This is a genomic window from Micromonospora parva, from assembly GCF_000718515.1.
In the GTDB taxonomy this organism is placed as follows: Bacteria; Actinomycetota; Actinomycetes; order Mycobacteriales; family Micromonosporaceae; genus Micromonospora; species Micromonospora parva.
Genome location: NZ_JNZS01000009.1, coordinates 112,841 through 170,511 on the forward strand (window position 1 = coordinate 112,841; position 57,671 = coordinate 170,511).

Sequence of the window (57,671 nt, forward strand, 5' to 3'; positions counted from 1 at the left end):
CCGCGATCCGACCGCACGAGGCGCTGGCCCAGGCGTACGACGGGATCACCGCGGTAGTCGACCGCCTGGACGACGCCGGCCTGCAACGAGCCACCCGCTGTCAGGGATGGCTCGTCGCCGACCTGCTCCTGCACGTGCTCGGCGACGCCCAACGGGCACTCGTCGCCCTGGCCAGCCCCGTCGACGGCCCCGCCGACGTCGACGACGTGAGCTACTGGCGGGACTTTCCCGGCGACGACGACACGTCCGCCCGGCACGCCTGGTGGGTCCGCCGATCGGCCGCCGCCTTCGACCGTCCGACCGGAATCGTCGACCTCTGGCGGGACACCGCCCCAGCCTCGGTCCGCGCCGCCGCGTCAGCCGCCCCTGACGGGTACGTGACCACACAGGGCCACGTGCTGCGGGTGCCGGATTTCCTCGCCACCCTGACCACCGAGGCCGCCATCCACCACCTGGACCTGACGCTGGAACTCCCCGACGCCCCGCCGCCCGGCCCACTTGCGGTACGCGTCGCGGTGGCGACCATGGACGGCCTGCTCAGCGACGACACGGTCAGACCCACCGCATGGGACGACCATGACTTCCTGCTGAAGGCCACCGGGCGGGTGCCGCTGACCGACCGGGACAGGCTGGAGCTGGGCGAGTCGGCGGGCTGGTTCCCGCTGCTCGGCTAGGGCCTGTTTCATAAGGGCGGTCGAGCCGAGGCGGAGTCCGGGCGGCGATCCGGCAAGGCGCGGTTTCGTCCGGATACCGGTGTCGTATCCGGACGCACCGTGTCGGTGGGGCCATTCCGATGCTTGGCAACAATAAAATCCGCCTCCCCGGCCCGCGGCGACTCCTTGTCGTAGTAGTCGTCGCGGTGCAGCAGGATGACAACGTCGGCATCTTGCTCGATCGAGTTGTGGGTGGCGATGCCGTTGGCGATGAAGTTGTGCTTCCCGAGCACAGTCGCGTCGAACACTTCCTGCTCACCGAGCGACTCGATGGACACTATCGAGTCCCAGAAGATGTCGTTCGTCGCGTGCAGGTCGAGGTCGGCCGCGTCGAGGACGGTGGCGATCGCCGCCAGTCGGGAACGGCTGGGCGCGCGCTTCCAGAGGGCGCTGCCACAGAACTGGGTGCCGATGGCGGCGGCGAACTCACGGTGGGTCATCCCCTGCTCGACCAAGATCTCCTTCACCCTGGTCCACACCTCGCGCGGCACGGTGTCAACGTTGGTGTTGCTCTCCGTCGACTCCAGAGCAGCGAGCAGAGCGGCGCAGTCCTCCGAGCGCTCCCCATGGACGCCAATCTCGCGCAGGAACCTCAACTGGTCGTCCCGACCGGAGATGTCGAGCGTGTACTGGGGGCGGTGTCCCACGACTGGTACGACCCGCAGCCGGGCTGTAATGCCGTACCTGAGGAGCAGTCGAGAGATGTCTTCGAGCATTCGTCGGCTCGTGGACGCGAAATAGACGCGCCCTCCGCAGCCGGTGTTACTGACGGTCACCGAACCGTCAGTAGCCCAGAGGTGCCGCAGGAAGCTGGTGATCTGCTCCTTCGGCAGGCTGAAAACGCCAGCAGGGATGAATTTCTCGTGTGACCCCAGACCGAAGAGGCCCAGCTCGTCCAACCAAGCCGCGATCGGGTTGCGCCGACCGCGAGCCAGGCGGTACGGCGCCGGCAGGCGGAGGGTTGTGACCCTCGCGGCCGCGTAGTCGTCGCGGACGGCGGAAATCCCGAAGTGCTTCGCTGCTTCCGTCACGGCCTGCAGGTTCAGCTCATCACGACTTGCGTACCGGATGGGTTGGCGGCGCACGAACGAGCCGTCGCCCAACAGGTGAGCCAGCATGACCACCTCGGCATCGACCCACGGGCGGGTGACCATTGGAGGCGGTAGGTGTCGCGGCGTGGCGATGCGATCTCCGGGCGACAGCTCACCGAGCGGCACCCACCCGGTGAACGCGAGGAAGGGGTGGTTCGCTGTGGCATCGATCTGCTTGCCCGATGCGAGGGTCAGCCGGAACACCTCGCGGGTGCCGCTGGGGAAGACGTGGGTCATGGTGCGGGGCGTATAGCGAAGGCTCTCGTCCAACGCCCAGACCGGGATTTCTTTAGCGTTGCTTGACAACAACTCACCGAGCGTGATCTCGGTGTTGTCATCCGCTCGAACCACCCGGGTCTCCGCCGTGAGGCAGCCTGATTCCCGCAAGTCGGACAATTGGGGTCGCTTGTCGGTGCGCTGCTCGGGACCACGGTTCAGCTGACTGACCGCGATGACAGGGCACTCGACCTCCTTGGCCAGCAGCTTCAAGCCACGGGACAGGTCGGCGACCTCCTGCTGGCGACTCTCGGTGCGCTTCGGCGAGGTCATCAGCTGGAGATAGTCGACCACGATCATCTTGAGGTCGTGCCGCTGCTTGAGCCGCCGGGCCTTGGCCCGGATCTCCATCAGGTTCATGCTCGGCGTGTCGTCGACGAAGAGCGGCGCCTCGCTGATCTCGCCCATGCAGCGGGCCAGCTTGGTCCAGTCGTCGTCGGAGAGTTGGCCGCTGCGCAGCACGTGCAGCGGCACCCGCGCCTCGGCGGAGAGCAGCCGCATGACGATCTCGACCTTGCTCATTTCCAGCGAGAAGATGGCCGCAGCCTGGTTGGCGCGAATAGCTGCATTTCGGGCAAAGTCCATGCTGGCGGTGCTGTTGTGCGTAGGGATCATCGCCCGGCTGGCCAGGTACAGGTGCTCGTCGTTATCGACAGTCACGCACCGGACCGGAACACTCGGGACCGGCCGGACGTCGACGATGAACCGCGAGGTCGTTCGAACATCGGAGGTGGTGCGGCGACGTTCGGCGTGCGCATCCTGCTTCCGCTTGAGCCGGAAGACGACATCCGGGGTGGAGAAGTTCAAGGTATATGCCGTTGACGACTCGGGGGTACGGCCGCGCACCGGCTTTGCGTTGACCGTGCAGCGGTAGCCGAGGCTGACGATCAGTTCGCGTACGTCATCAGCCAACTGCTTGGAGGTCGACGTGTACTGGAGGTTACCGGCGGGGGCCACGGTCCCATCGGTGTCCATCAGGCCGGCGAGCAACGCTCTGCGCTGAGCCTCGGAGGCCCGCAGGTATGTGACCGGGATGTGTTTGTTGGCAGCCACCCCGACCTGACGCAACAACCCGAGGAACGAGCCGTTCCGGTGACGGCAGTCAGCACACTTCCTGGTCGCCGGGTTCTCTCGCAACGCCCTGGTGGAAACGCCACAGTCCGCGCAGACACCGTTGCCCGGAGCAGCGGACGCGGGCCGCAGCAGGATGGTGTAGACCATTGGCCCGCTGGGCCGCACGACGAAGCCGTCCGCCTCGACGTGCGTGACCATCTCTGGATCTGCCGTGGTGAAGCGGCTGGCGTCGCTGTGCCCGTCACCGAGCCAGGCTCCCAACGTGTAGGGCGGGATCAGCAGTTCCCGATCCGGAAGTTGGATGGGAGCGCAGTTCCGTACGGCATGGTTGAGCCGCCGCGGGGTGGTGTCGGTACGCAGCGTGGCTGCGATTTGAGCGGTGGTGACGACGCCGTCGTGGTCGGCCCGGCTACCGGCCTTGACCTCCCGCTCGGCTCGTTGAAGAAGCGTGCTCAGAAGCGGACCGGCTGGGTAGCCCGGCGCAGTCCAGTTCTGTGGCTTGCCGCTGCGGACGATGGGACGGCTGATCCGGCCGACCGACCCCACCTCGCGGGCGACGGTGTGCAGGACATGCCGAAACTCCGGCCCAACCTGCTCAAGCGTGTCGAAGAGCGTGATCGGCTGGTTCCCCAGGAGGCTCAGCCGCTCGTGTGCCGCACGGACATTGGCCAGCGACGATTCGGGCCAGTACCGCCTCTGCCGCGCCGGTTCCTGCCGCCGGCTCGCCCGGGTGGTCGTCTTCCACAGATGCTCCGCGTCCGCCACGATCACGGTGCCGTCCGAGAACTCGACCTCGTAGCAGGGGCGGTCGTGCATCACGTCGAAAGCGTGCGTGACAGTGGTCGGGGAGCCGTCGGCAGCCAGTAGTTGGTCGCCCGCCTTGACCTCGCCCATCGTGGTCCAGCCGTCCGGGGTCGGCAGTGGGGTGTCGAGCGCGAGCGCCTTTCCCAGACCAGGTCGACCCGCCACGATAATCAACTGCCCAGCGTGCAGACCGTTGAGCAGCCGGTCCAGGTCGCTGAAGCCGGTGGGCACACCGGTCATCACACCGCCCTGCGCGCCCACCGCCTCGATCTCGTCAAGCGTCGGCTGCAACATGTCGGCCAGGACCGCGAAGTCCTCACTGACCCGGCGTTCGGTGACGTCGTAGACGGCCTGCTGAGCGAGGTCGACGACGTCGTCCACGTCGCGGCTGCCGCCGCTGGCGGTGCCGTAGCCCAGCTGCACGATCTTGGTGCCGGCCTCGACCAGTCGACGCAGCACCGCCCGCTCACTGACGATGCGGGCGTAGTACGCGGCGTTCGCGGCGGTGGGCACGCTGGCGATGAGCGTGTGCAGGTACGGCGCGCCGCCGATGCGTACGAGATCCCCCGAGTCGGCCAGCGCCGCCGCGACCGTGATCGAGTCGGCCGGCTCACCGCGCCCGTAGATCTCGAGGATGATGTCGAAGATGGTGGCGTGCACCGGCCGGTAGAAGTCGTTGGTCTTGAGGATCTCGACGACGTCGGCGATGGCGTCCTTGGAGAGCAGCATGCCGCCGAGGACGCACTGCTCGGCGGCGACGTCCTGGGGCGGGGTCTTGTCGAACTGGCCATCCCGCTGCGAAGGTGGCTGGCCTCCGCCGGAGCGTGGCTCTGCCCGCATGTCGTCGGTGACCGACACGGGTCCCCCCTCCACTGCGCCGGATCCAACCCCAGCTCTACCGCTGGGGTACGACACTTCTCGTCCGACCGGGCCGGTCGATCGGGGGCCATCGCCGGCGGTCGAGGGCCAACCATACGGACCCCGAGGTCAGAGACTCAACAACGCCGGTGGACGAGCCTCGGGACAACCTGTGGATCCCGGTGGACAGCATGTGCGCAGCGTGTGCACAGCCTGTGGAAAACCATTGGGGAATTCTCGGCCATAGCTCGCTGACCTGCGGGGACATGCTCCCCAGCCTGTGGAGGAGAATATTTCGGTCGGGCCTGTGACACGATCGTCCCGTACTATCTCCAGCGAACGGCTACACCTGGACAGCGGATTCCGCTTTCGGTTCAGAAGGGTCACACTCCGGCCGTGAATTACCGGGACTGGGGACGCGGCGATGGCAGCCCGCGCGAGCGCCAGCCAACCGCCTCGTGGCGTGAGCCCGCGGCGTCTGTTCCGGTTGATCCGTACGACGAGGACGGGCGCTACCGCACCTCCAGCCGGCGGCGTGCGTTGGACCGCGGCCAGGAAGAGCCTGTCGATGCCTACCTGCCCCGGTGGGCGCTGGAGTCGGGGGTCCGGCACGCGGACGGCGGCGGTCGTCACGCGGCACCGGACGAGGACGATGACGAGCTCTACCCGCCGCCCTCCGGTGCGGGCCGGCGGTCCGCCGAGTCGGCGACTTCGCAGTGGCGGGGCGGCGACACGCGTCGGCGGGAGCAGCCGGCGATCGGCCCCGCGCCAGACTCGGACCACACCCGGGAGTGGACGCTCGACCGACCGCAGGATCAGGGGTACGCCGGCCGTCGACGGGCCGACGCCGGTGGGGACGAGCCGGTCTCCGGTGCGGTCTCGGACCGTCGTCCCCGCCGCGCGCCCGCCGGCCGTCCGCAGGTGATCTGGTCGGGCGGGGATGTCGAGTCCGCCCCGACCGAGCAGGTGCCGGACGAGGCGCCGAGCCGACCCAGCCGGCGTAGCCGTCGTGCGGCGGAGGAGTCCTGGACCCGTCCGGCGGCCGACCCGTGGGTGCGCGGATCGGACCGGGTGGCGGAGCCTGAACCGTCGTACCCCCCGGCGGTGGACCCGTGGGACGCCTCGGGCGTGCACGCGTGGCCGCCTGCGGCGGGAGCGGACGGCGGGGACCTGAGCGGGCAGTGGTCGGCGGTGGAGAGCGTCGGTGGTTGGGAGCGGTCGGACCGCACCGGCCAGTGGGAGCGGTCCGCGATCGAGGATGACCAGTGGGACCGTACGCTGCCGCCGCGCTCGGATCGTTCGGTGGCGGCCGAGGGTTGGCCGAGCCGTGAGGACGGTTTCTGGTCTGGCACCCGGCTGGCCGACGACGACCCGCGGTGGATGGATCCTCCGACGTCTGCGCCACGGTCTCCGGTGGTGGGTTACACCGCTCCTCGGCCGCGCAGCTCGCCTGCACCACGGGCCGGTGTGCCGGGCGCGGGTGCGCCCCGGCGTCGGGCGGACCGGCCGGCGGTGGGCTCGGCGTCGGTGCGCCAGCGCGTCGAGTCGGCGGCCACTGGTGCCTGGGCGCGGCGTCTGGAGGACGACCTGCTGGACCCGGACCCGGGCGGGTCGGTCCGGCCCCTGTTGTACACGGCGGCCTGTTACCTGGTGCCGGCGATGCTGATCTTCGTCTGGTTGCTGACGTTGGACAGCCAGGCACCGGCGGGTTGTGTGACCGACATCAGCGGGGGTGGGTGTGACTCGGCGCGGTCCCGCGCGTTGGAGTCACTGCTCGCCGGTTCGCCGCGCTTCGGGTTGGCGCTGGTGAGCAGTCTGGTGGTGGCGGCGCTGCTGCGTCGGGTCGGTACGACGTGGCGGTCGGCGACCATCGCGGTTGCCGCCGCGGTGGTGGGCGGCGGCCTCTCCACGGTGCTGATCAGCGCGGTGACGGGCCAGCCCATCGGGTGACCCGTCGGCCGGGCTGCGGGCCGGGCCGCGCTGGCGGTGTGCGGACCGGGGCCGCGCGGGCCATCCGGGTCCGGGCAGCGTCGGATCGGATGACGTACGCACGAGGGCCCGCACCGATTACTCGGTGCGGGCCCTCGTGGTGGTGTTGCGGACGTCAGCCCTGAACGACGTTCAGGTTGAACGACGCGGTCACCTCGGGGTGCAGCTTGATCTTCACCGGGTAGGTGCCGGTCGACTTGATGTGACCGGGCACCTCCAGCCGACGCCGGTCGAGGACCGGGCCGCTGGCCGCCTTGACGGCGTCGACGATCTCGGCCGGGGTGACCGAGCCGAAGAGCCGCCCGCCGTCGCCGGCGCGGACCTTCAGGTTGACCTTGAGACCCTCGAGCTGAGCCTTGACCTCGTTGGCGTGGTCGAGGTCGCGGATCTCGCGGGCCGAACGGGCCCGCTTGATGACCGTGACCTGCTTTTCCGCGCCCTTGGTCCAGGCGATCGCGAAGCCCTGCGGCAGCAGGTAGTTACGGCCGTAGCCGTTCTTGACCTCGACGATGTCGCCCGGGGCACCGAGGCCGGACACTTCCTGAGTCAGGATGATCTTCATATCGGTGCCTCCTCTCAGCGGGTGGTGGCCGTGTACGGCAGGAGCGCCATCTCACGGGCGTTCTTGACCGCGCGGGCGATCTGCCGCTGCTGCTGCGAGGTAACGCCGGTCACCCGTCGAGCGCGGATCTTGCCGCGGTCGGAGATGAACTTCCGCAGCAGCGCGGTGTCCTTGTAATCGATATAGGTGATCCCGTCCTTGTCGAGCGGGTTCACCTTCTTCTTCGGCTTGCGAAGTGCCGCAGCCTTGGCCATTGCACGTGCTCCTGGTTTGCGATCGCGGGCGCTCGGCGCCATTAGAACGGTGGCTCCTCGTCAAAATTGGCGCCCGAACCGGCACGCGCGGGAGAGGGAGCGGCCGAAGCCCAGGGGTCGTCGAAGTTGCCTCCGCCGCCACCCTGGTTGCCACCACCACCGCCACCGAAGCCGCCGCCACCGCCGCCGGAGCGGGACATCTTCTGCACCTTCGCCGTGGCGTAGCGCAGCGACGGGCCGATCTCGTCGACCTCGAGCTCGATGACGGTGCGCTTCTCACCCTCGCGGGTCTCGTACGACCGCTGACGCAGCCGGCCCGACACGATCACCCGAGCGCCACGCTGCAGCGACTCGGCGACGTGCTCGGCGGCCTGCCGCCACACGGTGCAAGCGAGGAACAGCGGCTCGCCGTCCTTCCACTCGTTCGACGCCTTGTCCATGAAACGGGGCGTCGAAGCGACTCGGAACTTGGCGACCGCAGCCCCGGAGGGGGTGAACCGCAACTCGGGGTCATCGGTCAGATTGCCGATGACCGTGATGGTGGTGTCTCCTGCCATGACCATCTCCTCGCGCACTCAGCGTCTCGTCGTACAGGCTCCCAGAGCCCTACGACAGAGTCGCGGAGGCTGATCCGGACGAACCGGGGGTTTGAAGGCTTAGCGCATTTCCGGTCGGAGGACCTTGGTGCGCAGCACGGACTCGTTGAGTCGCAGCTGACGGTCCAGCTCGGCGACCGCAGCAGGCGTGGCCTGCAGGTCGACGACGGCGTAGATGCCCTCTGCCTTTTTGTTGATCTCGTACGCGAGGCGCCGGCGGCCCCACACGTCGGTCTTCTCAACCGAGCCACCCGCGGTCCGAATCACGTTCAGGTACGTGTCGAGCGACGGGGCGACGGTGCGTTCCTCGAGGCTGGGGTCGAGGATCACCATGATCTCGTAATGACGCAAGACGTGCTCACCTCCTGTGGGCTAAGCGGCCACGGTCCTTCCGTGGCAGGAGGTCTTGTGTCGTGGTCCGCACGCGCCGAGGGAACCCGGCCGGACGCGGACAACCTGACCAGGATACCCGGTCCGAACGATCATGCCCGGGGTGGTCGGGCCGGCACCCGGACATGCCGACGGGGGCCCACCGTCCGGCCGTCAATCGGCCGGTGGTGGACCCCCGTCTACGAGGCCGCGGGGCGTCCGGTCCGCATTCCTTGGGTGGGACCTGGGGAGGAACGACCACACCGATGAGGTTGGACCGAAGACGCCCCGCGGAGCTTTATCGTGTTGTTATCTGACGATACAACAGCACTCGTACCTTGTCGGGGGAAAAAGCACAATTTTCCGAGATCGTCGTCGCTCGGTGGCCGCTGTGCGATGGGGTCGCCCCCGCTGCGCCGGGCCGCGCAGCGGGGGTGACCTCGCTGTCGGCCGGCGACCGCCGATCACCGGGTGCGGCGCTCGCGCCACAGGCGGCACCGGAATGCTGGTCGCCGGTTCACACCCATCAACGATCGTCGGTCCGTCCGGTGACGCGACACCGCCCCGGCCGTCGCCCCGGCCGTCGGGGTCGCGACGTAGGCTCGCTCGCATGCGTATCGGAGCCCACGTCGACTCGACCGACCCGCTGGCGGAGGCGGCCGCCCGGTCCGCCGACACCGTGCAGTTCTTCCTCTCCGACCCACAGGGTTGGAAGGCACCCAAGCCGCGCGAAGACGCCGAGCGGCTGCGCGCCGCCGAGGTCGACCTGTACGTGCACGCGCCGTACGTCATCAACGTGGCCACGCTCAACAACCGCATCCGGATCCCGAGCCGAAAGCTGCTGCTCGGGCACGCCACCGCGGCCGCCGCGATCGGCGCCAAGGGCCTGATCGTCCACGGTGGGCACGTCAACGCGGGCGACGACCTGGCCGTCGGCTTCGACAACTGGCGCAAGACCTTCGCGTACGCGGCAGACTCCGGCGGCTTCGGCGTGCCGGTCCTGATCGAGAACACCGCCGGCGGCGACAACGCCTGCGCCCGACGGCTGGACGCGCTCGCCCGACTCTGGGACGCCATCGGTGACCACGAGGTCGGCTTCTGCCTGGACACCTGCCACGCGTACGCCGGCGGCGAGGAGCTGCTCGGCCTGGTCGACCGGGTAAAGGCGATCACCGGGCGGATCGACCTGGTGCACGCCAACAACTCCAAGGGTGCGTTCAACTCCGGCCAGGACCGACACGACAACCTCGGCGGCGGGACTATCGACCCGGAGCTGGTGGTGGCGGTGATCCGGGCGGCCGGCGCGCCGGTGGTCGTCGAGACACCGGGCGGCGTGGCCGGCCAGGCCGCCGACATCGACTTTCTGCGTGAGCAACTCGGAGCGGAGAGCCCGGCGGCATGACGAGCGGACAGCCCGGGACCGGCAACACCCCGCCCACCCCCACCGGCGCGGACACCGAGAGTCGACCCGCCACCACGGCCGCGCCGGGCACGCCCACCCAGCCGGCTCGCCCCTCCGACCCGGCTCGTACCTCCGACAACGCCGCCACCGAGACCACCGCGGGCTCGCCGCCGGACGTCGGTGCAGGCAGTGGAGCCGCCCCGAGTGGCGACCCCGAGGCCGCCCCCGCGACGAGCGGTCCCGCCAGCGACACGGCCCGGCGCGGCGACACGAAGGCCGCCACCAAGCAGGACGCCGCCCAGGGCGGCAGCACCACCAGCGCCAGCACCGCCAAGGACAGCACCACGACCAAGGACACCGGCGCGACCAAGGGCGGTGACGCAGGCAAGGGCGCGAAGGGTGACGACGCCGACGGTCCGGACAAGGCCGACGGCGAGGCGAAGCCCGTCGGCCCGGAGCGTTGGGAGGCGTTCGCCTCCGCGCCGGAGCCACGGCCCTCCATCTTCACTAGGGCCGGCCGCGCCGTCGGTCGGTTCCTGATCCACGAGTGGACCCTGGCCACCCTCGCCGCCACGGCACTGGCCGTGCTGATGACCTGGCCGACGCTGCGCTATCCGCGCTACACCCTCCCGCAGGACTACTGGGACCCCAGCCTGCAGGCCTGGCAGATGGCCTGGTCCGGGCACATCCTGCTGGCCGACCCGGCGCGCCTGTGGCAGTCCAACACGTTCTTCCCGGAGCTGTGGAGCTTCGCGTTCTCCGACACCCTGCTCGGGTACGCCCCGGCCGGCATGCTCGGCAGCGGTCCCGAGGACGCCATCCTGCGCTACAACATCATGTTCGTGTTGGCGCACGCGCTCGCCACGCTCGGGGCGTACGCGTTGGCCCGACAGCTCGGGGCCGGCCGGATCGGTGCCGCCGTCGCCGGTGTGAGTTACACCTACGCGCCGTGGCTGCTGGCCCAGGCCGGGCACCTGCACGTGCTCTCCAACGGGGGCATCCCGCTGGCACTGGCGATGTTGGCGCGCGGGCACGGTTGGTCCCTCCGACACGGTTACCGACCGGAGCGACGGCATGACGGCTGGGTCTACGCCGGTTGGCTGGTGGCGGCGTGGCAGCTCAGCCTCGGCTTCGGCATCGGGTTGCCGTTCGCGTACTTCCTGGCCGGCACGGTGCTGGTCGCTGCCGTCCTCTTCTTCGCGCGGCGGCTGCGCACCAGGCAGGCCGTTCCGTTCGGTCGCCGGCTGTTCACCGCCGATCTGCTCGGCGGGGTGTTGTTCGCCGGTATCGGCCTGTTGATGGCGTTCCCGTTCTACAAGGTGACCGAGCTGCACCCGTACGCCGAGCGCACCATCGCCGACATCAGCATCTTCTCGCCGCCGGCGTCGGGCTTCGTGACGGCGCCCGCGGAGTCGCGGATCTGGGGTGGGCTGCACGAGGGGGCCCGGGCGGCACTGCCGTGGCACCCGGAGATGACCCTCCTGCCGGGCTTCGTGCTCTACGCGCTCGCCGCGGGTGGGTTGTTCTTCTCGGTCTGGCGGCTGCGGCAGCGACTGCTGCTGCTGGTCGGGGTGCTGGTGACGATGGCCTTCGCGATGGGCACCCGCTTCTTCGACGGCACCTTCACCTACGTGCCACTCTTCGAGCACCTGCCGGGCTGGAGCGGGTTGCGTACCCCTGGGCGGTTGATGCTCTGGACCACGTTGTTGCTCGCCCTGCTCGCGGCGGGCGCGGTCACCGCGCTCACCGACCGGGTCCGCGAGTTGACCGCGCAACGGATCCCGTCCTGGCCGGGGCCGTGGCTGCGGATGGCCACCCTGCTGCCGCTGCTGCTGGTCACCGTCGAGGGGCTGAACACCACCCCGCATCCGGTGGTGCCGACCCAGCCGGCGGCGATGCGTTCGGCGGAAGGGCCGATGCTGGTGCTGCCCAGCAATCAGAGCCTGGACCAGCACGTGATGCTCTGGTCGACCAGCGGGTTCCCCGACGTGGTCAACGGTGGTAGCGGCTTCACGCCGCGCCAGCTCGACGACGTCCGTCGGGTGAGCCAGTCGTTCCCGGACCAGACGAGCGTCGACTACCTGCGCACGCTCGGCGTCCGCACTGTGGTGCTGCTGCGCGGCCAGGTCGCCGGCACACCGTGGGAGATCACCATTGACGCCCCGGTCGAGTCGCTCGGCATCAGCCGGCAGGAGGTCGGGGACGCTGTCGTCTATCGGCTCTGAAGCTCTTCATGGGCGGGGTTTGCGGGGGGATCCCGCCCGGCTCCGGGCGGTCAGGCTTGATCCCTGCGCCGGGCGGGCTCCCCCGCAAACCCTGGCGTGGTTCCGGCCGTAGTAGACCTTCAGGCTCTGGGTCAGGTGGTTGGGACGGGCTCGGGTTGCGGTTCGCTGCTCGTCTCTCTGCGGCGCCACCGGTCTATCCAGGGCGCGTCTGGTGCGCCGTCGAGAACGCCGCCGTCCGGGTCGTCCGGGTAGGTGGCCCGCACCGCGTCCTGCTCGGGGTGCAGGATCTCCCGCACCACAAACCCGCAGAGCACCACCACAGTGGCCAGCCGCAACGTCGAGGCCAGCACGAACACACCCTCCGGGAAGACCGGGCGGCTGGTCGCCGCGCCGAGCAGTTCGCCGTAGAAGGCGACGAAGTAGCAGACCTCGGCGATCTGCCAGGCCAGGAACGCTCCCCACTTCGGCCGGGCCAGCACCACCAGCGGGAGCAGCCAGAGGACGAACTGCTGCGACCAGACCTTGCTGAAGATGAGGAACGCCGCCACCACCAGGAAGCCGAGCTGAGCCAGCCGCGGTCGACGTGGTGCCCGCAGCGCCAGCACGGCCACGCCGAGGCAGGCCAGCCCGAACAGCGCGTACGACAGGGTGTTGAGGGTGGGGATGTTGGCGTTCAGCCACTCGAACGGACCGAGCTGGGCGGGGTCGTTGCCGACCTTGCCGTCCAGGTAGCGCCCGATGTACCAGAGCGTGCCCCAGTCGATCGGCCGGGTGGTGTTCAGCTCGAAGAACCGGTCCCAGTTCTCCGGGTACGCCCGGGCGGCCGGCAGGTTCACCAGCACCACGGCGGCGATCGCCGTACCGATGGCGGTGAGCGCGGCGCGGACCCGGTCGGCCCGTAGCGCCAGGATGAGGATCGGCCCGAGCAGGAACAGCGGCCAGAGTTTCGCGGCGCCGGCCAGCCCGAGCAGTATGCCGGCCACCGCCGGTCGTTTCCGGGCCCAGGCCAGCAGGCCGAAGGCGGCCAACCCGATGGCGAGCAGGTCCCAGTTGACGGTGGCGGTGAGCACCAGCGCCGGGGCCAGTGCGAACAGCGCCGCGTCCCAGGGTCGTCGGCGGCGCAGTGCCAGGATCACCGCCACCGTGGCCACCGCGAGCGCGCCCAGCACCAGCGCGTTGAGGTTGTAGAACCACTGCCCCTGGTTGATGCTCGGGTCGCCGTCACCGATCGCGTGCACCGGCAGGCCCAGTGCCCCCATGAAGTAGCCGGTCAGCACCGGGTACTCCACCGGGTGGTCACGGTAGGGCACCTTGCCCTCGTTGAGACCTTCGGCGTAGTAGAGGGCGAGGACGTCGGTGTAGCAGAACCGGGTGTACTGGACGTTGTTCTGCCAGGCGCCGTCCTGACACGGCGACTTCTGCACCCAGTGCAGCGCGAGCGTCAGGCAGGTCAGGGCCAGCACGATCCGGACGGCGGTCCAGAAGCGGCGCTCCCGACCGGCTGGCCGGTTCAGCGCGGTCGCGTGGTCGCCCAGTGGGCCGCCGATCGCGGCGGAGATGCCGCGGACGAACCCATCGGAGCGGGACGGGTGGTCGATGGTTCCGGCTTCGTCGATACCGGGCGTCGACTGGGTGCTCATGAAGAGGCATCCTGCCGTACGACAGGGGTGCCCGTCCCGTCCCGGCGCGGAGTTCCGGGTACGAAAACGCCGCCGCCGGCCGGGACAGGTCGTCCGGCCGGCGGCGGCGTCGTGCGCTGGTGTGGGTCAGTCCCGGTTGGGTGGCAGGCTGGGTAACAGGCCACCGCCGGCGCCACCGGGATTGCCCCCGGGGTTGCCGCCCCCGCCGGGTGTACCGCCGCCCCCGGGGTTGCCGCCCCCGCCGGGGTTACCACCGCCCCCGGGGTTGTTGTTGCAGAACAGGTCGATCAGCGGGTTACACGGCTGGTTGGGTTGATTCGACGGCGGCGGCGGTGGGGGCGGAGGCGGAGGCGCTTCGCCGTTTCCAGAGTCCGGATCGCCGACGTTCGCCGCCGGCGGGAAGTCGAGCTTCGGTTTGCCCTTCAGCGCCTCGTTCATGAACCGCTCCCAGATGTCGCCTGGGAGGTTTCCACCACTGACCTTGCGGCCGTCCTTGAGGATGAGTGGCTTGCGGTCCCGCACGTTGCCCACCCACACCGCGGTGGCCAGCTGTGGCGTGTAACCGATCATCCAGGCGTCGCCGTTGTCCTCGCTGCCGCCCTTGAGTTCCCAGGTACCGGTCTTGGAGGCCGCCTTGCGACCGTCATCGAGCCGATGGTTGACAGCGGCCGGGTAGTCCTTCAGCACTGACGTCACGTCGTCCACGACGCTCTTGTCGATTCTGCGCTTCGAGTCGAGCTTCTCGCTGTAGACCTTGTCCCACTTACCGGTGTTCGGGTTCTGCTTCTCCACCGAGTAGAGGAAGTGGGCCTTGTTGTAGACGCCGCCGTTGGCGAAGGTGGCGACGCCGTTGGCGTGGTCCAGCACGGTGATCGGGTACTGGCCGTAGCCGACCACGTTGAAGAACGGCTCCGGCGTGACGTCCTTCGCGTCGGTCTTGGTCAGGTCGTAGGCCTTCGCCGGGTTGGTGTCAGTACGCCACATGGTGGTGACACCGGCCTGCTTGGCCATGTCGACGACCTTGTCCGCGCCGATCTCCTCCGTGACGTAGTAGAACGGCACGTTGAGGGACTTCAGCGTGGACACCCTGAGGGTGCAGGAGTTGCCGCAGGAGGGGTTGTCGGTGCCGGCGTTGCTGACCTTGAAGGTGCCTGTCGGCTTGAAAGCCTTGCCCTTCCACCGGGACTCGAGCGACTTCTTCTCCTTGAGCGCCGCCGCCAGGGTGTAGATCTTGAAGCTTGATCCGGGGGAGTGACCACCACTGATCGCCCCGGTGGAGTCGGTGTTCTTGCCGGCGTAGTCGGTGCCGGTGCCGTTGTCACCGCCGTAGTACGCGACGACCCGACCGTTGGTGGGGTCGATCGCCACCACCGCGGCCATGATGTTGCTCCGCTCACCGGCCAACTCGGAGCCCTTGGACTTGCGCTGGGCCGTCTCGACCGCCGCGGCCTGCATCTTGGTGTCCACCGTGGTGCGGATCCGGTAACCGCCGGCCATCAGCGCCTGGGAGCACAGCGGCTTGGCGTCGGTCACCTCCGCGTCCTTCTCGACGCAGATGCCCCTGTCCCGCATCTCCTGGCGGACGTAGTTGATGACGTTGCCGTACGGGGTGTCGACGCCGAAGTCGACGCCGATGCCGCCCTTCTTCGGGGCCTTGATGCTCTTCATCGGGTACTCGGTAGGCCGCGGCTCCTTGCCGGGCACACCGAGCCAGCCCTCCTTGACCATGCCGTCGATCACGTAGTTCCAGCGGTCCTGGGCGTCGGTCGGGTTGATCGCCGGGTCGTACCCCTGGTGGGTGGAGCTGGGTTCCGGTTGCTTGATCAGGGCTGCGAGCACCGCGCCCTCGGCCGGCTTGAGGTCCTTCACCGACTTACCGAAGTAGGTCTGCGACGCCGCCTCGATGCCGTAGGCACCCCGGCCGAAGTAGATCACGTTGAGGTAGTGCTGCATGATCTGCGGCTTCGTGTACTCGTCGTTGAGCTTGGAGGCGAGGATCGCCTCCTTCACCTTCCGGGCGTACGTGTCGTCCTTCAGGTTGTCGTAGGCGTTACGCGCGTACTGCTGGGTGATGGTGGAGGCACCCTGCTTGTCGCCGCCGGAGAGGTTGTTCCAGCCGGCACGGGCGATGCCCTTGTAGTCCACACCGGAGTGCCGGTAGAAGTTCCGGTCCTCGGCGGCGGCCACCGCGTCCTGCACGTACTGCGGAATCTGGTCGATGGTGACCAGGGTGCGGTTCTGATCCCCCACCTTGGCGATGATCGTCTTGTTGTCGAAGGCGTACAGCGTGGTCGCCTGCGGCGGGGTGATCTCGTCCGGGAGCACCACGTTCGTCGAGTAGTAGGTGAACCCGACCACGCCGATGCCGGCGAGCATGATGAAGACGGCGAACCCGGCGATCAGCAGGTTCATCCGCTTGCGCTTCTTGGCCCGCGCCGCGGCACCCGGGTCACCCGGACCACGACCGCCCCGACCGGGACCGCCCGGGCCTCCCGGCCCATTGGGCCCGCCCGGCCCACCGGAGACCGGTGAGACGCTCGCCCGAGCGACCGCCGCACGACCGCCGACCGACGCGGAGCCGACGCTGGCCCGGCCCGCCGAGGCGGTGCCGACCGAGGCGGCCCCGACGGCCGCGGCGCCGACCGCCGCCCGTCCTGCCGGTGCGCCCGGCGCCGGGGAGACGGGCACCGAGGCCCGACCGGCGCCAGCGCGACCGGTGGCGGCCACACCCGGTGCCGGCGATACCGGCACCGAGGCCCGTCCGGCCCGGCCCGGCGATGCCGAACCCACCGAGGCGGATCCGGCGGCCGCGCCGCCACGCGGCGGCACCGAGGCGGAGCCGCCAACCGTGGCGCGACCACCGGCAGCCCGTGGTGTCACCGAGGCCCGGCCTGGGGTTGCCGTGCCTCGGTCGGAGGCTGACCAGCCGCTCCCGCCGGAGTCACCGCCGGGTCTGCGGTACGCGTCGTCCGCGCCCGGTCCGGGGTCACCGTCGGGACCCGAGTGCTGGGTCCGTCCGCGCGCAGAACTGGGATCGCCGTACGAGTTCATTCCTCACACCCTGCCGGTCGCGGTGGGGCGCTGCTGCGCCGCCACCGGGTTGCCGTGAGTTGCTTCACCCGGGGCGCCGGCACGGGGGTGCCGGCCGACCGGGGTCATTGCCGTATCAATCGGGCCAATCGGACCACCATCCAGTCGACCGTCCCGGGTTACGTCCGCGGCCCCGGGGCCGGTACAACCAGCTGAGATCACCGTTGCGCCTCTCGCCTCCGCCGGCCGGCGCCTTCGGCGCCCGCCGCGTCCTGCTCGCCGGTGCCGTCGCTGTCGGCGGCCAGACCGTCCCGGCCGAGCAGGTACTGCTCGACGAGATGGTTCCAGTCACAACCGAGGCACACCTCCACCACGAAGACCTGGAACTCACGCAGCGTCATCGCCAGCACTGGCAACTCGGCAAGTGTCCGGGCCTGCCCGGCGGACTGCTTGAGTTCGTCACCGTAAATGTAGTGGACGAGGGTCAGGTTTTCGCTGCGGCAGATCGGGCAGCGCCGGTCGGTCGGCTCACCATGGAACCGAGCGGCGTTCTTCAGGTACGGCGACGCGTCGCAGACGTCGTACGTGCCGACTCGGCCGGCCAGGAGCTCACGCAGCACCGCTCGCTTCTGAAGCGAGTAGTCGACGACCTGGCGCTGCGTACGCATGCGGAGAAGGGTACGCGGTCCGGCCCGAGCAGGCGACCGCGCTCACATTCCGTGACGACGACATCTCGGAACGGGGGTTTGCCCCGACCCCCGCGACCCGCTAACGTGCGATGTATCGGTCCGATACATCGCGGCGGTTATCACTCCACGCCGGAGGGTAAAGAGAGGGTGGCCCCGTGCTCGAGTTCGCCATCCTCGGCCTCCTGCAGGAGTCTCCGATGCACGGCTATGAGCTGCGCAAGGAGCTGACCGCCAAACTCGGCGCGATCCGGGCGGCGATCAGCTACGGCTCGCTCTACCCCACGCTACGCAGGCTGCAGGCGGCGGGATGGATCACCGAAGCTGCTGAGACGCCCGCCACTGCCGAGGAGGTTCCCGCGCTGACCAGCCGACGAGGTCGGGTGGTCTACAAAATCACCGCGGAAGGCAAGGAACGCTTCGCCCAGCTGATCGCACAGGCCGGGCCCGAGACGTACGACGACACGGGCTTCGGGGTGCACTTCGCGTTCTTCGCCCGGACCGACCAGGCGACCCGACTGCGCATTCTGGAGGGTCGCCGCCGCAAGATCGAGGAGCGTCGCGAAGGGCTTCGTGACGTGCTGGGCCGGGCGGCCGAGCGCCTCGACGCTTACACGCTGGAACTGCAGCGCCACGGTCTTGATGCCTGTGAGCGCGAGGTCCGCTGGCTGGAGGAGCTCATCGCCAACGAGCGCTCCGGCCGAGCCCCGACGGTCCCGAACATCGGGACAGCCGGCGGCCGACGAGAAGACAACAGCCCGCCTCCGCCTGGAGAGACCAGGAATGAGCGGCCGTGACAGAAAAGAAGGAGGCAGACGCTATGGGCTCCGTCCGCGTCGCCATCGTCGGTGTGGGTAACTGCGCCTCGTCCCTGGTTCAGGGCGTCGAGTACTACCGGAACGCCAACCCGAACGACCGCGTCCCGGGTCTCATGCACGTCGCCTTCGGCGACTACCACGTCAACGCCGTGGAGTTCGTCGCGGCATTCGACGTGGACGCCAAGAAGGTGGGCATGGACCTCGCGGAGGCGATCGTCGCCAGCGAGAACAACACCATCAAGCTCTGCGACGTGCCGCCGACCGGCGTGACGGTGCAGCGCGGTCCGACCTTCGACGGTCTGGGCCAGTACTACCGCGAGATCGTCGAGGAGTCGGACGCCACCCCGGTCGACGTGGCGCAGGCGCTGCGTGACGCGCAGGTCGACGTCGTCGTCTGCTACCTCCCGGTCGGCTCCGAGCAGGCCGCCAAGTTCTACGCCCAGGCCGCGATCGACGCCGGCTGCGCGTTCGTCAACGCCCTGCCGGTCTTCATCGCCTCCGACCCCGAGTGGGCCCAGAAGTTCACCGACGCCGGCCTGCCGATCGTCGGTGACGACATCAAGAGCCAGGTCGGCGCCACCATCGTGCACCGCGCCCTCGCGAAGCTCTTCGAGGACCGTGGCGTCGAGCTGCTGCGCACGTACCAGCTCAACTTCGGCGGCAACATGGACTTCATGAACATGCTGGAGCGCAAGCGCCTGGTCTCGAAGAAGATCTCGAAGACCCAGTCGGTGACCTCGCAGATCCCGCACGAGATGAGCAAGAGCGACGTGCACATCGGCCCGTCGGACCACGTGCCGTGGCTGGACGACCGCAAGTGGGCGTACATCCGCCTCGAGGGCCGTTCGTTCGGTGACACCCCGCTCAACGCCGAGCTCAAGCTCGAGGTGTGGGACTCCCCGAACTCGGCCGGCGTCATCATCGACGCGGTCCGGGCCGCGAAGATCGCCCTGGACCGGAAGATCGGCGGCCCGATCCTGTCGGCCTCGTCGTACTTCATGAAGTCCCCGCCGGTGCAGTACGCCGACCACGACGCCCACCAGGCCGTCGAGGAGTTCATCGCCGGTGAGGTCGCGCGCTGACGCGCTGAGTCACCAAGCAGGTCGAAGGGCCGGGTCCGCGTGGACCCGGCCCTTCGCCGTGGGTCCGCCGCCATCGCGGGTACGAGGGCGGTCCCGTGATTCACGGCACCTCTTCCGGAACCACAGGTGACCGGGCGGCTGGGCGCGCCGGTGGCGATCCTCGTCGCGGTGGTCCTGCCGACCCTGCCACCGGCCAACGCCTTCTTCCGGTCACGGACCCCGGTCGACCCGCCGTGGCCCGGCGCAACGACACCCGGCACCGGCCGGGAGGGGTCGCCCAGCACCGGCTGAGGCCCGCCGAGGTGGTTCAGGACCAGGCGCGTCGCAGCGCGACCCCGGCCTCCAACTCCAGCAGCTTGACCTTGCGGGGCAGGCCCCCACCGAAGCCGACCAGCTTGCCGCCCGCGCCGACGATCCGGTGACACGGCACGATCACCGGGATCGGATTGCGGTTGCAGGCCACCCCGACCGCCCGTGCCGCCCCAGGATCGCCGACCAGGCGCGCCACCTCCCCGTACGTCAGCGTCTGCCCGTACGGAATCCGCGTCATCTCACGCCACACGGCGCGCTCGAAGTCGGAGCCGCGTGGCGGCGACACCGGGACGGTGAACCCGGTCAGCTCACCGGCGAAGTACGCCCGCAGCTCGTCGACGGCCTGCCGGGACAGCGCGTCGTCGGGCGCCTCGGCGGCTGCCTCGACCCGCCCGAAATGCGCACCGCAGACGCTGGTGCCGTCGGTGGCGACGGAGAACTCACCGATCGGTGCGTCGAGCACGGTCCAGCGCATCCACCCATTCTCCCTGTCCCGGACTCCTTCGCCGGCGCGGCTACCAGCGCCGGGCCGAGTCCCACTACTCGGCGGACCGGATCGCCTCCGCCGCCCGCTCGGTGAAGGTGGGCGCTGCCCTTTTCCGATCACCGTCAGCGATTCGGCAGCGGTAGATCATCTTGCCCTCTCGCCGGCTCGTTCGGCGTTGCGCGGCGTCGATACCGTCAAGGTCGTGGCATCGGGGACGCTCATCTTTCTGATCATCGGCGGGGCGGGCATCGGTGTGCTCGCACTCGCCCTGCTCGGCACCGAACTGCTCCAGTTCGGGCACCCCGACGTGGACGGGCCGATCTCGGTCGAGACGGTCGCCGGCTTCGCCGGGGCGTTCGGGTTCGGCGGCGCCATCGTCAACGAACTGCTCGGTGCGCGTACCCCAGGCATGGTCGTCGGGGCGGTGGTCGGTGGGGTGCTCGCGGCCGTGCCCACCGGATGGTTGGCGTCCCGGCTGAGCCGGGCGGCGCGCAACATGCGCACCGACGCCACCCCCACCCGTGACGACCTGGTCGGCGCGCTCGGCCTGGTCGTCACCCCGGTGCCGGCCGACGGGTACGGCGAGGTCCGCGTTCGCCTCGCCGGCCAACCGGTCAAGCTCAGCGCCCGCGCGGACCAACCGATCCCGATCGGCGCCCAGGTCTTCGTCGTGCAGGCGCTCAGCGAGACCAGCGTGCACGTCGAGACCTACTGATCAACCCCTCGTAGACGGGACTGCTCATATGGCACTACTCATCGCCATCGGCGGCGCGGTTCTCCTCGCGCTCATCCTGGTGCTCTTCGTGCTCTCCCGGATCAAGGTGGCCGGGCCGAACGAGGCGTTCATCGTCACCGGCCGCAAGGGCCGCACCACGCAGACCGCCGACGGTGGGCGGTCCACCGACACCTCCGGGCAGAAGGTCGTGCTCGGCGCTTCGGTCTTCGTGCTGCCGGTGGTGCAGAAGCTCCAGTCCCTGGACCTGTCCAGCCGACGGATCGACGTCGGCATCCGGGGCGCGGTGAGCAAGCAGGGCATCCGCGCCGACCTGCACGGGGTGGCGATCGTCAAGGTCGGTGGCACCGAGGACGCGATCCGGGCCGCCGCCCAGCGGTTCCTGCACCAGCAGGACGAGATCGACAACTTCACCCGGGAGGTGCTGGCCGGCGCGCTGCGCTCGATCGTCGGCCGGCTCACCGTCGAGGAGGTCATCCGGGACCGGGCGGCGTTCGCCAGCGCGGTGGCCGAGGAGGCCGAGCACTCGATGACCAACCAGGGTCTGGTGCTGGACACCTTCCAGCTCCAGGACATCCTCGCCGAGGGCTCCTACCTGCAGGACCTGGGCCGGCCCGAGGCCGCCCGGGTGCTCAAGGACGCGGCGATCGCCGAGGCGCGGGCCCGGCAGCAGGCCGAGCAGGAGCGGCTGCTCGCCGAGGAGGCCATCGCCGAGGCGAACCGGAACCTGGCCCTCAAGCAGGCCGGCATCCAGGCCGAGATCGACGCCGCGAAGGCGAAGTCCGCGGCGGCCGGGCCGCTCGCCCAGGCCGAGCGGGACCAGGCGATCCTCTCCGAGCAGCAGAAGGTGGCCGAGCGCAACGCCGAACTCAAGCAGCGCCAACTCGACACCGAGGTGCGCAAGCCGGCCGACGCCGCCCGGTACAAGGTGGAACAGGAGGCCGAGGCGGCCCGCAACGCTGCGGTGCTGCACGCCGACGCGCAGCGCCAGTCCGTCATCGCCGCCGCGCAGGCCTCCGCCGAACAGGCCCGCCTCACCGGTGAGGGTGAGCGGGCACGGCGGGCCGCGCTCGCCGAGGCGAACGCCATCGAGGGCGCCAAGGAGGGTGAGGCCGAGCAGCGTCGGCGCTCCGCGATCGCCGAGGCGGTGGAGCGGGAGGGTCAGGCCGAGGCCGCGGCCATCCTGGCGAAGGGTGAGGCCGAAGCGGACGCGATGGCGCGCAAGGCCGAGGCGTTCGCCGCGTACGGCGAGGCGGCCGTGCTGGACCTGCTGGTCAAGGTGCTGCCGCAGGTCGTCGAGGCGGCCAGTGCGCCGATCGGGGCGATCGACAAGATGACGGTCATCTCCACCGACGGCGCGTCGTCGCTGACGAAGTCGGTGGCCGGCAACGTGGCCCAGGGCCTCCAGCTCGGCAGCGACCTCACCGGGATCGACCTGCCCGGCCTGCTGGCGCGGCTCGGCTCGGCGTCGACCCCGGCCGGCAACGGTGCCGCATCCGTCGACGGGAAGGCCGTCGAGAGCCGCTGACGCCATCGTGGTCGGTCAACCGCATCGACCAGAAGACGGCTCCCGCCACCGGTGAGGTGACGGGAGCCGTCGGCTCAGGAAACGTGACCGAATCAGGCGGGAGGCGCCGGAACGGTGTGACCGGCGAACTCTCCGGCCGATGCGACTGACACACCACCTGGCGGAACCTGACGCTGGTACACCCGCGTGGCGTCGCCGAAGTTCCGGTAGACGATCATCCACCCGTTGCCGCTGCTGTTGACGATCGGGCTGACAGTCGGATCGGTTGCGGCCGGGTCGCTGTAGTCCGGATTGACGCGCGCCCAGTCACCCCAGCTACCCGAGCCGGCGGATGCCTCGAAGACCCGGTAGATCTCGTTGTCCGAACCCCGCACCACCACCGCCGTCCGTCCGAGTGCCGGATCGAGGATCACGGCGGGCGGTCCGGCGGCGATCTGGGCGCCGATGCCGTTCCAGTTGGAGGACCATGTACCGCTGAGGTCCTGCTGCTTCACCACCACGGAGCCGTCAGCGGCACGGGCGAAGATGGCCGTACGGTAACCGGGGTGGACGAGCGCGGCAGGAGCACCGGTAACGGTGCCCCCGAGATCTGTCCAGGACGACGACAAGGACCCGTCGTTGGCGTAGACAGTGGTCTTGACCGAACCGGCAGCGGTGGTGCCGATGATCCGCAGGCCAGTGTCGATGTTCACCGCCGTGACCGAACCCACCAGGCCGGCGCTGCCCAGGCTCGCCCACCGAGGGCTGCTGTCCGACTGCCGGTAGTGCCAGAGCCGGCCATCGACGTCGACGCCGAAGATGACGCTTGTGCCGTCGCTGAGCATGGCTGCCGTCGGCGGGCCGGCCATCGATCCACCGATGGTGGCGATCGGTCCCCAGGTCGCCGCGCCCTCGGCGGTCTGGCTGCCGGCCCAGATGGTGGCGTTGGTGTGCCGGACGGTCACCTGGACGGGCTTGCCGCCGGGCTGATTCAGCGCCGGTTGCCCGGTAAGAGCCTCCAAACCGGAAGCGGGGTTCCACTGGATGCTGGAGAAGTCGTCCGGGTTGCTCTGGTGACCGATCCGCAGTCGCCCAGAGTTGTCCACGAAGGCGTACTCGATGGTTCCGACGGCGGTACCGGCCGGCTTGGCCTGGAGCACCGAAGTTCGGGAGTACGTGGCGATCGGCAGGGGGGTCACCGGGTCGGCGAACCAGCCCTGGAGATCGACCACCAGATGCACGGTGCCGCTTGAGGTGTTGCGGAAGCGCACCTTCCCCTCGGAGTTGACCTGTGCCACCAGGAGGCTGGATCGGGCCGACTCACCAGAGTTGAATTGAAGTGCCGGGCCGAGAATAGGGGGATCCGTACCAAAGGAACCCTCTGCGACGCTAAAGGCCCCGCTTGCGGCAGGCCGGACAGCTGTGGCGTTCAGGACAACGCCAGCAACACCTCGGACCGGCAGCCCATTAGTGCCGCCGACAGCGACATCAACACTGGCACCGGCCGCGATCGGCGCCCCATTACCGATGCTGCGGGTGTCGATCAGCCGGCTGGCATCCACCGCGCGCAGGCCGGCCCCCGTCGTCGGGCTGTCGGTGAAGTATCCCTGCACCGTGATGACGACATCGATCGCCGAACCAGCGTTGACGAGCTGAACGACGTGGCTGCCGTCTCCCTTGAGCTTCACACTCACTGCCATCGAGGTGTTGCCGGCCCGATAATCAATGCCAGTGGCGGAAAGACTGTCCGAACCGATGGTCAACCAGCCGCCAGACGTCGCGCCGATGACGGCCACGTCCGCCAGCACCGCCTTGGCAGTGCTCGGCAGCGCGAATGACCCCCCGCTGGGCTTGCGTTGCCCCAAGGTGACACTCCGAGTTTCGCCGCTCGCCAGTTTCCGCGGTAGCCCCCAGAACCTGTGGCGGGTATCGGTCATCACAATGTGATCCATCGCCACGAAGCCGGAGCCGATTCCGCCGGTGTTGGTCGTGAAATAGCCCTGCACGTCCAACTTCAGGTTGACCTTGCCGGCTTGGTTGTGTAGGGCGATCTTGCCGTTCGCCCCGACCTTCACCACCACCGAATTCGAGATGACCTCACCGGTTGAGGCGTTCAGCGATGAGGCGGCTGGCCTCGTGGCCTGGTCCGGGTAGACAGTCACAAAAGTGTTGACCGTCGGGCTGATCGCCGTCACGTCGACCAAGAGCGCGCTGACCCCGTTGGCTGGCACACCGCCGACTCCGAGAGCACTGACAGTGGCCACGGTATCTGCGTCCCGAGGGCCGGTGTAGCCCCCAGTACCACTGCGGGTGTCCAGCAGCACGGTTTGGTTGATCGGGACGTAGTCGCCGCCCTTACCTGCGGCGTCGGCATGGACCGCCCCAGCCGGAACGACTACTGTTCCGACGGCCATAAGGAGAAGGACTGCCAGTAGCCTTACCACTGCCGTTCGATTACTGACCCGATAATGCAACGGTACCGCCTCTCGTAAGTTTGGATCGAACTTCCACCCCCGATGTTGGAACAGGGTGGGGTCGAACGGCATGAAGTCGTGAATTGCCACCTCAATGCCTGAACATTGGCCCCGCCCAGCCAGGTGTGAGCAACGGCAGGACAGGGAGCAGCACGCCGAATGATTGGCGCAGAACAGCAGTTCCGGCACCCGACGGTGCGGCAAGACAAACGGAACTGGGGAAAGAGGGGTTAGGCGAAACCCCCGCCGACGATCACGGCTTCAGCGTGATGCGCGATCGCAAACAGACCAGGAAGGCAAGAGATTCGAGATGAACCCCGCGCATACTCCGTGGCAGCGGCCAGATGATTGCCCTCGCGATTGGGCCGGCCAGCAAGATTCCAGCGCGTAGATGGTCATGCGTCACACCCCCGTGTGCTGCTCATCATCAATGTGCCGCTGTACATTCGCAGCGCAGACGACTCACTGTCAAGAGGTGGTTCCAGGGTGTAGGCAATGCCCGAAATGACCTGGGATAGTTACGGTGGGTCACCGATAGCTGGAGCGACGCCACAAGGCGCATCTGAGTCGATCAACCCGAGCCCGACCGGCGGCTCAACCGATGATGCCCTCGGCGCGGGCCCAGCGCAGCAGTTCCGCCTCGGCGGCGTCGCGGTCCAGCGGGCCGCGTTCGAGGCGCTGCTCCTTGAGGTGCTTCCACGCCCGGCCGACCACCGGCCCCGGCGGTACGCCGAGCAGCTCCATGATCGCGTTGCCGTCCAGGTCGGGTCGGACCCGCGCCAGGTCCTCCTCGGCGGCGATCCGGGCGATCCGGTCCTCCAGCGCGTCGTAGTCGGCCGCGAGCTGGGCGGCCTTGCGCCGGTTGCGGGTGGTGCAGTCCGAGCGGGTCAGCTTGTGCAGGCGGGGAAGCAGGTCACCGGCATCGGCGACGTAGCGGCGCACCGCCGAGTCGGTCCACTCGCCCCGCCCGTACCCGTAGAAGCGCAGGTGCAGCGCGACAAGCGCGGTCACCTTCGCGGTGACCTCCTTCGGGTACCGCATCGCCTTCATCCGGGCCTTGGTCAGCCGCGCGCCGACCACCTCGTGGTGGTGGAAGCTGACCCGACCGTCGGACCCGACCGCCTTCGTCGCCGGCTTGCCGACGTCGTGCAGGAGGGCGGCCATCCGCAGGATGAAGTCGCAGCCCTCCTCCTCGTAGGAGACCGCGTTCTCGACGACCGTCAACGTGTGCTCGTAGACGTCCTTGTGCTGCGCGTGCTCGTCGATCTCCAGCTTCAGACCGGTCAGCTCCGGCAGGAACCGCTCGGCCAGCCCGGTGTCCACCAGCAGCCGCAGCCCGGTGATCGGGTCCGCGCCGCAGAGCAGCTTGGTGAACTCGTCGCGGACCCGCTCGGCGGTGATCCGGTCCAGGTCGGCGGCCATCTCGGTCATCGCCAGATGCACGTCCGGGTGCACCGCGAACCGCAGCTGGGCGGCGAACCGGGCGGCCCGCAGCATCCGCAGCGGGTCGTCGCCGAACGACTCACCCGGCGTGCTCGGGGTACGGATCACCTTGGCCGAGAGGTCGGCCAGCCCGCCGTGCGGGTCGGTGAACCGGTGGTCCGGCAGGCTGACCGCCATCGCGTTGATCGTGAAGTCGCGCCGCTTCAGGTCCTCGTCGAGGCTGGTGCCGTACACCACCACCGGGTTGCGGCTGACCTGGTCGTACGACTCCGCGCGGAACGTGGTGATCTCCAGCCGGAGGCCGTCGCGCTGAGCACCGATGGTGCCGAACTCCCGACCGGTCTCCCAGATCGACTCGGCCCAGCCCTTGATGATCCGCAGGGTCTCGTCCGGGTGCGCGTCGGTGCAGAAGTCGAGGTCGTCCCCGAGTCGACCGAGGAGGGCATCCCGCACCGAACCCCCCACCAGGTGCAGTTCGTGACCGGCGCGGACGAAGCGGCGGCCCAACTCGTCGGCGACCGGGGACACCCGGAGCAGTTCGGCGACGGCGTTGCGCTGCGCGGCGGTGAGTTCGCGGCGGTCGGCGGCATGAGGAGCGGAGGCTTCGGACATGGGATCGCCAGCTTATCGGGCCGGGGTGTGATCCGATCCGCCGGGCGCGGGTAACGGGTGGGGGTTGACTATGGTCTGTGGCGTGCGGGTCGGTGTCCGACCCGACGTACCCCTGGGAGGCTGGAGATGAGCGGCGGGCTCTACCGCAGCGCCAACGCCGCGAACGACGGCGGGGCCGGAACCCGTCCCGGGGACGGTGCCACCTTCATCTCCGCCGAACCGCTGAACCAACCGGCCATGGAGTCGACAGCGCCGCCGCAGGAGCAGGTGGGCGAGGCGAGCGCCGCGACCAACAGCGCGGTGATGGCGATCGGCAGCCTGGTCAGCCGGGGTACTGGTTTCCTACGCACGTTGGCGTTGACCGCCGCGCTGGGTGGGGCGCTGGTCGGAGACGCGTACACCACCGCGCAGATCCTGCCCGGCATGGTCTACGAGTTCCTGCTCGGCGGCATCCTCACCAGCGTGCTGATCCCGGTGCTGGTCCGTCGGCGCAAGGTCGACACCGACGGTGGTCAGGCGTACGCCCAACGGCTGCTCACCCTGGCGGTGCTGACCCTGGCGGGAGCAGCCCTGCTGGCCGTGCTGTCGGCGGGCTTGCTGACCAAGCTCTACGCCGGCGACAACACGGGCGACGAATTCCGGAGCCTGGTCAAGGCACTGTCGTACCTGATGCTGCCGATGATCTTCTTCACCGGCCTCAGCGCGCTGATCAGCGCGGTGCTCAACACCCGGGGGCACTTCGCCGCGCCGATGTGGGCGCCGATCCTCAACAACATCGTGGTGATCGCCACCGCCGGGCTGTACATAGCGATCTTCGGGGCCGAGATCGTCAAGCCGGAGGAGATGACCACCGACCGGATCCTGCTGATCGGTGGCGGCACCCTGCTCGGTGTCGCGATCCAGGCCGCCGGCCTGCTGCCGGCGCTGCGCAAGGTCGGCTTCCGGTGGAAGTTCCGGTTCGACTTCCGGGCCCTCGGACTGCGGGAGCTGGGGCGTCTCGGCGGCTGGATGTTCTGTTACGTCGCGGTGAGCCAGGTCGGCCTGATCGTGCTGTTCAACCTGCTGAACCGTGCCGGCAAGGAAAACGCCGCCGGTCCGCTGATCTACAACAACGTGTTCCTGCTGCTGATGATGGCGCACGGCATCATCGCCGTCTCGATCATCACCGCACTGATGCCCCGAATGAGCGCGGCGGCGGCCGACGGTCGGTACTCCGACGTCGCCGCCGACCTGTCCCGTGGCACCCGCACGGTCTCGGCGGTGCTCGCCCCGATCGCGGTCTGCTACGCGGTGCTGGCGACTCCCCTGGCCGTGACGCTGTTCCGCTACGGCGCGTTCACCGACGAGAACGCGGCGGACACCTCGCTGGTGCTGCTCCTGGCGGCGCTGGCATTGGTGCCGTTCGCAATCAGTCAGCTCTTCACCTTCGCGTTCTACGCCCTGCCGGACACCCGCACCCCGGCGCTGATCAACATCCCGGTGGTGGCCCTGCGCATCGGCGTGCAGGTGGTGCTCTACGTCGCCTTCGCCGCCCATTTCGCCGCGGCCGGGATGATGATCGGCAACACGGTGTCGTACCTGGCGGCGGCCTTCGCCTCGGCCTGGTTGCTGCGGCCCCGGGTGGGCCGGATCGGGATGGGCGCCATTCTGCGCACCCTCGGCCGGGTGGCGGTCGCCGCGTTGGGGGCCGCCCTGGTCGGCCTCCTCGTCGTGAACCTCCTGCCCGGTGGCGACCGGCCAAGTTGGATGCAGGCTGTCGTCCAGCTCGTGATCGGTGGCGCGGTGATCGGCGGGACCTACCTGGGTCTGGCCATGGTGCTGCGGATCGGGGAGATCACCGAGGTGGTCGGGATGGTTCGCCGCCGCCTCGGTCGCTGAATGCCAGCAGCTGATTACAACAAGTTGGCATTCATACGGACCGTGACCGCGGATCACCAGGCTGGGGACGCTTCTGTGGATAACTCCGCGATTCGCCGGTCAACCACCGCTTCAGCCTGTGGATAACCAACCGTACGGCTGAGCGTGGCGAACCGATCGGTGGGAACGTACGAGGCAGCGCGAGCGCCAGGCCGGCCCAGCCCCGGCTTCGGTCACTTGCGGTGAAGCCGTAGATTAGCTAGTACATGTGCCAGCAACGTGGCTGACAACGGTCGTAACCGGACGACTTCTCCGACTGCCGGAACCCCGCCAGTTACAGCGGGAAGATGACATGTCGGAGAGACGGGCAACCCGGGTAAGGTCGCTCTCGACGGGTACGGCAGGGGCCGACGCTGGGCGTCGACACCGGTCGGCCGGTTCCTTCAACGGCAGAGCGGGAAGCCACATGCCCAGCAGTTCGGGTTCATCGATCGACACGATCACCGAGGGAGGACGGGTGACCCAGGTCGGCGAGGGTCAGGAGGCGGACGAAAGCGCTCCTCCGGTCATGACCTTCGGTGCTCCCACGGCCGGTGAAGTCCTCGCCGAGCGGTACGAACTGGTTGAGCACATCAACAACGACAGTGCGGGTCGGCTGGTCTGGCGCGGGGTCGACGTCATCCTGCGCCGTCCCGTTGCCGTGGTGCTGCGCTACCCGGGCGGTGACTCCGCCACCGAGATGCTTCAGGCCGCCGTCGCAGCCAGCCGGGTCATCCACCCCAACCTGGTCGGCGTCTACGACGCGATCGACGAGGCCGACCGGGCGTACGTGGTGCGCGAGTGGGTCGACGGGCAGTCCCTGCGGGATCTGACCACCGACGGCCCCCTGGATCCGGCTCGGGCCACCGCCATCGGCAACGCCGTCGCGAGCGCGCTCGCCGCTGTGCACGCCACCGGCATGGTGCACGGCAACGTCCACCCCGGCACCGTCATGATCAGTGACGAGGGCCGCGTGGTCCTGGCCGATGCCCGCACCGACGGCGCCGACAGCCAGGAGAACGACATTCGGGCGGTCGGCGGCATCCTCTACTTCGCACTGACCGGCTCCTGGCCGCACACCGAGGCACCGCTGCGGGGCGCCACCGCCGGCCACGGCCGCGCCGCGATCCCGGACGCTGTCCGAGACGCCTCGGGTGCCATCGCGGCACCCCGCCAGGTCCGGGCGGGCGTCCCGGCGTACCTGGACGACCTGACCATGGATCTGCTCGACGCCGAGATCGCGCCGCCGTCCTCCGACGTGCTGGCCGCCGAGTTGGCGCGACTGGACGTGCCGGCCGAGGATGAGCACTACCTCGACAACAGCGGGCCGCTGCGGTTCGCCGCCGAAACCGGAGAAGAGCCATCGCCGCTGGCCGCGGCGGGGGGTCGCAAGGTCGCCGTCGGCATCGCCGGCCTGTTGGCCGTCGCCCTGGTCGGTCTGCTGATCGGAATCATCGCGTTGGGCGGCGACGACGACGACCCGAAGTCGAACCCGGTCGCCGCACCGACCTCCAGTGCCCCGGCCGGTGACGCCACCCCGGCCGCCGCGACGGCGCGCAAGTTGACGGTCAAGGATGTCCGGATCATCGACCCGGACAGCAAGAACCGCAGTGAGGTCCGAGGCGCCGAAAAGGTCATCGACGGTGACGAGGACAAGGGCTGGGAGACCGAGACCTACGTGAACAGGCCCAACTTCGGCAACCTGAAGAAGGGCATGGGCGTCTGGATCGACCTCGGCGAGCCGCACACCGTCAAGTCGGTGCAGGCGGTGCTGTCAGCCACCGGTGCGTCCGCCCAGCTTCTCGCCGGCACCACCAACCCGCCGTCCAGCACCAACGGTGACAAGCAGTTGGTGGCGAGCTACAAGACCGCCATCGGCCAGCCGTTCGAGGACCACGACGGCACCACAATGACGTTCAACGGCTTCGACGCCGACCAGAAATACCAGTACCTGCTGTTCTGGATCACCGAGCTGCCGCCGTCGGAGGGCGGGTTCAAGCTGGGGGTGCAGGAGATTACGGTCCAGGGGTCGTGAGCCGGGCGCCACGATCCGGGCACCGCACTCGCTGGACGCGGTGATGGACGGGCGTGCCGCCGCACCGGACCTGGAGCTGCTGCGCGCGCACGTCGCCGGCGACCGGGACGCCTTCGCCGAACTGTTCCACCGGCACCGCGACCGGTTGTGGGCGGTGGCCCTGCGGACGCTCGGCGACCGTGAGGAGGCAGCCGACGCACTCCAGGACGCCCTGCTGTCGGCGCATCGGGCGGCGGCCCGGTTCCGCGGTGACTCCGCCGTCACCACCTGGCTGCACCGGATCGTGGTCAACGCCTGCCTGGACCGGATCCGCCGCCGGCAGGCGCACCCCACAGTGCCGCTGCCGGACGGCAACCGCTCCGAGGACGGATCGGGCACCGGCCGGCTGGAGCCGGCCGCACCGGCAACGGACCACGACACCGTGCTGGTTGTCCGCGAGGCGCTCGCCGCGCTGCCCGTCGAGCAACGCGCCGCGCTGGTACTGGTCGACGTGCAGGGCTATCCGGTCGCCGAGGTCGCCCGCATCCTCGGCGTCGCCGAGGGGACGGTGAAGAGCCGGTGTGCCCGGGGCCGGGCACGGCTGGCCGTGCTGCTCGGGCATCTCCGCCCCGCTGCCGCCGCGACGTCTTCGGCCCGACCGGACCCGACCGCCCCGGGCGTGCCCGGCGTCACGCCGGGGAACCCCAGCCCGGTGGAGGGCGTCGGATCGAGGTCAGGCCGGTACCGGCGGGACGCCAACCAGGAGGACACGTGACGACCGAGGGGTTCCGGGAGGTCGACGCCGACCTCCTCGCCGACTACCTCGGCGGGGCGTTGGACGGCACCCCGCAGCAGGACGAGGTCGCCCAGCTGGTCTCCGCGGACCCGTCCTGGGCCGAGGCGTACGCGCTGCTGGCCCCTGCCGTGACCGAGGTCCGGGCGGACCTGACCCGCTGGGCCGAGCCGTCCCCGCAGATGCCACCGGCGATCACCGACCGGCTGCTGGCCGCGTTGGCCTCCGCGCAGCCGACGAACGACACCTCGACCGGGGACGCGCGCACCGCCGCGTCGAGCGTCGATCCGGCGACACCCGTGGTCGTACCGACGCAGGGCGGTGCCGGTCGACGGCCGGCTCTCCCCACACCCGCCGGGGGGCCGGGGCGCGGGGTGTCCACCGGCCCAGGTCGCCGCCGGCGCGGCTGGGCCAGCCGTGGCGCACCCGTGGCCGCTGCCGCGATCGCCGTCATCGCCGTCGCCCTGGGCCTCAACCAGCTGTCGATGCCCGCGTCGGACGACTCCGGCAGCGCCCCCGCCATGGATCGGCCGGCCAGCGCGCCCGAGGGCGCCGCGGGGGCCGGGACGGTCCGGACCACCGGGCCGGCGCTGCGCAGTGGTACGAACTACACCCCGCAGGCCCTCGGCAATGCCTACGACACGCGCTCGCCGAGGACACCCGCCACCAGCCGGGCGACCGGCAGCGCCCCGGGCGAGCAGCCGGGGGTGGATGCCGAGGGCGAACGCCGGCCCTCTCCCGACGGGTCGGACCAGTTGGCCCGGCTGACCGACGAGACGGCCCTGACCAGTTGTCTGGCGAGCGTCGCGGCGGAGCACGGATCGGTGCCACTGGTGGTCGAGGTGATCGACTACGCCCGCTTCCAGGGTGACCAGGCGCTGGTCATTCGCTTCACCGATGCCACCGGAGGCCGGTGGGCCTGGGTGAGCGGCCCGGAGTGCGGAGTGCCCGGGTCCGGCTCGGACAGCAGGTATTCGGCGCGGGTAGGGTGAATCCACGGTCGATGGCACGATGACCGCTCACGTGACCTGACCCACCGGATGCCCGGCTCGGGAATCCCCGGTTCGTACGATGACGTTCTGGAAGTCAGCTGCCGGCCTCACCCAGGCGTCGGCAACTCGGATCGGCATCGGTGCTCGCGCCGACGCCGAACACACACAACTCGGGAGACGGCAGTGGACGAGGTCCGCAACCTGATCATCATCGGCTCCGGGCCGGCCGGCTACACAGCGGCGGTCTACGCCGCACGCGCCAATCTGAAGCCGCTGATCATCGAGGGCGTGCAGTCCGGTGGCGCGCTGATGACCACGACCGAGGTGGAAAACTTCCCCGGCTTCGCCGACGGCATCCTCGGCCCCGAGCTGATGGACAACATGCGCAAGCAGGCCGAGCGGTTCGGCGCCGAGTTCCTCACCGACGACGTGACCCGCGTCGAGCTGGTGGACACCGGCGACGCCGGCTCCGGCGCGGTGAGCACCGTCTGGGTTGGCGAGACCGCCTACCGGGCCCGATCCATCATCCTCTCCACCGGTTCGGCGTGGCGTCCGCTGGGCGTGCCCGGTGAGCAGGAATACCTGGGCCACGGCGTCTCCGCGTGTGCCACCTGTGACGGCTTCTTCTTCCGTAACCAGCACATCGTGGTGGTCGGCGGCGGCGACTCGGCGATGGAGGAGGCCACCTTCCTCACCCGTTTCGCCGATTCGGTGACGATCATCCACCGCCGCGACTCGTTCCGGGCCAGCAAGATCATGGCCGACCGGGCGCTGAGCAACGAGAAGATCAAGGTGGAGTGGAACAGCACCGTCGAGGAGATCCTCGGCGACGACGGCAAGGTCACCGGCGTCCGCGTTCGCAACGTGCACACCGGCGAGACCAAGGTGATGGACGTGACCGGCGTCTTCGTCGCCATCGGTCACGACCCTCGCAGCGAGCTGTTCCAGGGCCAGGTCGAGCTGGACGACGAGGGCTACGTGAAGGTCGACGCCCCGAGCACCCGCACGAACGTGCCCGGTGTCTTCGCCGCCGGTGACGTGGTCGACCACACCTACCGTCAGGCGATCACCGCGGCCGGCACCGGGTGTGCCGCCGCGCTCGACGCCGAGCGGTTCATCGCGACGCTCAGCTGAAACAACGAACACATCCCGGAGGAGGGGCATAGTGGGAACAACCAAGGCGGTCACGGACAAGAGCTTCGTCGCTGACGTGCTACAGGCCGACAAGCCGGTGCTGGTGGACTTCTGGGCGGAGTGGTGCGGGCCGTGCCGCAAGGTGTCGCCGCTGCTCGAGGAGATCGCCCGGGAGATGGGTGACCAGGTCACCATCGTCAAGCTCAACATCGACGAGAACCCGGAGACCGCCCGGGCCTACCGGGTGATGTCGGTGCCGACGCTGACCGTCTTCAAGAACGGCCAGCCGGTGCAGTCGATCGCCGGTGCCAAGCCGAAGGGCGAGCTGGTCCGGCTCATCGAATCGGCCCTCTGACCAGCAGAAACTCACCCGAACCCCGTACCCGCTCGCCGGGTGCGGGGTTCGTCGTCTTCCCGGCCGCAGCGACGACGTATTTCGCCGCCCCAGCCACCTCGCCGTCCCGGAGCGCATAGCCTCAAGCCTGGGCCGCCCGGCCAGCCAGTGTCGTGCAGAGGGGGTCGTGCGTGCGTCCGATCCGACCCGGTGACCGGGGACCCGCGGTCACGGAGATCCGTACCATCCTGACCGGCCTCGACCTGCTCGCCGCCGCCGGCCCGCACACCGACGAGTTCGACCTCGACACCGAGCGGGCGGTCCGCGCGTTCCAGCAGTCGCGAGGGCTCAGCGTGGACGGCCGGGTCGGAGCCGAGACCTGGCGCGCCCTGGACGCCGCCCGCTGGCGGCTCGGCGCCCGCACCCTCTACCACGCGGTCCCCGAGCCGCTCACCGGCGAGGATGTCCGGTCCCTGCAGGAGCGGCTGCTGGAAATGGGGTACGACGTGGGCCGCGCGGACGCCATCTACGGTGTCCGGACGTCGCGGGCGGTGGCCCAGTTCCAACGCGAGGTCGGGCTCACCCCCGACGGCTCCTGCGGCCCGCACACCATGAACGCGCTGCGCCGGATCGGCCGCAAGGTGGTCGGTGGCCGCCCGCAGTGGCTCCGCGAATCCGACGCGATCCGACAGTCCGGGCCGGCGCTGGTGGGTAAGACGGTCGTCATCGACCCGGGGCACGGGGGCACCGACCCCGGCATGGTGGTGCCCGACGGCTCGCTGCGCTGGACGGAGTCGGACCTGGTGCACGACCTGGCCAGCCGCCTGGAAGGGCGGCTCGCCGCCTCCGGGGTGCGGGTGCAGCTCACCCGGGGCCCGTCGCCCGACAGTTGCCTGCCGGACGCCGAGCGGGCGCTGCTCGCCAACTCCCTCGGCGCCGACGTGTTCATCTCCCTGCACCTGGACGGCCACGCCAACCCGGACGCGGAGGGCGTGGCGACCTACCACTACGGCACCGACAACGGGGTGACCTCGGCGACCGGTGAACGCCTGGCCGGGCTGGTGCAGCGGGAGATCGTCGCCCGCACCGGGCTGCGGGACTGCCGTACCCACGCCAAGACGTGGGAACTGCTGCGACTGACGCGGATGCCCGCCGTCCGGGTCGAGGTCGGCTACCTCACCTCGCCGACGGACCGCGCCCGCCTTGTCGACCCCCGGTTCCGGGACCGGGTGGTGGAGGCGATCGTGGCGGCGGTCCAGCGGATGTACTACCCCATCGAACGAGACGTCCCGACCGGATCGCTCGACGTCAGCGAACTGCGTGCCGTGGTGACCGCCGGCACCGTGGTCGACTGATCGGCCCTCGGTCAGCCGTTGGTGGAGCGGGTGGCCGGGGCGGGACGGACCGGCCGGAGCAGCGTCTCCGGACTCATCGAGCCGAGCAGCTTCTCCAGCGCGTACTCGACGTCGGACTTCCAGCTCAACGCCGTCCGCAGCTCAAGGCGCAACCGAGGAAAACGCGGATGCGGACGTACGGTCTTGAAGCCCACGGAGAGGAAGAAGTCGACCGGTGCCACGCAACCCCCGGCCGGGTCGTCCGCGTCGCCGAACTTGGCGTCGCCGAACGCCTCGATGGCCTTGATCCCCCGCTTGGTCAGATCCCGGGCGACACCCTGCACCAACATCCGGCCCAACCCGCCGCCGGCGAACGCGGCGACCACGTTCGCGGTCATCAACAGTGCCGCGTCCGCGGAGACCGGTGAGGTCGGGAACGCCATCGAACGGGGCACGTAGGCGGGCGGGGCGTACATCACGAAGCCGGCCGGCATGCCGTCGACGTACGCGAGCTTGCCGCAGGAGCCCCACTCCAGCAGCGTCTGGGAGACCCACGCCTCCTTCTCCAGGCCCGGGTCGCCGGCAGCGCAGGCCCGCTCCGCGGAGACCGGGTCGAGCTCCCAGTAGACGCACTGCCGGCACGGGCGCGGAAGGTCTTCCAACGTGTCGAGGGTCAGGCTGACCAGACGTCGCGACATATGGCGCATCCCCACAATAGGCTCGGTGGTGAGACCGGCATGGAACGACAGCGCCGCCTTCCTGCCCCCGACGAGCGATCGTACGCCGCCGATCGGCGGTACGGGAGGGGACGCGCAGATGCCCACCCCCGAGGGGGACGCTGACGAGGTCCGCCATGTGGTCGGTCTGCCTCTGCCCGACCGCTGCTGGGCTCCGGCGGACTACGATCGACAATCGGTGTGCCCTCCGCCATGGTCAGCGGTGTGCGGGGTACCCGGGGCGGGAGCCACCCGAGCAGCGATCGAGGTGAGGTCATGACCGGCACGACACTCGACGACTACACCGACCGGTACGCCCGGCGGGTACGCGGGATGACCGCCTCCGAGATCCGAGCATTGTTCGCGGTGGCCAGTCGCCCGGAGGTCGTCTCGCTTGCCGGCGGCGCTCCGTACATCGCCGCCCTTCCGCTGGACGCGGTCGGCGAGATGCTCGGCCGGCTCGGCTCCGAGCACGGCGTGACCACCCTCCAGTACGGCATCGGTCAGGGCACCCTTGAGCTGCGCGAGCGGATCTGCGAGGTGATGTCGCTCTCCGGCATCGACGCCGGGTGCGGCGCGTCCCCGGAGGACGTCGTGGTCACCGTGGGCGGGCAGCAGGCACTGGACCTGGTGGCCCGGCTCTTCCTCGACCCCGGTGACGTGGTGCTCGCCGAGGGGCCGACGTACGTCGGTGCGCTCGGCGTGTTCCAGGCCGCCCAGGCGCAGGTCGTCCACGTACCGATGGACGCGGACGGGCTGATCCCGGAGGCGCTGGAGACCGCCATCGCCGACCTGGCGCGGGCCGGCCAGCGGGTCAAGTTCCTCTACACGATCCCCACCTACCAGAACCCGACCGGCGTGACGCTCAGCGAGGAGCGCCGGGAACGGGTGCTCGACATCTGCGAGCGCGCCGGCCTGCTCGTCGTCGAGGACGACCCGTACGGTCAGCTGGGGTTCGAGGGTGAAGCCCCGGCCCCGTTGCGGGCCCGCCGCCGGGACGGCGTCTTCTACCTCAGCACGTTCTCCAAGACCTTCGCCCCGGGGCTGCGGGTCGGCTGGATCCTGGCGCCGCACGCGGTCCGCGACAAGCTGGTCATCGCCAGCGAGGCGCAGATCCTCTGCCCCAGCGGTTACGCCCAGGCCGCGGTGGCCACCTATCTGAGCACCATGCCGTGGCGGCAGCAGCTCAAGGTCTACCGCGAGGTCTACCGGGAGCGCCGGGACGCCCTGCTCGACGCGATGGCCGACCTGATGCCCGAGGGCACCAGCTGGACCACACCGACCGGCGGGCTGTTCGTGTGGGCCACGCTGCCCGACGGGCTCGACTCGAAGGCCATGATGCCGCGCGCGGTCGCCGCCCGCGTCGCCTACGTCCCCGGCACCGGTTTCTACGCCGACGGCACCGGCACCGGCGCCATGCGGCTCAACTTCAGCTTCCCGCCGCCGGAGCGGATCCGCGAGGGCATCCGCCGGCTGTCCGGTGTGATGGAGCAGGAGATCGCCATGCGCCGGGTCTTCGGCGCCGTGGGTGGCGCCGCCGGCCGGCGCGGCCGGGCCGGTTCCGACGTGCCTGGGCCCGACTTGGCATGATGCCGGCATGGGTACGACCGTCGAGCATCTCCTCGTGACCGAATCCGCCGTCTCGGCCGACCTCCGCGTCGTGGTGCTCGCTGGCGGCCTCTCCTACGAACGGGACGTGTCGCTGCGCTCCGGTCGTCGGGTGCTCGACGCGCTGCGCGCCGTCGGCGTGGAGGCCGAGCTGCGCGACGCGGACGTGGCGCTGCTGCCGGCGCTCGCGGCCGACCCGCCGGACGCGGTGGTGATCGCACTGCACGGCGCGACCGGCGAGGACGGCTCGCTGCGCGGGGTGCTGGATCTGTGCGACATCCCGTACGTCGGCTGCGACGCCCGGGCCTCCCGGGTCGCCTGGGACAAGCCCTCGGCCAAGGCGGTGCTCCGCGAGGCCGGCATCCCCACCCCGGACTGGGTGGCGCTTCCGCACGACCGCTTCTCCGAGCTGGGTGCGGTCGCCGTCCTGGACCGGATCGTCGACCGTCTCGGGTTGCCCCTGATGGTCAAGCCGGCGCAGGGCGGGTCCGGGTTGGGCGGAGCGGTGGTCCGGGACGCCGCCGCGCTGCCCGCCGCCATGGTGGGCTGCTTCGCGTACGACTCCACGGCGCTGGTGGAGCGGTACGTGCCGGGGATCGACGTGGCGGTCTCCGTCGTCGACCTCGGCGACGGCCCGCAGGCGCTGCCGCCGGTGGAGATCGTGCCCCGCAACGGCGTGTACGACTACGCCGCCCGCTACACCGCGGGGCGGACCACCTGGCACGCCCCGGCCCGGCTGGCCCCGGAGGTGGCAGCCACTGTCGCTGACGTGGCCCTCGCGGCGCACACCGCGCTCGGTCTCCGGGACCTCTCGCGCGTCGACGTGATCGTGGACGCGGCCGGCCAGCCCCACGTGCTGGAGGTCAACGTCTCGCCGGGCATGACGGAGACGTCCCTGCTTCCGCTCGCCGTGCAGGCGGCCGGACTGGACTTCGGTCGGCTCCTCGGCACCCTGGTCGCCCGGGCGGCGGCCCGCCTCACCACTCACTGACCGACCTGCCAGCCCGTCGCGGCGAGCGCGGGTCGACCGTGTGGTTGACCCGGCGGGCCAACCACACGGTCGGTTCCAGATCAGTGACCCGCGCGTACGTCTGGTGTGTCGGTGCCGTTGGTGCGCGCTGCTGCGCCCGGGTCGCTGGGGATGCTCGTCCTGCCGGCAGCACCGGAGGCACCGCCGTTGGCGAGGTCGGAGGCGGCCGGGATGGCGGGGGCCGAGCCGTCCTCGTCTACGCGTGCGCCCGCCGGGTCGACGTCTGGCGCGTCCGCGCTTGCGCCCGCCGGGCCGACGCGGAGCCCGTCGCCCGGCCTTCCCGCCGGGTTGTCGGTGGGCGTTGCCGCCGCCTTGTCGGTGGGCGTTCCCGCCGGCATGTCGGTGGGCGTTCCCGCCAGGCCGAGGTGAGATCCGTCGGTGGGCGTCCCCACAGTGGCGACGCTGCCGGGTGCGGCGCTGCCGAACGCGGCGCTGCCGAACGCGGCGCTGCCGAACGCGGCGCTCTCGGATGCGGTCCTGTCAGATCCGGTCCTGTCGGATGCGGCGTTGTCGGAAGCCGCGCTGCCGGCGGGGGCGGTGGCGTCCCGGGCCGGGACGGCCGGGACACCGGCAGGGTTGGTGACGGGTGGCGTCCGAGCAGGTTCAGCCGCCCGGTCGGCGACGGTGGTCGCCGTCGAGCCGGCACCGGCGTTCGCCTGCGGGACCGGTCCGACCGCCGGCACGCTGTCGGCGTCAGCGGAACCGGACGGGGAGTCCAGCACCGGTTCCGGAATCTCCTCTGCCGCCTCGATGACCGAAACCGCGTCCGCTGCGGCTGCTGCCGCTGAGGCAGCCTCGGCTGCGGCGGCGGCATCCGCGGCAGCCGACTGGGCCAGCAGACTGGACGGCGCCTGCCACTGGATGCGGGGTGGCTCGGCGAGCGGACGGCCACCGAACTCGGCGAGCCAGGCCGCTACCAGTGCCAGATTTTCCCGCCACTGCGCCTCGGATATCGGCGGCAGGATCGAGTCCCACAGCGACAGGAACGTGCCCCGCAACTGGAGGCGACCGTACGGCCGGGCGAGGAACCACATGTGCAGGTGAGCGGAGCCGTCGCCCCAGCGGTTGACGTGCACCCGGGCGACGCCGTCGAGCGAGCGGATGGCCCGCTCCAGACGCACGGTCATCACGCCCAGTTCGGCGGCCAGCAGGTTCGGCAGGTCACCGAGGTCGAGGTGGGTCCGCGATTCCAGGATGAGCACCATAGGCAGACCGGTGGGGCGGTCCATGGCGCGTACCCGCCACCGCTCACCCACCCAGATGTAGGCGTCGTCGGGCGCGTTGCAGGCGGTGCATTCCCGGAGACCCTCACCCTTCCGGGGCGGTTCAACCGGGACCGGATCATCGAGCTGCTTCACGTGGAGGTCACCCTCGAAGGGAAATGACGGCCACTGGGTGAAGTCCGGGACTGAGGGAGGGGTGTCGTGCACGACGCTGACCCTAACCGAGTCTGGCACCGCTGTCCCTACCTGTTTGAGCGGTCCTGAGCCACCGGATCATCGCGCCACCGCCGCTCGGGCTCGAGTGGTCGCGCGGGCACCGAGAGGCGATATCCACAGGCTGCCGAGGTCCTCAACACGGGCCGTCATCCACAGGCCCGCACCCGCTCCCACGCGCTGTTTCACGTGAAACGGGGGGTGCCTGTGGACAACCGGTGTGGATAACTTTTCGACCTGTCGGTCGTTGTCGCCAACCCGCGTCCGAGGCGGTTCGGGCCGCCTCGGAGGCCGGCGGCTGAACGGTGCCCGCAACGCCGACGCGTGGGGACGCGGAGGCGACCCAGCTGACCGTCAACCCGACCCGCAGGGGTCGATTGACACACCGACGAGCCGGTGTCGCTGTTTCACGTGAAACCGGCGCAGGGCGGCGGCTGGCGTCGCTGCGCGGATTGCCTCTGGTGGGTCCGACCACGAACCCAGGCCCTTCGGCTCACCCGAGGATCACCGCGGAGGTGCCGTGCAGGCCACTCAGCGGCTCGCTGTCGCGTCGAGCGGGGCTGGGGGTGGCTCGGGTCGACCCCAGCATTCCGGAGCCTTCTGTGACCCGTGCAGGAGATCGGTTCGCCACTGCGGCGTCCACCGACCGCATCTGCGCGGTCGCCGTTCCCGAAGACGTGGACGGCCGGGCCGTCTGCCCCCGCGTACTCCGAGGCGCTCCTCGGGGGGCCGGCTGAGCGATTCGGCGTCCGTCCGGTCCGCCGATCCGTTGAGCGAAGCCGCCGGCTGTTTCACGTGAAACGTGACGACCCCGGGATGCGGAACGGCCGCGCCCCCGGGTGGGGTGGCGCGGCCGTGGGTGAGCGGGCTGGGCTCAGTCCCCGCTCTCCTCCTGCTGCACGCCGATGATCCCGACGATCCGCTCCAGGTCGTCAACGGTCGCGAACTCAATCGTGATCTTGCCCTTGCTCCGGCCGATGTCCACCTTCACCCGGGTGTCGAACCGGTCGGACAGCCGGTCGGCGAGATCGGTCAGGGCCGGCGCGTGCGCCTTGGGCCGCCGCTTCGCGGCCTGACCCTTCGCCGGGCCGTCGTTCAGCGTCAGGGCGACGATTTCTTCGGTCGCCCGAACCGACAGCCCTTCGGCCACGATCCGCAGGGCCAGCTGTTCCTGCGCCTCTGACTCGTCGAGGCTCAGCAGAGCGCGGGCGTGCCCCGCCGACAGGACGCCGGCGGCAACCCGGCGCTGCACCTGGGCGGGCAGATTCAGCAGTCGGATGGTGTTGGAGATCTGCGGGCGGCTCCGGCCGATCCGCCGGGCCAACTCCTCGTGGGTGGCCCCGAACTCCTCCAGCAGTTGCTGATAGGCGGCGGCCTCTTCGAGCGGGTTCAGGTTCGCCCGGTGGATGTTCTCCAGCAGGGCGTCGCGGAGCATGGCGTCGTCGCGGGTGTCCCGGACAATCGCCGGGATGCTCTCCCGGCCCACCGCCTGGGCGGCCCGCCAGCGCCGCTCGCCCATCACCAGTTCGTACTTCTCGTCGTCGAGCTGCCGTACGACGATGGGCTGGAGGAAGCCAACCTCCTGGATCGAGGTCTTCAGCTCCTCCAGCGCCTCCTCGTCGAAGACCTGACGCGGCTGCTTCGGGTTGGGCATGATCGCGTCGACCGGAATCTCGGCGAATCGCGCACCCGGCACCGGGCTGAGCACGGGCTCCGGCTCGTGGACTGGCACCCGGGCGGGCACCGCGGAGACGGCGGCCGTGGTGCCCGCGCCGTCCGGGCGCTCGTTGTCCGGCTCGGCCGTCGCGGTGCCAGCGGCACCCGAGACCGGCCCGGTCGGGATCAGCGCCCCCAGGCCCTTACCCAGACCGCCCCGAGGACGGTTCTTCATGCCACGCCTCCCAGCGACTTGTCCGCACTACGCATTCCGGCCCACCGGCTCCTTGACGCCCCGCTCGGCGATCTCCTGAGCCGCCTCGAAGTAGCTCGTGGCGCCCCGCGAACCGGGATCGTAGGTCATCACCGACTGGCCGTAACTCGGTGCCTCGGAGACTCGGACGTTGCGGGGGATGACCGCCTGGAGGACCTTGTCGCCGAAGTGGTTCCGGACGTCCTGCTCGACGGCGTCGGCCAACCGGGTACGGCGGTCGTACATGGTCAGCAGGATGGTGGAGACATCGAGTTTCGGGTTGAGGTGCTGGCGTACCAGGTTGATGTTGTTGATCAGCTGGTTGAGCCCTTCCAGCGCGTAGTACTCGCACTGGATCGGGATCAGCACCTCCTGCGCGGCAACCAGAGCGTTGACGGTGAGCAGACCGAGCGAGGGTGGGCAGTCGATGAAGACGTAGTCGAACTCGCCCGGGTAGGCGGCGATCGCCCGGTCCAGACGCGACTCTCGGGCCACCACCGACACCAACTCGATCTCGGCTCCGGCCAGGTCGATGGTCGCGGGCACGCACCAGAGGTTGGGGATGCCCTCGACCGCCTGCGCCACCTCGACCAGCGGCACGCTGTTGATCAGGCAGTCGTACACGTCGGGGATTCCGGTGTGGTGCGGGACGTTGAGCCCGGTCGAGGCGTTGCCCTGCGGGTCGAGGTCGACCACGAGCACCCGGTTGCCGTGCAGGGCGAGCGCCACCGCAAGGTTGACGGTGGTGGTGGTCTTACCCACGCCGCCCTTCTGGTTGGCGACGCACATGACCCGGGTCCGGTCCGGCCGAGGCATGGTCACCTCGCCACTGGGATTCAGGATCTGCACGGCGCGCATCGCCTCCATAGCCAACGGTGGGTCATCCTCTTCGCGCGTCGGGGTTTCACGTGAAACGTACGTGGGGTCGGCCGCCACGGCGGCCAACGACTCGGTCGAAGCGACCGGGGCGTCGGCGACCACCGGCGCGGCGTCCCGAACGGCAGCCGCAGTGGGTTGGTGCGGGACCGCCGGCTCGAATCGAACCGCCGCGGCGGTGTTGCGCCGACCCGAGGTCGACCGCACCTCGGCCGCGTTGATCGGTCGACTCGACGCCTCCGGCGTCCTGCGCCCACCCGGTGGGTCCGCGAGGGCCGAGCCGTCCGGTCGCCCCGTGCCCGTCGGCGGGTCGAGTGCCGGCGGCGGATCGCTGTCGGTGGGTCGGTTCGATGGCCCGGTCGCGCCGGGCGACCAGCTCGGGTAGTCGGTTTCACGTGAAACGGGATCGCTGGTCGACCCGGTCACGCGTGGATCGTCGTACCTGCCGTCGTCATGCACCTGTCATCCCTGCCCGCTTCGGATGGTCGGTCCGCGCCCCGGTCAACTCGGCCGCGTCCACGCCCGCAACCCGGAGCGTACGGCCCACGGGAGCGGTCGGAGACCCGCGACGTCCGTCATCCGCTACACACTATCGACGCGCGGTCAGCCTACGGCGGACGGGCGCGGCCGGTCCACGTCGGGTTCTCATCCCCTCGTCCACCCGTACCGGTACAACGAGGCAACCCACCGGCCGGAAGCCCGATGGCGCGAAGTGTCAACCTCGGCGGGGACGCCCGCCCCGGGCGCGCTTCTTCGCCGCCGGGCGGGGCGGACCGACCATCCGCTCGCGCACGATCTCCACCACGGTGGTGGGTGGATCGATCACACCGACGCCGCAGAGCCGCACGGTTGGCTCCCCACCGCCGAGTCGCGCCACCACGTCGGCGTGTTCCTCGATCTCGGCGGCGGCGGACGAGCCCTTGAGCGCCAGCAGACGGCCACCCCGAACCGCCAGGGGGAGACTCCAGCCGGCCAGCCGATCCAGGGGCGCGACCGCGCGCGCGGTCACCACGTCTCCGCTGATCGGCTCCCGGCCGCTCGATCCGCTGGCTGCCTCGTCGGCCCGGCCCCGGAACACCCGTACCGACCTGGCCAGGCCGAGTTGCTCGACGACCTCGATCAGGAACGAGGTCCGTCGGGCCAGCGGCTCGATCAGGGTGACGGTGAGGTCGGGGCGGGCGATCGCCAGGACGAGACCCGGCAGGCCGGCTCCCGAGCCGACGTCGAGCACCGTCGCGCCGGACGGGATCCGCTCGGCGACCGCAGCACAGTTGAGCAGGTGCCGATCCCAGATGCGGGGGGCCTCCCGGGGGCCGATCAGGCCGCGGACCACCCCGTCGGTGGCCAGCAGTTCGGCGTACGCGGCGGCCAGGTCGAGACGGTCGCCGAAGAGGGTGAGCGCGGCTGGCGCCAGCTCGGGCGGCAACGCCGCGTCGGCCGGTGACGGGGCGGTGTCGCTGCCCGTCGTGCCAGCGTCGGCGTCGGAGGTGACGGGGCGGACAGCGGACGGCCCGGGCGGCGTGCCGCCCGGGCCGGACACGGCTTCCGCCGTGAGGTCGTCGTGGGTCACCCGGTCAGTCCGCCGGCCGTACGACGATGCGCCGGTTCGGCTCCACACCCTCGGACTCGCTCGCCACGCCCGACATGGCGTTGACGACGTCGTGCACGCACTTGCGCTCGAACGCGGACATCGCCTCCAGGCGGACCGGCTCGCCGTACTCCTTGACCTTCTCGACGGCGTTCTTGGCGACCGCGGCGAGTTCCTTGCGGCGGTTCGCCCGGTAGCCGCCGACGTCGAGCAGCAGCCGGCTCGGCGTACCGGTCTGCCGGAAGACGGCGAGGCGGGTCAGCTCCTGGAGCGCCTCCAGGGTGGCCCCGCGCTGACCGACCAGATTCTGCAACCGCTCGCCGACCACCTCGACCATCGGCCGGCCGGCGGCGACCAACTCGTCGATGTCGCCGTCGTAGTCGAGGATGTCGAGCAGGCCCTCGACGTAGTCAGCGGCGATCTCGCTCTGCCGGAACAGGTCGCCCTCGCCCACAGCCTTCTTCGCCCGGGTGCCACTGCCAGCGGCGGTGTCGGTGTCGTCGTCCGCCTCGGTGTCGTCGGCTTCGGTGTCGTCGCCGTCCACCGCGAGCGTGGCGGTCTCCTCCTCGTCCACTGACTGCTCGGCGCGGGGGATGCTGGTCTCGGTCACGGTCTCATCTCCGTACTCGCTCGGCCGGACCGTCGGGTCCGACTGGTTTCCCGGGGCCGGCTGGAGGTTGCCGGTGCCCACAGGCACGTCTGTACGGGCAGTGTCGCCCGTGGCCGCGCGGTGCGCGGTCGGTTCCACCCGGCGCCGGCCGTACGGCGGCTGCGCGGTGCGGAACGGGCCGCCGCCGGATCACCGGCGGCGGCCCTCACACATCAGCCCTGCCGCTTGGCGGGGCGGCTCTTCTTCGGGTTGTTCACCGGCTTGGCGCCCGGCTTCGGCCCGGCCACCTTGGGTGCTGCCGCCTTGACCGGCACCGGCGGGGCCGCCTTGCCACGACCGAACAGGCCGCCGGACTTGGCGGGCTGCACCGGGTTGCGGGAGGTGGCGGGGGCGGCGGTCTTCTTGGTGGCGGTCACCGGCGGCGGGAACTTCCGCAGCACCCACTGCTGCTGGCCGAGGGTGAAGAGGTTGTTGGTGACCCAGTAGATGATGACGCCGATCGGGAAGATCGCGCCGGAGATCAGCAGCGACGCCGGGATGCCGTAGAGCATCAGCCGCTGGATCATCCGCTGCTGCGGGTCCTCCGCCCAACCGGTCTTGAGGATCATCTGACGGCTGGTCAGGTAGGTGGTCGCGATCATGACCAGGACCAGGACACCAGCAATGATCTTCACGGTGCTGCCGTTGGCGCCCAGGCTGGCCAGCTCGTCGGCGGTGGAGCCGAACTTGCCGGCGATGGGAGCGGTGAAGAGCTTCGCCTGCGAGGCGCTCTGGAACTGGTCGACGGTCCAGCCGTAGAGGGTCTTGTTCTGCTTGTCGGGATCGAGCCGGCGCAGCACGTGGAAGAGACCCAGGAAGACCGGGATCTGAAGGAACATCGGAAGGCAACCCATCAGCGGGTTGGCCTTCTCCTTCTTGTACAGCTCCATCATTTCTTTCTGGAGCGTCTCCCGGTCACCCTTGTGCTTCTCCTGAAGCTCCTTGACCTTGGGCTGGAGCGCCTGCATCGCCCGCTGCGACTTGATCTGCTTGACGAAGACCGGGAACAGGATCACCCGGACGGTGACCACCAGGAAGACGATGGCCAGGATCCAGGCGAAGTTGGTGCCGAGCACCGCGCCGACCGGCACCCCGATGGCGTCCCAGGCCGAGTGCCAGGTCAGCAGGATCCACGAAATCGCGTAGTAGATCCAGTCGAGACTCAATTCGGGGCTCCAGTCACATCAGCACGGCGGCGGCCGCCCGGCTCCGGCACCGGGTCATATCCACCAGGGTGAAAGGGGTGGCAGCGCAACAACCGCCGGACCGCCAGCACGGCTCCCCGGAGCGCGCCGTGTCGAGCGACCGCTTCCTGGGCGTACGCACTGCACGACGGGTAGAACCGACAGCGAGCCGGCAGTGCCGGACTTATCCACCGACGGTACGCGATGATGGGCGCGATCAGCACCTTGGCACCGGTTGTCGACGGGCGGGGGCTGGTCTGCTCGGTGTCAGTCATCGGGACCGCCGCTCCCGGGGCGACCTGGCGACCGCGATGGCGGCGTCCAGATCGGTGGCGAGCCGGGGGTACGACGCCTGCGCCGCGGCGGGCAGCGCCCGGACGACCAGGGTGCTGCCGGCGGGCAGGGCGGTCAGCCGTTCCCGGACCAGCGCCCGCAGTCGGCGGCGGACCCGGTTGCGGGTCACCGCGTTGCCGACCGCCTTGGACACGACAAAGCCGGCACGGGAGGGCGCAGACGACTGCTCCGCACTGTTGTCCCGTACCGGCTCCGGCGAGGTCGGTGTGCTGGGGTCGACGGTCACCGGCATGGCCAGGTGGACCACGACGGCGCCACGTCCGGCGCGTCGGCCACCGCGAACCGCTGCGGCGAAGTCAGTGCTGCGCCGCAGTCGCTGTGCGGCGGCCAGCACGACTGCCCACGTCCCCTGGACCGGCCCGGTCGGCTCAGGCCGACAGGGTGGTGCGACCCTTGGCGCGACGGCTCGACAGGATGGCACGGCCGGCACGGGTGCGCATGCGCAGCCGGAAGCCGTGGGTCTTCGCGCGCCGGCGGTTGTTCGGCTGGTAGGTGCGCTTGCTCACGTCAGGCTCTCCGTTTTCGTACGCGCCCCGCGCGACGGGATCGCCGGGGTCGTGTGGTGGTCCAGGCCACCGCGACGGTGGCCCACGATCGGTGCTGTCCGGCGGGGCGGGACCTCGGCGGTGCGAGGATGCGACCGCGGACAGCAAGCACCCATCACCCTAGCAGAGGGCGAGAAAGCAGCCGTTCCAGCCTACGCAGGGGGGCAATGGCCGTCAAACACCCCGAGCAGCGGACAACGGGACGCACCCGAGGCGGGAGGACGGTTTTCGCTGATGCCGACAAGGGCGCCGCCGCGTCGCCGGTTGATGGCGCAGGGACAACGCTGTTACCGTGCCCGATTGCGGTGAGCGTCGGAAGCTCCGGTCGTCGCACAGGCAAGACCGGACAAGGCAGTGAATCGTTCGGCACGGTGAACCCGCTTCAACGCCCGTTCAGGCAGGGGCAGGTGCCACCCGCGTCCGGCGGTGGCCACAATCGGTCGGTACACAGGCTGTGGATAACTTGTGGATGACCACCGGTCGATCGTCCGGGTGGGTGTTGTTCCACCCGCGAACGCGGCGGGCCCGGGACGGCCGGCTGGCAGACAGACAGCGGCGGCCGGGAGCAGAGGCGAGGGGGTGGCACGACGGTGGCCGGTACGACCGACCTTGCCGCGGTGTGGTTAGCGGCGACCGACGAACTCGCCGACGAGATCATCTCCGCCCAGCAGCGTGCCTATCTACGGCTGACCCGGCTGCGGGCGATCGTCGAGGACACCGCGCTGCTCTCCGTCCCGGACGCGTTCACCCGCGACGTGATCGAGTCACGGCTGCGCCCGGCGATCACCGAGGCGCTCACCCGTCGGCTCGGCCGACCGATCCAGGTCGCGGTCACCGTTCGGGTGGCCGAGGACGCCACCGGCCGACCGGCTGGCACCGTCTACCGCAGCGCTCCGGAGGTCGGGCAGCTCGACCTCGACGTCCCGGGGGTCGCGTCGTTCGACGACGACCAGGACGCTCGGCCGGCCGCCGACGCGATGATCCCCGAGCAGTCACCCGCGCCGCGTACGCCCGATCCGGGTCCGCCGCCCGCGCCGGCGGGTCCGCCGCTCGCGCCGACCGTCGACGGGCACCGCTCCGGGCTGATCCCGGCCAGCAGGGACGGGCAGGAGGCGTTGTTCAGCGCCGCCTTCGCCGAACCCATCCGGCCGAACCGGCCGGGTCCGGACCGGCGCGGCTACGACGAGCAGGCGGCCCGCCTCGACCCACCCGGCCCGGACACCCGGCCCTACGAGCCCCGCTACCGGGATGACTCGGCGTCGCCACGCGACCAGCACGTGATCCGCTCGCTCCCCCGGGACAGCGGAACGGACAGCGGCCCGGGTCGCAGCGCTGTGGACCACCGCAACGGTGGCCGCGACGACCGCCGGTTGCCCGGTGCCGACACCGGTGGCAACCGGCTCAACCCGAAGTACATGTTTGAGACCTTCGTCATCGGGTCGTCCAACCGGTTCGCCCACGCGGCGAGCGTGGCGGTGGCGGAGTCGCCGGCCAAGGCGTACAACCCGCTGTTCATCTACGGGCACTCGGGGCTGGGCAAGACCCACCTGCTGCACGCCATCGGGCACTACGCCACCACGCTCGGCAACGCCCGCTCGGTCCGCTACGTCTCGACCGAGGAATTCACCAACGACTTCATCAACTCGCTCCGGGACGACAAGACCAGCGCGTTCCAGCGGCGTTACCGCGACGTCGACATCCTGTTGATCGACGACATCCAGTTCCTGGAGAACCGCGAGCGCACCCAGGAGGAGTTCTTCCACACCTTCAACACGCTGCACAACGCCAACAAGCAGATCGTGATCACCTCGGACCGGTCGCCGCGCCAGCTCGCCACCCTCGAGGACCGGATGCGAACCCGGTTCGAGTGGGGGCTGCTGGCCGACATCCAGCCGCCGGATCTGGAGACCCGGATCGCGATCCTGCAGAAGAAGGCGGCGCAGGAGCGGATGTACGCCCCGCCGGACGTGTTGGAGTTCATCGCCTCCCGGGTGTCGAACTCGATCCGGGAGTTGGAGGGCGCGCTGATCCGGGTGACCGCGTTCGCCAGCCTGACCCGGTCGACGGTCGAGCTGTCGCTGGCCGAGGAGGTGCTGCGGGACTTCATGCCCGACGGCGCCGGCCCGGAGATCAACGCCGACCAGATCATGGCCTCGACGGCGGACTACTTCGGGGTGAGCCTGGAGGACCTGCGGGGCCAGTCCAGGTCCCGGGTCCTGGTCAACGCCCGCCAGGTGGCCATGTACCTGTGCCGGGAGCTGACCGAGTTGTCGCTGCCCCGGATCGGGCAGGCGTTCGGTGGCCGGGACCACACCACAGTGATGCACGCCGACCGCAAGATTCGTCAGCAGATGGCCGAGCGCCGCTCGCTCTACAACCAGATCGCCGAGCTGACCAACCGGATCAAGCAGAACAGCTGACGGGTACGACCGCCGTCGCGGCGGTGCACAACCTGAGGACACGCCCGACCGGAGATCCGGTCGGGCGTTCTTTTTGGTCAGTCAGCTGGACTCTCGACATGGTGTAGACCACAGGATCAAGGCCGTGACCGCCTCGATCCCCACTCGTTGTCCACAGCTCGTTATCCACCGTCGGTGGATAACTACGGTCCGTCCTCCGCCAGTTACCCACAGGCTGTGGAGAAACCCTGTGCACGAGGCTGTGGACGCCTGGGGACGACGGTCGGGTTATCCACCGGTCATCATCAACCTGTGTACGGGCTGTTGAAGGTTCTGGGGATGACGGCAATGGTGATCTTCCCCGCGATCCACAGGCTTGGGGAGAAAGTCGGTGGATTACCGGTGGACAACCGGTGGACAACGGTGGACAACCGGCCGCCGTCGCCGGGCTGTGGACACAGAAGCCGGTTGTACCCCCGGTTCTCCACAGCTAAATCACCGGTCGATAACCTGTCTGAGCTGCGCAGACCTCGGTTTTCCACAGTTTGCACAGGTGCGATGAAGACGATGAGTTATCTCTTCTAAGAGAACAAAAACCAATCATCACCGTTGGGCTTTCTGTGGATCGGGCCGAACGCTGTCGGATCAGCCCGTCAGCATCGACACGATCCATGGGGTCGGGCGCACAGCCGATGTCCCTGCGCCCTAAGGTGCGATGGGTACCCGCACGGTCGGGCGGGACGGTAGGCAGCGGTCGGCATGAGAGAGTTGTCGCTGACGTCGACGCGGAGGCATTGATGAAGTTCCGAGTGGAGCGCGACGCGCTCGCCGAGGCTGTGGCGTGGACCGCGAAGAGCCTGCCCAACCGGCCGTCCGTACCGGTGCTCGCCGGGGTGATGCTCCGCGTCACCGATGGCAACCTGCGGGTCTCCGGGTTCGACTACGAGGTCTCCAGCCAGGTGACCGTCGAGGTGCAGGGCGACGCCGACGGCGCCGCGCTCGTCTCCGGCCGCCTGCTCGCCGAGATCACCAAGGCGTTGCCGGCCAAGCCGGTCGACATCGCCGCGGTCGGCGCGCACCTCGAGTTGGTCTGCGGCAGCGCCCGGTTCACCCTGCCCACCATGCCGGTGGAGGATTACCCCGCGCTGCCCGAGATGCCGCAGAGCGCCGGCACTGTCGACGCCGCCGCGTTCGCCACAGCGGTTTCCCAGGTGGCCATCGCGGCCGGCCGGGACGAGACGCTACCGATGATGACCGGTGTCCGCGTCGAGCTGTCCGGCGACACGTTGTCGATGCTCGCCACCGACCGGTACCGGTTGGCGCTGCGCGAGATCCAGTGGCGGCCGGACGACCCCGAGGTGAGCATCAACGCCCTGGTGCCGGCCCGCACGCTGAACGACACCGCCAAGGCCCTCGGCCCGCTGGGCGGCGAGGTCACCCTCGCCCTCGCCCAAGGGGCTGCCGGTGAGGGCATGGTCGGTCTCGCCGGCGGCACCCGTCGTACCACCAGCCGGCTGCTCGACGGCGCCAACTACCCGCCGGTGCGGTCGCTCTTCCCGGCCACGCACAACGCCGAGGCCCGAGTTTCGGTCAGCACGCTGATCGAGGTCGTCAAGCGGGTCGCGCTGGTCGCCGAACGCACCACGCCGGTGCTGCTCAGCTTCAGCGCCGACGGTCTGGTGGTCGAGGCCGGCGGTTCCGAGGAGGCGCGGGCGAGCGAGGCGATGGAGGCCACCTTCACCGGTGACCCACTGACCATCGGCTTCAACCCGCAGTACCTCATCGACGGTCTGGCAAACCTGGGCGCTCAGACGGCCGTGCTCTCGTTCGTCGACGCCTTCAAGCCCGCGGTGATCTCACCCGCTGGCGAGGATGGCGAGGTCATTCCGGGGTACCGGTACCTCATCATGCCGATCCGCGTCTCGCGCTGATCGCGCCCAGCAACACCCAGATCCACGGAGGTAGAAACACATGCAGCTCGGCCTGGTAGGACTCGGCCGTATGGGCGGCAACATGCGGGAGCGGTTGCGTTCGGCCGGGCACGAGGTGGTCGGCTTCGACCACAACGCGCAGATCAGCGACGTTACGACCCTCGCCGGCCTGGCGGAGAAGCTCGAGTCCCCGCGCGCGGTCTGGGTCATGGTGCCCGCGGGTGTCACCGACGCCACCATCGACGAGCTCGCCGAGGTGCTCGGCGAGGGCGACATCATCATCGACGGCGGCAACTCGCGCTTCAGCGACGACGCCCCCCGCGCCGAGCGGCTCAACCAGCGGGGCATCGGCTACCTGGACGTCGGCGTCTCCGGCGGCGTCTGGGGCCGGCAGAACGGCTACGGGCTGATGGTCGGCGGTTCCCAGGAGCACGTGGACCGGCTGATGCCGATCTTCAACGCGCTCAAGCCGGAGGGCGAGTTCGGTTTCGTGCACGCCGGCCCGGTCGGGGCCGGGCACTACTCGAAGATGGTGCACAACGGCATCGAATACGGCCTGATGCACGCCTACGCCGAGGGCTACGAGCTGATGGCCGCCTCGGAGCTGGTGACCAACGTGCCGGGCGTCATCAAGTCCTGGCGGGAGGGCACCGTCGTCCGTTCCTGGCTGCTCGACCTTCTGGACCGGGCGCTCGACGAGGACCCGGAGCTGGCCGACCTGAGCGGCTACACGGAGGACACCGGCGAGGGTCGGTGGACGGTCGACGAGGCGGTCCGGTTGGCGGTGCCGCTGAACGTCATCACGGCTTCGCTGTTCGCCAGGTTCGCCTCACGGCAGGACGACTCGCCCGCCATGAAGGCCGTCTCCGCGCTGCGTCAGCAGTTCGGTGGCCACGCCGTGCACAAGCGCTGAGCGGCGTCCACAACCTGTGTACGTTCACCGGCTGGAACTGGTCGACTTCCGCTCGTACGAGCGGGTGGCCGTCGACCTCCAGCCGGGGGCGAACGTCCTGATCGGCGCCAACGGTGTCGGTAAGACCAACCTCGTCGAGGCGCTGGGCTACGTGGCGACCCTGGACTCACACCGGGTCGCCACCGACGCGCCGCTGGTCCGGATGGGCGCATCGTCCGCGGTGATCCGCTGCGCTGTGGTGCACGACGGCCGCGAGCTTCTGGTCGAGCTGGAGATCGTGCCCGGCAAGGCCAACCGAGCCCGGCTGGGTCGCTCACCGGCGCGACGGGCCCGGGACGTGCTGGGGGCGCTGCGGTTGGTGCTCTTCGCCCCCGAAGACCTGGAGCTGGTCCGGGGCGACCCGGCCGAGCGTCGCCGCTACCTGGACGACCTGCTGGTCAACCGCCAGCCCCGGTACGCGGGTGTGCGGGCCGACTACGAGCGGGTCGTCAAGCAACGCAACGCCCTGCTGCGTACCGCGTACCTGGCCCGCAAGACTGGTGGGTCCCGGGGCGGTGACCTCGGCACCCTGGCGGTCTGGGACGCCCACCTGGCCCAGCACGGCGCGGAGCTGCTCGCCGGCCGGCTGGAGCTGGTGGCCGCGCTCAGCCCGCACGTGGCCAAGGCGTACGACGCGGTGGCCGCCGGTCGGGGGGCGGCGAGCATCACCTACCGGCCGTCGATCGAGCTGGCCGAGTCGACCACCGATCGGGCCGCGTTGGCAGAGGCGCTGACGGCGGCCCTGGCCGCGTCCCGTTCCGCCGAGATTGAGCGGGGCACCACCCTGGTCGGTCCGCACCGTGACGAGTTGGCGTTGAGTCTCGGCCCGCTGCCCGCCAAGGGGTACGCCAGCCACGGCGAGTCGTGGTCGTTCGCGCTCGCGCTGCGGCTGGCCGGGTACGACCTGTTGCGCTCCGACGGCATCGAGCCGGTGCTGGTGCTCGACGACGTCTTCGCGGAGTTGGACACCGGCCGCCGGGAGCGGTTGGCGGAGCTGGTCGGCGGGGCGAGTCAGCTGCTGGTGACCTGCGCGGTGGACGATGACGTGCCGGCCGCCCTGCGCGGCACCCGTTACCAGGTCGGCGAAGGGACGGTACGCCGTGTCGGATAAGCCAGGCACCGAGCGGTCGGCGGCAGGCGACGCCGCGGCTGCGCGTACTCCGAAGGTCGCTGCGGAGTCGGCGGGCGGTGAGCCGGCGGCGGCCGCCAGCGGGCCGGAGCTGGCCCGGGCGGTGCTCGACGCGGCGCTGTCCCGGCGGCAGGCGGCGGCCCGCGCCCGGCGTGCGCCCGGCGGTGGCGACGCCGCCGGCGGCTCGGGCCGGCGGTTGCGTGGCTACTCCGGCCCGGGCCCCGACCCGCGCGATCCGCAGCCGCTCGGCGCGGTGCTGAACCGGCTGGTCAAGGCGCGCGGCTGGCAACAGCCGGCGGCCGAGGCCACCGTGTTCGGCGCCTGGGAGCGGGTCGTCGGCGCTGAGGTGGCGCAGAACAGCCGCCCGGTGAAGTTGGAGAACGGCGAGCTGACCGTGGAGGCGCGCTCGACCGCCTGGGCCACCCAGCTGCGGCTGCTGGCCGGCTCGCTGCTCAAGCAGATCGCCAGCGAGGTCGGTCACAACGTGGTGCGCAAGCTGCACATCCACGGGCCGGCCGCGCCCTCCTGGGGGAAGGGCCCACGCCGGGTGCGCGGCCGGGGCCCCCGCGACACCTACGGCTGAGCCGCCGGCTCAGCCGCGCCGGTCCGCCTCGCGGGCTGCCCGCTTGCGCTCCCGCTGCTCCCGGGTGTGGCGCTTGCGCTCGGCCAGGTCGCGTTTCCACGCTTCGCGGGCCTCGGCCGAACCGCCCTGCACCGCGCCCTGCACCCCTTCGGCGGGGCCGGCGAGGTGCCGGAAGGCCCACCGCATCAGTCGGCCGCCCTCGCCCGGGGCCCTGGTGACCGCGCCGTCCTCGCTCATCTGCCGCCTCTTTCCGGGTCACGTCGTCCCGCCGGGCCAGGCCCGCCGCACGAGCAGACCGTTGGGGTACGAATGATTGGTGCACCAATTATCGGTACGATAGTCATCGTGCGGAGGGAGGGCAACCGATGAGCGAACGACCGGACGGCGTCGACCCGCTGGCCCTGGAGCAGCAGGTGTGCTTCGCCCTCTCGGTCGCCGCGCGCAGCGTGGTGGCCGTCTACCGGCCGCTGCTGGAACCGATGGGGTTGACCCACCCGCAGTACCTGGTGATGTTGGCCCTCTGGCAGCACGCGCCGTTGTCCGGCCGCGACCTCAGCCGCCTGCTCCAGCTCGACCCGGGCACGCTGTCACCCCTGCTCAAGCGCCTTGAGGCGGGCGGCTACCTGCGCCGGGAACGCGACCCGAGCGACGAGCGCAGCCTCGCCGTCACCCTCACCGCCAGCGGCGCCGCGCTGCGGAGTCAGGCCGAACTGATCCCGGCCGCGATCGTGCAGCGGCTCGGGCTGCCCGTCGAGGACCTGCAACACCTGCACGCGGTGCTCACACAGCTGATCTCAGCCGCCAACCGGCCGGCCGGCCCGGAGACGGACGCGGCGGCTCAGGCGTCGGCGTAGACGGCGAACCCGCGCTCGGCGCAGCGCCGGTAGAACGCCGCCAGCACGCCCAGCTCGGCGCAGGTGAAGTTCCACTGCGGCGGATCGCCGCGCTCGTCGCGCAGCGCGTCGAGCCGACTCTCCAGCCAGCGCAGCTGCTGTTCGGCCAACCGGCCGTCGCCGAGCAGAGCACGCAGCACGGTGCTCACCGACTCGAAGGTGACCGCCTCGCCGGTCGGGCGGTGCGCGGCCACGAACCGTTCGATGCCGCTCGCGATCCAGGAGCAGCCGTCCGGGTCGATCACCGGGTCCTCGTCCTCGGCGGCGGCGTCTGTGGCGTACAACACACCTTCGAGGCCGAGCAGGAGATCCACCAACTCGGTGTACGCGGTCGCCCGGATGGTGCCGGTCTTCGCGATGAGCTCGGCCAGCGCCGCGGTCGGCGCGGAGATGCGCGGTAGGTCGACGATCTCGCCGAAGTCGACGAACTCGGCCGGCGCCACCGGATCGTAGAAGCGGCCGGTCCGCGGCCAGTGCACCGCGACGTTGTCCAGCCCCATCTGTCACCTCTTAAAGAGCACGTGTCGGGTCGATCGGGTCGATCGTCCCGGTTCCAACCGGTAAAGATCAAGGCTGGTTCCGGGGCGCCGCAAACGTACGGCACTGACGGTTCGGCCGCGACCCCCGACCCGCCCGACCGCGGGTCAACCCGTTCCGGGGCGGCGCGTGCGAAGCGGGCCTGGCGTGTGGGGGGAGTCGTGGGCGACGGGGTTCTGCCGGCTATGGACTTCTCAGCCGCCTCGCTGAGGGTGCCGAGTGGTGGTTCTGTCCTCCGCGCACAGTAGGATTGACAGTGAGACGAAGACCCGGTGCGGGAGTGGGACGGGGCCGGTGGCCCAGGTTCATTCTCCACGTCGGGTCGAGCCGATCGCGATCCGCGGGCAACCGCGGCGACCGGCGCGTTCGACCCGCTGTCCGGAGGTCTCCGGCGCCGGTCCGCGCGCCGACGTCGCGTCCTGTCCGCCGAACCCGCGCCCGACGCGCCCCTACCGGCGCGGCTGACGCGAGAAAGTGGCCGAGGGTGGCAGCGCAGGACAAGCAGGAGTACGGCGCAGAGTCGATCACCGTTCTCGAGGGGCTGGAGGCCGTTCGCAAGCGGCCCGGTATGTACATCGGGTCCACCGGCGAACGCGGTCTGCACCACCTCGTCTGGGAGGTTGTCGACAACGCTGTCGACGAGGCGCTGGCCGGATACTGCGACACCATCGACGTGGTGCTGCTCGCCGACGGCGGCGTCCGGGTCACCGACAACGGCCGTGGTTTCCCGGTCGACCTTCACCCGAAGCTCAAGAAGCCGGGTGTCGAGGTCGCGCTGACCGTGCTGCACGCCGGCGGCAAGTTCGACGGCAAGGCGTACGCGGTCTCCGGTGGTCTGCACGGCGTCGGTGTCTCCGTGGTGAACGCTCTCTCCACCCGAATGGCCGTGGAGATCCACAAGTCCGGTTTCGTCTGGCGGCAGCAGTACACCAACTCCAAGCCCAGCCCACTGGACAAGGGCGAGGCCACCGACCGCACCGGCTCGGCGGTCTCCTTCTGGCCCGACCCCGACGTCTTCGAGACAGTCGACTTCGACTTCCAGACCATCTACCGGCGGCTGCAGGAGATGGCCTTCCTCAACCGGGCCCTCCGCATCCACCTGCTCGACGAGCGGGTGGCCGAGGAGGAGGACGGCCGCCAGCGCGAGGTCACCTTCTTCTACGAGGGCGGCATCGCGGACTTCGTCCGGCACCTCAACGCCTCGAAGAGCCCGATCCACAAGACCGTGGTCGAGTTCGAGGCCGAAGAGGAGGGCATGTCACTTGAGATCGCCATGCAGTGGAACGAGTCGTACGGCGAGTCGGTCTACACCTTCGCCAACACCATCAACACCCACGAGGGCGGCACGCACGAGGAGGGCTTCCGGTCCGCGCTGACCAGCGTGGTCAACCGGTACGGCACCGACAAGAAGCTGCTCAAGGGCGACGAGAAGCTCTCCGGCGAGGACATCCGCGAAGGGCTCGCGGCGATCATCTCGGTCAAGCTGGCCAACCCGCAGTTCGAGGGCCAGACCAAGACCAAGCTGGGCAACACCCCGGTGAAGAGCTTCGTGCAGCGGGTCTGCAACGACCGGCTGGTCGACTGGTTCGACCGCAACCCGGCCGAGGCCAAGATGATCATCACGAAGGCCTCCCAGGCGGCCCGGGCCCGGATCGCCGCGCAGCAGGCACGCAAGCTGGCCCGGCGCAAGTCGCTGCTGGAGTCCGGCTCGATGCCGGGCAAGCTGGCGGACTGCCAGTCGACCGACCCCCGCGAGTCCGAGGTGTTCATCGTCGAGGGTGACTCGGCCGGCGGCTCGGCCAAGCAGGGTCGCGACCC

General features: G+C 70.1%; 47 protein-coding genes and 1 pseudogene (2 of these 48 running past the window's edge). 25 read left to right on the forward strand and 23 right to left on the reverse strand.

Annotation, left to right across the window (positions count from 1 at the left end):
• Positions 1-674, forward strand: the 3' portion of a protein-coding gene (locus tag IF22_RS0113435) for a maleylpyruvate isomerase N-terminal domain-containing protein (RefSeq protein ID WP_030331801.1). Its footprint begins 4 nt before the window's first position; the window shows 674 of its 678 coding nt (coding positions 5-678); its start codon lies off the left edge, out of view; it ends in the stop codon at positions 672-674.
• A gap of 8 nt (positions 675-682) precedes the next feature.
• On the opposite strand, the gene IF22_RS35630 is transcribed toward IF22_RS0113435, so the two are convergent.
• Positions 683-4,798, reverse strand: coding sequence for a replicative DNA helicase (locus tag IF22_RS35630; RefSeq protein ID WP_342446905.1), 4,116 nt, complete (start codon positions 4,796-4,798; stop codon positions 683-685).
• Between the two features lie 414 nt (positions 4,799-5,212).
• Here IF22_RS35630 and IF22_RS0113445 point away from each other — a divergent pair, with 414 nt between their 5' ends.
• A complete protein-coding gene (locus tag IF22_RS0113445) occupies positions 5,213-6,766 on the forward strand; it encodes a hypothetical protein (RefSeq protein ID WP_030331805.1) in 1,554 nt (517 codons plus the stop codon).
• Between the two features lie 154 nt (positions 6,767-6,920).
• Here the strand turns inward: IF22_RS0113445 and rplI are convergent, their stop codons facing one another.
• The 4 genes from rplI to rpsF form a co-directional block, all read right to left on the reverse strand.
• Positions 6,921-7,367: a 50S ribosomal protein L9 gene (gene rplI / locus IF22_RS0113450; RefSeq protein ID WP_030331806.1), complete on the reverse strand. Its 447-nt coding sequence runs from the start codon at positions 7,365-7,367 to the stop codon at positions 6,921-6,923.
• A 14-nt stretch (positions 7,368-7,381) separates the two neighbouring features.
• Positions 7,382-7,621: a 30S ribosomal protein S18 gene (rpsR, locus tag IF22_RS0113455; protein WP_013289355.1), complete on the reverse strand. Its 240-nt coding sequence runs from the start codon at positions 7,619-7,621 to the stop codon at positions 7,382-7,384.
• 41 nt (positions 7,622-7,662) lie between these two features.
• A complete protein-coding gene (locus IF22_RS0113460) occupies positions 7,663-8,196 on the reverse strand; it encodes a single-stranded DNA-binding protein (protein WP_030331808.1) in 534 nt (177 codons plus the stop codon).
• Positions 8,197-8,277: 81 nt separating this feature from the next.
• Positions 8,278-8,568 carry a 30S ribosomal protein S6 gene (gene rpsF / locus IF22_RS0113465; protein ID WP_036411437.1) on the reverse strand — a complete coding sequence of 97 codons (291 nt, stop codon included), beginning with the start codon at positions 8,566-8,568 and terminating at the stop codon, positions 8,278-8,280.
• Positions 8,569-9,196: 628 nt separating this feature from the next.
• On the opposite strand from rpsF, the gene IF22_RS0113470 reads away from it, so the two are divergent.
• Entirely contained in the window at positions 9,197-9,988 is a 792-nt protein-coding gene (locus IF22_RS0113470) for a deoxyribonuclease IV (protein WP_030331813.1), read from the forward strand.
• Positions 9,985-12,213: a hypothetical protein gene (locus IF22_RS0113475; protein ID WP_030331815.1), complete on the forward strand. Its 2,229-nt coding sequence runs from the start codon at positions 9,985-9,987 to the stop codon at positions 12,211-12,213. Before IF22_RS0113470 ends, IF22_RS0113475 begins: the two co-directional genes overlap by 4 nt.
• Positions 12,214-12,344: 131 nt before the next feature.
• On the opposite strand, the gene IF22_RS0113480 is transcribed toward IF22_RS0113475, so the two are convergent.
• The 3 genes from IF22_RS0113480 to IF22_RS0113490 form a co-directional block, all read right to left on the reverse strand.
• Entirely contained in the window at positions 12,345-13,853 is a 1,509-nt protein-coding gene (locus IF22_RS0113480; protein WP_030331817.1) for a glycosyltransferase family 87 protein, read from the reverse strand.
• A gap of 126 nt (positions 13,854-13,979) precedes the next feature.
• A complete protein-coding gene (locus IF22_RS0113485) occupies positions 13,980-16,904 on the reverse strand; it encodes a transglycosylase domain-containing protein (protein WP_030331819.1) in 2,925 nt (974 codons plus the stop codon).
• A 197-nt stretch (positions 16,905-17,101) separates the two neighbouring features.
• Complete coding sequence (locus IF22_RS0113490; RefSeq protein WP_030331821.1) at positions 17,102-17,551, reverse strand: DUF5318 domain-containing protein; 450 nt, start codon at positions 17,549-17,551, stop codon at positions 17,102-17,104.
• 176 nt (positions 17,552-17,727) lie between these two features.
• On the opposite strand from IF22_RS0113490, the gene IF22_RS0113495 reads away from it, so the two are divergent.
• From IF22_RS0113495 to IF22_RS34995, 3 genes are all read left to right on the forward strand, one after another.
• The gene (locus tag IF22_RS0113495) at positions 17,728-18,366 is read left to right on the forward strand and encodes a PadR family transcriptional regulator (RefSeq protein ID WP_030331823.1); all 639 of its coding nucleotides are present in this window, start codon (positions 17,728-17,730) and stop codon (positions 18,364-18,366) included.
• Between the two features lie 23 nt (positions 18,367-18,389).
• Complete coding sequence (locus IF22_RS0113500; RefSeq protein ID WP_030331825.1) at positions 18,390-19,469, forward strand: inositol-3-phosphate synthase; 1,080 nt, start codon at positions 18,390-18,392, stop codon at positions 19,467-19,469.
• Between the two features lie 126 nt (positions 19,470-19,595).
• Positions 19,596-19,760 (forward strand): hypothetical protein, encoded by a 165-nt coding sequence (locus IF22_RS34995; protein WP_156057535.1) that lies wholly within the window; start codon positions 19,596-19,598, stop codon positions 19,758-19,760.
• A 16-nt stretch (positions 19,761-19,776) separates the two neighbouring features.
• Here the strand turns inward: IF22_RS34995 and IF22_RS0113510 are convergent, their stop codons facing one another.
• The gene (locus IF22_RS0113510; protein WP_030331827.1) at positions 19,777-20,256 is read right to left on the reverse strand and encodes a methylated-DNA--[protein]-cysteine S-methyltransferase; all 480 of its coding nucleotides are present in this window, start codon (positions 20,254-20,256) and stop codon (positions 19,777-19,779) included.
• Between the two features lie 214 nt (positions 20,257-20,470).
• Here IF22_RS0113510 and IF22_RS0113515 point away from each other — a divergent pair, with 214 nt between their 5' ends.
• Together IF22_RS0113515 and IF22_RS0113520 are read left to right on the forward strand one after the other, a co-directional pair.
• On the forward strand, positions 20,471-20,983 hold the full coding sequence (locus tag IF22_RS0113515) for an NfeD family protein (protein WP_036411488.1): 513 nt from the start codon (positions 20,471-20,473) through the stop codon (positions 20,981-20,983).
• A 28-nt stretch (positions 20,984-21,011) separates the two neighbouring features.
• Positions 21,012-22,529: a flotillin family protein gene (locus IF22_RS0113520; protein ID WP_030331832.1), complete on the forward strand. Its 1,518-nt coding sequence runs from the start codon at positions 21,012-21,014 to the stop codon at positions 22,527-22,529.
• Between the two features lie 92 nt (positions 22,530-22,621).
• Here the strand turns inward: IF22_RS0113520 and IF22_RS0113525 are convergent, their stop codons facing one another.
• A complete protein-coding gene (locus tag IF22_RS0113525; protein ID WP_156057538.1) occupies positions 22,622-24,772 on the reverse strand; it encodes a DUF8189 domain-containing protein in 2,151 nt (716 codons plus the stop codon).
• Positions 24,773-25,576: 804 nt separating this feature from the next.
• Complete coding sequence (locus tag IF22_RS0113530) at positions 25,577-27,037, reverse strand: CCA tRNA nucleotidyltransferase (protein WP_030331836.1); 1,461 nt, start codon at positions 27,035-27,037, stop codon at positions 25,577-25,579.
• Between the two features lie 126 nt (positions 27,038-27,163).
• Here IF22_RS0113530 and murJ point away from each other — a divergent pair, with 126 nt between their 5' ends.
• From murJ to IF22_RS0113565, 7 genes are all read left to right on the forward strand, one after another.
• Positions 27,164-28,915 carry a murein biosynthesis integral membrane protein MurJ gene (gene murJ, locus IF22_RS0113535; protein ID WP_030331838.1) on the forward strand — a complete coding sequence of 584 codons (1,752 nt, stop codon included), beginning with the start codon at positions 27,164-27,166 and terminating at the stop codon, positions 28,913-28,915.
• Positions 28,916-29,360: 445 nt separating this feature from the next.
• A complete protein-coding gene (locus IF22_RS0113540; protein ID WP_030331840.1) occupies positions 29,361-30,968 on the forward strand; it encodes a protein kinase family protein in 1,608 nt (535 codons plus the stop codon).
• A 43-nt stretch (positions 30,969-31,011) separates the two neighbouring features.
• Positions 31,012-31,722 (forward strand): RNA polymerase sigma factor SigM, encoded by a 711-nt coding sequence (gene sigM, locus IF22_RS0113545; RefSeq protein WP_051708450.1) that lies wholly within the window; start codon positions 31,012-31,014, stop codon positions 31,720-31,722.
• Positions 31,719-32,732, forward strand: a complete 1,014-nt coding sequence (locus tag IF22_RS0113550; RefSeq protein WP_030331845.1) for a serine/threonine-protein kinase — start codon at positions 31,719-31,721, stop codon at positions 32,730-32,732. Before sigM ends, IF22_RS0113550 begins: the two co-directional genes overlap by 4 nt.
• Positions 32,733-32,915: 183 nt before the next feature.
• Positions 32,916-33,866 carry a thioredoxin-disulfide reductase gene (trxB, locus tag IF22_RS0113555; RefSeq protein ID WP_030331847.1) on the forward strand — a complete coding sequence of 317 codons (951 nt, stop codon included), beginning with the start codon at positions 32,916-32,918 and terminating at the stop codon, positions 33,864-33,866.
• A 31-nt stretch (positions 33,867-33,897) separates the two neighbouring features.
• A complete protein-coding gene (gene trxA / locus IF22_RS0113560) occupies positions 33,898-34,221 on the forward strand; it encodes a thioredoxin (protein ID WP_030331849.1) in 324 nt (107 codons plus the stop codon).
• A 170-nt stretch (positions 34,222-34,391) separates the two neighbouring features.
• The gene (locus IF22_RS0113565) at positions 34,392-35,555 is read left to right on the forward strand and encodes an N-acetylmuramoyl-L-alanine amidase (RefSeq protein ID WP_030331851.1); all 1,164 of its coding nucleotides are present in this window, start codon (positions 34,392-34,394) and stop codon (positions 35,553-35,555) included.
• Between the two features lie 11 nt (positions 35,556-35,566).
• On the opposite strand, the gene IF22_RS0113570 is transcribed toward IF22_RS0113565, so the two are convergent.
• The gene (locus tag IF22_RS0113570) at positions 35,567-36,232 is read right to left on the reverse strand and encodes a GNAT family N-acetyltransferase (RefSeq protein WP_030331852.1); all 666 of its coding nucleotides are present in this window, start codon (positions 36,230-36,232) and stop codon (positions 35,567-35,569) included.
• A gap of 294 nt (positions 36,233-36,526) precedes the next feature.
• On the opposite strand from IF22_RS0113570, the gene IF22_RS0113575 reads away from it, so the two are divergent.
• Entirely contained in the window at positions 36,527-37,840 is a 1,314-nt protein-coding gene (locus IF22_RS0113575) for an aminotransferase-like domain-containing protein (RefSeq protein ID WP_030331854.1), read from the forward strand.
• Positions 37,841-37,847: 7 nt separating this feature from the next.
• Positions 37,848-38,849, forward strand: coding sequence for a D-alanine--D-alanine ligase family protein (locus tag IF22_RS0113580; protein ID WP_030331856.1), 1,002 nt, complete (start codon positions 37,848-37,850; stop codon positions 38,847-38,849).
• A gap of 877 nt (positions 38,850-39,726) precedes the next feature.
• Here IF22_RS0113580 and IF22_RS35635 read toward each other — a convergent pair.
• The 9 genes and pseudogenes from IF22_RS35635 to rpmH form a co-directional block, all read right to left on the reverse strand.
• Positions 39,727-40,093: pseudogene (locus tag IF22_RS35635) on the reverse strand (hypothetical protein); the annotation flags it as partial.
• A gap of 1,105 nt (positions 40,094-41,198) precedes the next feature.
• The gene (locus tag IF22_RS0113595; protein WP_030331860.1) at positions 41,199-42,215 is read right to left on the reverse strand and encodes a ParB/RepB/Spo0J family partition protein; all 1,017 of its coding nucleotides are present in this window, start codon (positions 42,213-42,215) and stop codon (positions 41,199-41,201) included.
• Between the two features lie 27 nt (positions 42,216-42,242).
• Positions 42,243-43,568: a ParA family protein gene (locus IF22_RS35400; RefSeq protein WP_081883821.1), complete on the reverse strand. Its 1,326-nt coding sequence runs from the start codon at positions 43,566-43,568 to the stop codon at positions 42,243-42,245.
• A 256-nt stretch (positions 43,569-43,824) separates the two neighbouring features.
• On the reverse strand, positions 43,825-44,535 hold the full coding sequence (rsmG, locus tag IF22_RS0113610) for a 16S rRNA (guanine(527)-N(7))-methyltransferase RsmG (RefSeq protein WP_030331865.1): 711 nt from the start codon (positions 44,533-44,535) through the stop codon (positions 43,825-43,827).
• A 148-nt stretch (positions 44,536-44,683) separates the two neighbouring features.
• Positions 44,684-45,307 carry a Jag family protein gene (locus tag IF22_RS0113615; protein WP_030331867.1) on the reverse strand — a complete coding sequence of 208 codons (624 nt, stop codon included), beginning with the start codon at positions 45,305-45,307 and terminating at the stop codon, positions 44,684-44,686.
• A gap of 212 nt (positions 45,308-45,519) precedes the next feature.
• Complete coding sequence (yidC, locus tag IF22_RS0113620) at positions 45,520-46,512, reverse strand: membrane protein insertase YidC (RefSeq protein ID WP_030331869.1); 993 nt, start codon at positions 46,510-46,512, stop codon at positions 45,520-45,522.
• Complete coding sequence (gene yidD, locus IF22_RS34390) at positions 46,509-46,805, reverse strand: membrane protein insertion efficiency factor YidD (RefSeq protein WP_081883822.1); 297 nt, start codon at positions 46,803-46,805, stop codon at positions 46,509-46,511. Before yidD ends, yidC begins: the two co-directional genes overlap by 4 nt.
• Positions 46,802-47,218, reverse strand: coding sequence for a ribonuclease P protein component (gene rnpA, locus IF22_RS0113625; protein WP_030331871.1), 417 nt, complete (start codon positions 47,216-47,218; stop codon positions 46,802-46,804). Before rnpA ends, yidD begins: the two co-directional genes overlap by 4 nt.
• Before the next feature lie 34 nt (positions 47,219-47,252).
• Positions 47,253-47,390: a 50S ribosomal protein L34 gene (gene rpmH / locus IF22_RS0113630; protein ID WP_007453904.1), complete on the reverse strand. Its 138-nt coding sequence runs from the start codon at positions 47,388-47,390 to the stop codon at positions 47,253-47,255.
• Between the two features lie 629 nt (positions 47,391-48,019).
• Between rpmH and dnaA the strand changes: the two genes are divergently transcribed.
• The 5 genes from dnaA (at position 48,020) to IF22_RS0113655 (ending at position 54,423) form a co-directional block, all read left to right on the forward strand.
• Positions 48,020-49,849 carry a chromosomal replication initiator protein DnaA gene (gene dnaA / locus IF22_RS0113635; RefSeq protein ID WP_030331873.1) on the forward strand — a complete coding sequence of 610 codons (1,830 nt, stop codon included), beginning with the start codon at positions 48,020-48,022 and terminating at the stop codon, positions 49,847-49,849.
• Positions 49,850-50,625: 776 nt separating this feature from the next.
• Positions 50,626-51,759, forward strand: a complete 1,134-nt coding sequence (gene dnaN, locus IF22_RS0113640) for a DNA polymerase III subunit beta (RefSeq protein ID WP_030331874.1) — start codon at positions 50,626-50,628, stop codon at positions 51,757-51,759.
• A 40-nt stretch (positions 51,760-51,799) separates the two neighbouring features.
• Positions 51,800-52,672 carry a phosphogluconate dehydrogenase (NAD(+)-dependent, decarboxylating) gene (gnd, locus tag IF22_RS0113645; protein ID WP_030331875.1) on the forward strand — a complete coding sequence of 291 codons (873 nt, stop codon included), beginning with the start codon at positions 51,800-51,802 and terminating at the stop codon, positions 52,670-52,672.
• Between the two features lie 16 nt (positions 52,673-52,688).
• On the forward strand, positions 52,689-53,822 hold the full coding sequence (gene recF, locus IF22_RS0113650; RefSeq protein ID WP_030331876.1) for a DNA replication/repair protein RecF: 1,134 nt from the start codon (positions 52,689-52,691) through the stop codon (positions 53,820-53,822).
• Positions 53,812-54,423: a DciA family protein gene (locus IF22_RS0113655; RefSeq protein WP_030331877.1), complete on the forward strand. Its 612-nt coding sequence runs from the start codon at positions 53,812-53,814 to the stop codon at positions 54,421-54,423. The genes recF and IF22_RS0113655 overlap by 11 nt, the downstream gene beginning before the upstream one ends.
• Positions 54,424-54,432: 9 nt before the next feature.
• Here IF22_RS0113655 and IF22_RS0113660 read toward each other — a convergent pair whose 3' ends face one another.
• Positions 54,433-54,660 (reverse strand): hypothetical protein, encoded by a 228-nt coding sequence (locus tag IF22_RS0113660; RefSeq protein WP_030331879.1) that lies wholly within the window; start codon positions 54,658-54,660, stop codon positions 54,433-54,435.
• A gap of 128 nt (positions 54,661-54,788) precedes the next feature.
• On the opposite strand from IF22_RS0113660, the gene IF22_RS0113665 reads away from it, so the two are divergent.
• Complete coding sequence (locus tag IF22_RS0113665; protein WP_030331880.1) at positions 54,789-55,277, forward strand: MarR family winged helix-turn-helix transcriptional regulator; 489 nt, start codon at positions 54,789-54,791, stop codon at positions 55,275-55,277.
• Here IF22_RS0113665 and IF22_RS0113670 read toward each other — a convergent pair.
• A complete protein-coding gene (locus IF22_RS0113670; protein ID WP_030331882.1) occupies positions 55,262-55,816 on the reverse strand; it encodes a hypothetical protein in 555 nt (184 codons plus the stop codon). The genes IF22_RS0113665 and IF22_RS0113670 overlap by 16 nt on opposite strands.
• Positions 55,817-56,337: 521 nt before the next feature.
• Here IF22_RS0113670 and gyrB point away from each other — a divergent pair.
• Positions 56,338-57,671, forward strand: the 5' portion of a protein-coding gene (gene gyrB, locus IF22_RS0113675) for a DNA topoisomerase (ATP-hydrolyzing) subunit B (RefSeq protein ID WP_030331885.1). Its footprint extends 613 nt past the window's final position; the window shows 1,334 of its 1,947 coding nt (coding positions 1-1,334); it begins with the start codon at positions 56,338-56,340; its stop codon lies off the right edge, out of view.

Bases quoted from the DNA above. Each gene is read 5' to 3' on its own strand.
- IF22_RS35630 (WP_342446905.1), bottom strand. From the start codon at position 4,798: ATGCGGGCAGAGCCACGCTCCGGCGGAGGCCAGCCACCTTCGCAGCGG.
- rplI (WP_030331806.1), bottom strand. From the start codon at position 7,367: ATGAAGATCATCCTGACTCAGGAAGTGTCCGGCCTCGGTGCCCCGGGC.
- rpsR (WP_013289355.1), bottom strand. From the start codon at position 7,621: ATGGCCAAGGCTGCGGCACTTCGCAAGCCGAAGAAGAAGGTGAACCCG.
- IF22_RS0113470 (WP_030331813.1), top strand. From the start codon at position 9,197: ATGCGTATCGGAGCCCACGTCGACTCGACCGACCCGCTGGCGGAGGCG.
- IF22_RS0113475 (WP_030331815.1), top strand. From the start codon at position 9,985: ATGACGAGCGGACAGCCCGGGACCGGCAACACCCCGCCCACCCCCACC.
- IF22_RS0113480 (WP_030331817.1), bottom strand. From the start codon at position 13,853: ATGAGCACCCAGTCGACGCCCGGTATCGACGAAGCCGGAACCATCGAC.
- IF22_RS0113485 (WP_030331819.1), bottom strand. From the start codon at position 16,904: ATGAACTCGTACGGCGATCCCAGTTCTGCGCGCGGACGGACCCAGCAC.
- IF22_RS0113490 (WP_030331821.1), bottom strand. From the start codon at position 17,551: ATGCGTACGCAGCGCCAGGTCGTCGACTACTCGCTTCAGAAGCGAGCG.
- IF22_RS0113500 (WP_030331825.1), top strand. From the start codon at position 18,390: ATGGGCTCCGTCCGCGTCGCCATCGTCGGTGTGGGTAACTGCGCCTCG.
- IF22_RS0113510 (WP_030331827.1), bottom strand. From the start codon at position 20,256: ATGCGCTGGACCGTGCTCGACGCACCGATCGGTGAGTTCTCCGTCGCC.
- IF22_RS0113520 (WP_030331832.1), top strand. From the start codon at position 21,012: ATGGCACTACTCATCGCCATCGGCGGCGCGGTTCTCCTCGCGCTCATC.
- IF22_RS0113530 (WP_030331836.1), bottom strand. From the start codon at position 27,037: ATGTCCGAAGCCTCCGCTCCTCATGCCGCCGACCGCCGCGAACTCACC.
- murJ (WP_030331838.1), top strand. From the start codon at position 27,164: ATGAGCGGCGGGCTCTACCGCAGCGCCAACGCCGCGAACGACGGCGGG.
- IF22_RS0113540 (WP_030331840.1), top strand. From the start codon at position 29,361: ATGCCCAGCAGTTCGGGTTCATCGATCGACACGATCACCGAGGGAGGA.
- sigM (WP_051708450.1), top strand. From the start codon at position 31,012: ATGGACGGGCGTGCCGCCGCACCGGACCTGGAGCTGCTGCGCGCGCAC.
- IF22_RS0113570 (WP_030331852.1), bottom strand. From the start codon at position 36,232: ATGTCGCGACGTCTGGTCAGCCTGACCCTCGACACGTTGGAAGACCTT.
- IF22_RS0113575 (WP_030331854.1), top strand. From the start codon at position 36,527: ATGACCGGCACGACACTCGACGACTACACCGACCGGTACGCCCGGCGG.
- IF22_RS0113580 (WP_030331856.1), top strand. From the start codon at position 37,848: ATGGGTACGACCGTCGAGCATCTCCTCGTGACCGAATCCGCCGTCTCG.
- IF22_RS0113595 (WP_030331860.1), bottom strand. From the start codon at position 42,215: ATGAAGAACCGTCCTCGGGGCGGTCTGGGTAAGGGCCTGGGGGCGCTG.
- yidD (WP_081883822.1), bottom strand. From the start codon at position 46,805: ATGACTGACACCGAGCAGACCAGCCCCCGCCCGTCGACAACCGGTGCC.
- dnaN (WP_030331874.1), top strand. From the start codon at position 50,626: ATGAAGTTCCGAGTGGAGCGCGACGCGCTCGCCGAGGCTGTGGCGTGG.
- gnd (WP_030331875.1), top strand. From the start codon at position 51,800: ATGCAGCTCGGCCTGGTAGGACTCGGCCGTATGGGCGGCAACATGCGG.
- IF22_RS0113660 (WP_030331879.1), bottom strand. From the start codon at position 54,660: ATGAGCGAGGACGGCGCGGTCACCAGGGCCCCGGGCGAGGGCGGCCGA.
- IF22_RS0113665 (WP_030331880.1), top strand. From the start codon at position 54,789: ATGAGCGAACGACCGGACGGCGTCGACCCGCTGGCCCTGGAGCAGCAG.
- IF22_RS0113670 (WP_030331882.1), bottom strand. From the start codon at position 55,816: ATGGGGCTGGACAACGTCGCGGTGCACTGGCCGCGGACCGGCCGCTTC.